Origin of the sequence: Rhizobium sp. LjRoot98, from assembly GCF_964252935.1 — a bacterium.
GTDB lineage: Bacteria > Pseudomonadota > Alphaproteobacteria > Rhizobiales > Rhizobiaceae > Pararhizobium.
Genome location: NZ_CAXUPW020000010.1, coordinates 57,672 through 115,053, shown reverse-complemented (window position 1 = coordinate 115,053; position 57,382 = coordinate 57,672). Strand labels below are relative to the sequence as shown.

Here is a 57,382-nt window from a genome sequence, read left to right as displayed (position 1 = left end):
GGTCATGCGTCACATAAACGGAGGTTGCGCCCAGCCGGTCATGCAGGGTGCGGATTTCCTTGCGCATGTGGACACGCAGCGCGGCGTCGAGGTTGGACAGCGGCTCGTCGAAGAGAAACGCCTTGGGGTGGCGGATGATCGCCCGGCTCATGGCGACACGCTGGCGCTGGCCGCCGGAAAGCTCGCGCGGATAACGGCCGAGAAGCTGGGAGAGCCCGGTCGTTGCCGCAACTTCTTCCGCCGCCTTTTTGGCCTCCGCTTTGGGGACACCGCGAATGCGCAAACTGTAGGTCAGGTTCTGCTCCACCGTCATATGCGGATAAAGCGCATAGGACTGGAACACCATGGCGATATCCCGCTTGCGCGGCGGCACGTTGTTCATCAGCTCACCGGCAATTTTCAGATCGCCCGTCGAGATGCTTTCCAGTCCGGCGAGCGACCGCAACAGCGTGGACTTGCCACAGCCGGACGGACCGACAAGCGCGACGAAGCTGCCCTTCTCGATGCTGAGTTCGATGTTCTTTAGTGCATGGAAGGCACCGTAATATTTATTGACGCCCGAGAGCTCGATCTGCTTGGTCATTTGATGGCTCCCGAAGTAAGGCCGGAGACGATGCGCCGCTGCAGCAGCACGAAGATGGCGAGGATGGGGGTCACATAGATCGTGGCATAGGCCATGATGTTGTTCCATTCATTGGTGTTCGGTCCCATGAACGAGTTGAGGCCAACGCTGGCGGGCTGCAGTTCCACCGCCTGGATGATCGATTTCGAATAGACGAACTCGCCGAAGGCCTGCATGAAGATCAAAATGGCGCTGACAAGGATACCGTTGCGTGCAAGCGGCAGAACGATGTTGAAGAAAGCGCCGACCCGCGAATTGCCGTCAACAAGGGCTGCTTCTTCCAGCTCCTGTGGCACCGCCATGAAGGTGGCGCGCACCAGTACGACAAAGAATGGCATGCTTTTGGCAGCAATGGCGATGATCACCGCCAGGCGCGGATAATTCAGCATTCCCAGCTGCGAGAAACCGACGAAGATCGGCGTGATCATCAGCGACGCCGGTAGCACCTGCAGCATCAGGATCAGGAACAGGCCGATATCGACCCAGACATTCCTGTACCGCGCCAGCACATAGGCACAGCCGACACCGAGCACGGTGATCAGGGTGACCGAGCCGAAGGCGATGACCAGCGAGTTCCACAGATAGCGTCCCATGCCCCGGCTTTCCCAGACGAAGGCGTAGGTGGCCCATTGCGGCTCTGACAGCCAAAAGCTCGGCGGCGTCGCAAACATCTCCGAACCGCTTTTCAAAGCGGTGATGAACATCCAGTAAAGCGGGAACAGATAGATTGCTGCCATGACGATGGCGATCACCAGCATCAGGCGGTTGCGATTGGTATCACTCATCCGCGCACCTCATGACGTGTGGAGCGGACATAGACGACCGAGGCGAACATCACGAAGACGATCATGATGACGGAGATCGTCGCTCCTTTGGCGAAGTCATATTGCCGGAAGGACAGGTCCCACGCCCAGTATTGCGTGACGTTGGACGAATTGTTCGGCCCGCCGGAGGTGATGGCGGCAAAAAGGTCGAATTGCTGCAGCGTGAAGATCAGGCCAAGCGAAACGATGGCGCCGATGGTCGAGCGCATCATCGGCAGGGTGATCGTCCAGAAGCGTTGCCAGGCATTGGCGCCGTCGAGTTCGGCAGCCTCATAGAGATCGCCGGGAATGCTGGCCAGCCCGACGGATAATAGGATCATGTTGAAGGCAGTGCCCAGCCAGATATTGGCGATGATGACCGCATAGAGCGAATAGTTCGGATCGGAGCGCCAGAAAATGTTGCCCGAGATGATGCCGGTTTCCCGCAGCATGAAATTCAACACGCCGAAATCTCCCGACAGGATCCAGTTCCAGATGGCGCCGACGACGAGGCCCGGCATGACCCAGGACACGAGAAACAAGCCGCGCAGCCAGGAAGCCCCGGGGAAATTGACCCAGAAGAACAGCGCCAGCCCAAAGCCGATCAGGAATTGCCCGGCAATCGAACCGGTGACGAAGATCGCGGTATTGCCAAGGATCGGCCATGTCTCCGGTTGAGAAAACAGATCCTGATAGTTCTTGAAGCCGACGAAGGGGCGCAGGAACGTGCCGAGGCTGAACATATCGACTTCCTGAAAGCTCATCAGGATATTGTAGAGCAGCGGCAGACCCGCCATCAGGAACAGAAAACCGAGCGGAAAGGCGACGAGCACGATATCGAAACCGTTGCCATCCCGGATGCTGGAAAGCAGCCTCTTCATGGGGCCTCCGATGCTCCGAACGGGGCTGTCTGGCGCATTGGCGCGAAAGACAACCCCTTCCGGGAGGAAATGATGATGGTACGAACCATCGGCGTTTTTACCTTCTCCCCAACGGGGAGAAGGTGGCCCGAAGGGCCGGATGAGCGGGCGGCACACACTGCCGTTCGGTTATGGCTTTCGTGAAAGCATTCGTCGCTGCCGCTCCTCATCCCCCTCATCTGCCCGTTGGGCATCTTCTCCCCGCTGGGGAGAAGAGGAGCAAATCAGCCCAGCACAGCCTTGATCTTATCGGCCGCCTGATCAAGCGCGTCCTTCGGGCTCGACTGGCCGGTGAGCGCTGCCTGAATGGCATCCTGGATCGCCTTGGAGATCTTCGGCCATTCCGGATGCGGGCCGCGCGGCTTGGCGTATTTCAGCTGTTCGAGGAACACTTGCAGTCCAGCATCCTTCAGCGCCTGGCCGGTTGCCGGGATCGCGATATCGGAGCGGGCCGGAAGCTGGCCGTAATTCTTGAACATCTTGTCATCCTGCGAGGCGAAAAACTCGAGCGCCTTGAAGGCTTCCTCCGGATGCTTGGTCGAGGCGAAGATCGCCCAGTTGAAATCGCCCATGGCAGACGAACGTTCTGCACCTTCCTGCGGAACCGGCAGCAGCGTCACGCCCCAGTCGAATTTCGCTTCCTGCGACATGCGGTCGAGTTCCCACGGACCGGAGATCGCCATGGCGGCATTGCCCGAGTTGAACGTGCCGGTCGAATCCCACTGGCCGCGGGTCAGCGTATCCGGGGAAGCCAGCTTCTCGTCCATGATCGTCTTCCAGACGGTCAATGCCTTTACGGCACCTTCGGAATTGATGTTTTCATAACTACCGCCGCCCATCTGCGCCCAGGGCAGGAACTGGAACGTGCCTTCTTCGTTGGCCTTAGCCGAGAAGGCCAGACCATAAACATTGGCCGCCGGGTCGGTCAGCTTGCGTGCGTCCTCGACAAGCTCGTCCCAGGTCTGCGGCGGCTTGTTCGGATCAAGCCCTTTCGCCTTGAACATGTCCTTGTTGTAGTAGAGCGCGATCGTGTTCGTCGCTTTCGGCACGCCGTAATACTTGCCGTCCCATTCAACCGATTTCAGCGGGCCGGGGAAATAGTTCTCCGGCTTGATCACTGTCGATTTCGAGATCATGTCGGTGAGATCAAGGAAGGCGCCGCGCGACGAAAACAGCGCATGCTCGGGATTGTCGATGGCGATAATATCCGGCGCCTGGCCGGTCGAATAGGCGCGCATCGCCTCGCTCACCACATCATCGAACTGGATCTGGCGGTATTCGATCTGGATACCGTTGTTGAGCTTGTTGAAATCGGCCACCAGATGCGGTGCCGGTTGGATGTCCCGGTCAAGCGACCAGACGGTGAGCTTCACATCTTCCGCCTTGGCGGAAAGGCCGAACATAGAGACGCCTGCCAGCGCCATTGCACCAATGACTGCATATTTGCGGATACCCATGATTTCCTCCTTGTGGTTATCCTGTCGGCCGACATCCTCCATGCCGGCCTTCTTCAGTCCATGTCAGTTCTCTCAAGCCTGCCTGATCAATCAGGCGGGATCGGTGACGAAATCACCGCCCCGGCATGTCTTCAGATAATTGAGGCCGTGCACCTGGCCGGTCATTTCCAGCGCATCGCGATAAACCGGATCGTGCCAGCCTTCGATGTCGATCGAGCCCGACCAGCCGGCAAGGCGTAGTTCCGAGATCACATCCGTCCAGTTGGTGTCGCCAAAGCCCGGCGTGCGCATGAAGACGAATTTTTCCTTGCCGAAAATGCCGTGCTCGCGAATGACATCCCAGCGGATCGTCGCGTCCTTGCCATGCACGTGGAAGATCTTTTTCGCCCATTTGCGGATCTGCGGCAGCGGATCAATGAGATAGACCATCTGGTGGCAAGGCTCCCATTCGAGCCCGATATTATCATCCGGTGTCTCGTTGAACATCAGTTCCCAGGCATCCGGATTGTGGGCGATATTCCAGTCGCCGGTCGCCCAATTGCCATCCATGGCGCAATTCTCAAACGCGATCTTGACGCCCTTGTCGGCGGCACGCTTGGCAAGCTCGCTCCAGACTTCCTTGTAGCGCGGCAGGCTGTCGGTCAGCGGTTTGTTGCGGATACGGCCGGTGAAACCCGCCACGCAAGTGGCGCCGAAATGGTGGGCGTTGTCGATGCAGTCCTTCCAGCCCTGCAGCGTATCGCGGTCGATGTCGGTGGTTTCCAGCGGATTGCCGAACATGCCGAGTGTCGAAATGGTGATATCGCGATCGCCGATCGCCTCGACGCAGCGCTTGCCAAGTTCGGCGAGGTTCTGGCCATTGGTCGTCTGCCAAAAGAACGGCTCGAAGCTTTCGAAGCCCAAGTCTGCCACCTTGCCGATGCGCTCCGCCGCCTTGCCTGCGGATGCGCTGATCATGGTGCCGATACGGATGGATTTTGCCGGATTGCTCATCAAACTGTCCTGTTCTTCATAGGGTCACGCGCTGCCGGGTGCGGGCGCTCTCGATCGCCGCAAACACCATGGCAAGGCTGTTGATATTGTCGCTGCTGACGGTCTCCGGCTTGGCGCCGGTTCGGATGGCGGTGAGGAAGTCGGCGATCACGCTGGCATGGCCATGGGTCTGCGCCTCGTTTGCCGGTTGCGGCACGTCGATAGCCTCGATTGGACGGAAGAAACCTTCCGAACCCGCGATCACGCCCGCCTTGAATTCGTCCGCACCATCCCAGAGCAGCGTGCCCTTGGTGCCAATAATCCGCCACTGGCTTTCCCAGCTGGTATTGGCCCCTTCCGCACACCAGGAGCCGCGATAGGTAAACGTCACGTCATCGGAAAATTCGAAGATCGCGTTGGCCGCCGCGCCATGCGCATACCAGGAACCGCGCGGATTGCTTTCATGGCAATAGACCGCCACCGGCACCTTGTCCGCCACGAAACGGGCGGCGTCGAATGTGTGGATCGCCATGTCGAGAAGCAGCACATTGTCCATCTCTTCGCGGAACCCGCCGAAATGCGCGCCGATGAAGAAGTCGCAATGGATCGCCGTTAGTTCGCCAAGCGCACCGCTTTCCACCAGACGGCGGATGCGGCGAATACCAGAGATGAACCGGCGGTTCTGGACAATGGCGTGAATCTTTCCTGCGGCCTCGGCTTGCGCAATCAACGAACGGCCCGCTTCAATCGACGCTGCCATCGGCTTTTCGCTGAGCACGTGACAGCCATGGGCGAGCGCCGTTCCCACCACATCGTGGCGGGCGGATGGAATGACGACATCGAAGACGATTTCGGCGGAGGTCTTTTGCAAGACATCGCCGAGATCAGAACCGATAACCGCATCCGCCAATCCGAATTCGGCGGCCAGGGCTTTCGCTGCCACCGGATTGACGTCGACCAGCCCGACGACTTCAACCGCCGAGCGAATTTCAGGGGTTTCAGCGATCGCCTTGAGCCAGCCTTTGGCCATAGCTCCGCACCCGCACAGAACTGCACGCAAAATGGGTTTCTCCTCCTTAAAGTCTACGGTTTTCGCTCCTTTTCGGCCACCGTAAACGTTTACGGAACTATGAACGATTTTTGAAACGTGTCAATAGAGAAGCATTGGGCAACCGAAATCACGCGTTGAAAGCAGCTGAAATGACGGGCATACGCAGGCTTGCACAGCATCTGGATATTTCTATCGGCACCGTCTCGCGGGCGCTGAACGGGCGCCCTGACGTCAACGAGGAAACACGCCGCAAGGTTCTCGAAGCAGCGGCAGAACTCGGCTATGTGCCCAATCAATCCGGCCGCAGCCTGCGCCAGGGCACCACCAACATCATCGGCTTCATGATGCAGACCGGCACGGAGATCACCGGCCAGGGTGATACGTTCTTCATGAGTGTATTCGACGGCGTGCAAACGGTGTTTGCCCGCCACCATCTCGATCTGGTTGCCCTGCTCTGCTCATCGGAAGAAGACCCCGACGACTATCTCCGCCGCGTCGTCGCGCGTGGTTTTGCCGATGGCCTCATCCTGTCGGCGACGCAGCGGCACGATCCACGCTTCGAATTTCTCGCCAAACGCAAGATTCCGTTCGTTACGCTCGGACGCAGCCTGACGGATGTCGGCCAGCCCTGGCTCGATCTCGATTTCGAAGGCATGGCGCAAACCTCGATCGACCGCCTGGTGGCCAAGGGTCATCGCCGGATCGCCGTGACAAGGCCGCATGATGATATCAACCTCGGTCATCTCTTCGTCGATCAGAGCGCCCGGGCACTTGCTGCACACGGACTGACGCTCGATCCTGATCTCGTCTTCAACTCGAAGCCGAACGAGGCAGGTGGCTATCATGTCGCCCAGCAATTGCTGGCCATGAAGGACCGGCCGACCGCAATCCTTTTGGTCAATGAAACCATCGCCATAGGCTTCTATCGTGGCATGAGCGAAGCCGGCCTCAAGCCTGGACGCGATATCGCAATCATCGGCCGCCAGAGCCCGCAATCGCATTTCCTCTCGCCAAGCCTGACCGGCTTCACGCTATCGCGCCGCGATCTCGGGATCGCACTGGCGGAAGCGCTCCTTGCGACCATGCCGGCCTTTAGCCATTTCTATCCGGATGCGGAACTCAGGAAGGTCTGGCCGGAAGACCTGGTCGAGGGTGAGAGCGACGCTTTTTCACTGCCCGCCTGAGGCCACGTCGCAGGACCGGCAAGCGGCCAGTCTTTGCGACTTGAACAACGGCAAGATACCGTGCACATCGGAGATAACTTCCTTCGACGCACGGAACCTTCGCCCATGCCCGGCCCCATTCTCGATCGCAGTGAAACCGACCACGCCCTGCCAAAGAAAGCAGACGTCATCATCATCGGCGGCGGCATTATCGGGGTCAGCACGGCGCTATTCCTGGCCGAACGCGGCGTCGATGTCGTGCTGTGCGAAAAGGGCGTACTCGGGGGCGAACAGTCGAGCCGCAACTGGGGCTGGGTCCGTGTCATGGGCCGCGACCGGCGTGAAATTCCGCTGGCGATTGAGGCCCTGAAAATCTGGGATGGGCTGGATGCGCGCGTTGGCGGCAACACCGGATTTCACCGTTCGGGGATTGTCTATATCTCCGAGACCGAGACGGATGTCGCCAATCGCGACGCCTGGTTGAAACTGGCGCAAGCGCACGGCCTCGACACGCGCCAGATCGGCCCCGACGAAACGGCTGCCGTGATGCTGGGCGCCGGGCAACGGTACAAAGGCGCGCTCTACACGCCAAGCGATGGCCGCGCCGAACCGCAAAAGGCGGTACCTGCGATTGCGGCGGGCGCGCGCCGGGCCGGTGCCCGTATCCTGACCAGCTGCGCCGTGCGCGGCATCGAGAAAAGTGCTGGCCGCATCAGCGCCGTCATCACAGAGAAGGGCCGCATCGAAACCTCCGCCGCCGTGCTTGCCGGCGGTGCATGGTCACGGCTGTTCTGCAAGGGACTTGGCATCCGGCTGCCGCAACTGAAAGTGCGCAACTCGGTATTGCGCACCAGCGCAGTCAACCGTGGACCGGACGGCGCGGGCGCAACCGCGTCGTATGCCTATCGCAAACGCCTCGACGGTGGCTACACCATCGCCAACGGCGGTATCAACATGCATGCGCTGGTGCCGGACAGTTTTGCCTTATTCCGGGATTTCCAGCCTGCCAGAAAAGCCGAAGGGGACGCAGTACAACTCGGCCTGAGCGCACAGAGCTGGAATGAACTGTTCGAAATTTCCGCCGTCCCGCTCGACCGGCCCGGCGCATTCGAACATCACCGGATTCTCGATCCGAAACCGGATGGCAAGGCCGCCTTGCGCGCGCTGCAAGCCGCCACGGAAGCGCTGCCGGTGCTGCGCGATGCGAGGGTGGAGCAGATCTGGGCTGGCCTGATCGATGTGACGCCGGACGCCGTGCCGATCATCTCGACATTGGAAGCCATCCCGGGACTGACAATCGCGACAGGATTTTCAGGCCACGGCTTCGGCATCGGCCCAGGCGCCGGCCATCTCTCCGCCGACCTCGTCATGGGCACCACGCCGATCGTTGATCCCGCGCCGTTCCGATTCAGCCGCTTTTCAGATGGCTCCCCGCTTGAGATTGCGCCGCCCGTTTGAGTTGCACGGCACATCCCCAGATGTGAAACATCCCCGGACGCATAGGGCGTCCGGGGATGCGAAGAACGACGGCAAGCTGGCTAAGATCACCCCATGCGCTCGGAGGCATAGGATCCCGGGCTTGCCGGGAAGACGACAGTGCGGTTGCCGTTGATGAAGGTACGGTGGTGGATATGGGCGTGCACGGCGCGCGCCAGAACCTGGCTCTCGACATCGCGGCCGATCGAGACATAGTCCTCGGCCGACTGCGCATGGGTGATGCGGGCGATGTCCTGCTCGATGATCGGGCCTTCGTCGAGATCGGCGGTGACGTAATGCGCCGTCGCACCAATCAGCTTCACGCCGCGCTCATAGGCTTGCTTGTAGGGGTTGGCGCCCTTGAAGGACGGCAGGAACGAATGGTGGATGTTGATGATCTGCCCCGACATCTTCTGGCAGATGGCATCCGACAGGATCTGCATGTAGCGGGCAAGCACGATCAACTCGGTGCCGGTCTGCTCGACCACGTCCATCATCCGGGCTTCCGCCTGCGCCTTGTTGGCCTTGGTCACCGGGATATGATGGAACGGGATGTCGTGATTGACGACTACCTTCTGGTAATCGAAATGGTTGGAGACCACACCGACGATGTCGATCGGCAAAGCGCCGATCTTCCAGCGGTAGAGCAGATCGTTGAGGCAATGGCCGAAACGCGACACCATCAAAAGCACCTTCATCCGGTGCTCGGAATCACGGATATCGGCGTCCATGCCAAACCGGGTCTTCACCGCCTCGAACCCGGCCTTCAGCTTCTCAAGTGCAGCACCTTCCTGGCTGATGAAAGTCAGCCGCATGAAGAACAGGCCGGTTTCCATGTCGTCGAACTGCGAACTGTCGGTGATGTAACAGCCTTCGTCGGCCAGATAGCCGGTAATCGCCGCGACAATGCCACGGGTGGATTTGCACGATACGGTCAGAACGTAGCTCTTCATCGGTCTCAGTCTCTCGGTTTGGGTCTTGGCTGGCCCTCCCGGCCCAGCATCGTGGAACGGAAGCTAGCGCGGCGCTGGCCTGCCCGTCCATCCGTTTCGCGACATCGGATAGCAGGAACAGGCCATGCCGTCTCTTCTGATCTTGGAACTTGGCCTGAGGCTCAGATATCGAGCGTCGTCTGCCGCTCCCAATCGGTGAAATGCGAGGCGTAGGCATTCCACTCCTGATGCTTGAGCTTCAGGTAGGCGCTGGAGAAACTCTTGCCAAGCGCCGCCTTCAGCTCCTCGTCCTTGTCGTATTCCCTGAGTGCATCGAGCAGGTTCAGTGGCAGGAGCGGTGCGCCGGTAACGGTGTGGCCTTCCTTGTACATGTCGATGTCCCAATGACGGCCCGGATCGGCATTCTTCCGGATACCGTTCAAGCCCGCTGCGATGATGATCGCCTGCAGAAGATACGGGTTGACCGCGCCATCCGGCAGACGCAATTCGAACCGGCCGGGACCGGGAACGCGGACCATGTGCGTGCGGTTGTTGCCGGTCCATGTCACCGTATTCGGCGCCCAGGTGGCACCGGAAATCGTGCGCGGCGCGTTGATACGCTTGTAGGAGTTGACGGTCGGATTGGTCACTGCAGCAAGTGCCGACGCGTGCTTCATGATACCACCGAGGAAAGTCCTTCCCTGGGCGGACAGACCGAACGGCATTTCCTTGTCGGCAAAGGCATTGGTCTTGCCGTCCAGATCCCAGACGGAGATATGGGCGTGGCAGCCGTTGCCGGTCAGCCCCTTGAAGGGCTTTGGCATGAAGGTGGCGCGAAGGCCGTGTTTTTCGGCGATCGTCTTGACCATGAACTTGAAGAACGAATGCTTGTCGGCAGTCTGCAGAGCATCGTCATATTCCCAGTTCATTTCAAACTGGCCGTTCGCATCCTCATGGTCGTTCTGGTAGGGCTTCCAGCCAAGTTCGAGCATGTAGTCGCAGATTTCGGCGATCACGTCATAGCGGCGCATGATAGCCTGCTGGTCGTAGCAGGGCTTTTCGGCATTATCGAACTCGTCGGAAATCTTGTCGCCATCCGGTGAGATCAGGAAGAATTCCGGCTCGACGCCGGTCTTGACGCGAAGGCCCTCCTTGGCCGCTTCAGCGATCAGGCGTTTCAGCATGACGCGCGGTGCCTGGTCCACCGGCTGGTCTTCCATGACGCAATCGGCGGCGACCCAGGCCACATCCTTCTTCCAGGGGAGCTGGATGACCGAGGACGGATCGGGAAGCGCAAACAGGTCTGGGTGGGCGGGCGTAAGGTCGAGCCAGGTGGCAAACCCGGCAAAACCCGCACCATTCTTCTGCATGTCGGCAATCGCCTCGGCCGGGACGAGCTTCGCCCGCTGGCCACCGAACAGGTCGGTATAACTGATCATGAAATATTTGATGCCACGGTCTTTGGCAAAGCTGGCAAGATCGAGTGTCACTGCGTTCCCCTTTGGATTATTCAGACACTTTTTCGTAAAAAGGCCGCTGCCTGACTTTTAAGATCGGGCAACGGCCGAAGGTATGTTTGGGTCAGAAGCCTCCCTTGCCTGGGATCCAGCTGGTACCGGCCAACGGCACCTGCGCCATGGCCGATGCCTCGAGCGTCAGTGCGACAAGATCCTCCGGCTCCAGATTGTGCAGATGGTTCTTGCCGCAGGCCCGCGCGATCGTCTGGGCCTCCAGCGTCATCACCTTGAGGTAATTGGCGAGACGGCGCCCGGCCGCGACCGGATCGAGGCGCTTGGAAAGCTCCGGGTCCTGCGTCGTGATGCCGGCGGGATCCTTGCCTTCGTGCCAGTCGTCATAGGCACCGGCCGTCGTTCCGAGCTTCTGATATTCCGCTTCCCAGTGTGGATCATTATCGCCGATGGCAACGAGTGCAGCCGTACCGATCGCGACCGCGTCAGCGCCGAGCGCCAGGGCTTTGGCGACGTCTGCGCCGGAACGGATACCGCCCGAGACGATCAGTTGAACCTTGCGGTGCATGCCGAGATCCTGAAGCGCCTGAACGGCCGGGCGGATGCAGGCAAGGATTGGCATGCCGACATTCTCGATGAACACGTCCTGCGTAGCCGCCGTGCCGCCCTGCATGCCATCGAGCACGACGACGTCGGCACCGGCCTTCACCGCAAGAGCAGTATCGTAATAAGGACGCGCACCACCGACCTTCACATAGATCGGCTTTTCCCAATCGGTGATTTCGCGCAGTTCCATGATCTTGATTTCGAGATCGTCCGGGCCGGTCCAGTCCGGATGACGGCAGGCCGAACGCTGGTCAATGCCCTTGGGCAGGTTGCGCATATTGGCGACACGATCGGAAATCTTCTGGCCGAGCAGCATGCCGCCACCGCCGGGCTTGGCGCCCTGGCCGACAACGATCTCGATCGCATCGGCACGGCGCAGGTCCTTCGGGTTCATACCATAGCGCGATGGCAGATACTGGTAGACCAGCGTCTGTGAATGGCCACGCTCCTCGTCGGTCATGCCACCGTCACCAGTGGTCGTCGATGTTCCGGCGATCGTCGCCCCACGGCCAAGCGCTTCCTTGGCATTGCCCGAAAGCGCCCCGAAGCTCATGCCGGCAATGGTGATCGGGGTTTTCAGGACGATCGGCTTCTTGGCATGACGCGCACCGAGCACGACGGACGTGTCGCATTTCTCGCGGTAACCTTCGAGCGGATAGCGAGAGATCGAAGCACCAAGGAACAGGAGGTCGTCGAAATGCGGAACCTTGCGCTTGGTCCCGGCGCCACGAATATCATAAATGCCCGTGGCTGCCGCGCGGCGGATTTCCGCGAGTGTGTAATCGTCGAAAGTCGCTGACTTGCGCGGCGGGGTATAGGGGTTGTGATAGCTCATGTAGGGTTCCCTGCCTTAGTACGCGTCAGCGTTATCGATGTTGAAATTGTAGAGCGTACGGGCGGAGCCATAGCGCTTGAACTCCTGCGGCTTGACGTCGGTAATGCCTGCCTTGTCCAGCAGCTCAGCAAGCTTCTCGATATGCTCGGGGCGCAGCTCCTTCTGAATGCAGTCGGCGCCAAGGCTCTTGACCTCACCGCGCACGAACAGCTTGGCCTCATAGAGCGAATCTCCCAGCGCATCACCCGCATTGCCGAGCACCACCAGATGACCGGACTGGCCCATGAACGCCGACATATGGCCGATATTGCCCTGGACGACGATATCGATGCCCTTCATCGAGATACCGCAGCGCGATGCTGCATTGCCCTTGATGACCAGCAGACCGCCGCGGCCTGTCGCCCCGGCATACTGGCTGGCATCGCCTTCGATGACAACCGTGCCCGACATCATGTTCTCAGCAACACCCGGGCCTGCTGAACCGTGAACAGTGACAGAACCGCCGTCGTTCATGCCGGCACAATAGTAACCAACGCTACCTCGAACCTCGACCGTCACCGGCTGATCGATGCCGACTGCGACGGCATGGCTGCCGCGCGGGTTGACGACTTCGAAGTTCGTATCATTAGTGCCGGGGGCAATCGCATGCAGGGCGCTGTTCAGGTCGCGCAACGGCATTTTGGCAAGGTCGAATACGCGCATCGTTTCCAGACTTTCTCGTTTAACGCTGAGGTCCATGTTTACGCCGCCTTCTCATGATCCCAGAAGTAAACGGTGGCGGGTTCCGGCTCCCAGACACGGGCGTCTTCAATACCCGGCAGGTTGACGAGCGCCCGATATTCGGAACCGAAAGCAATGTACTGGTCGGTTTCCGCCATCACGGCCGGTTTGCAGGCGATCGGGTCGCGCACCACGCCGAAGCCGGACTTGGTGCCGACAACGAAGGTGAAGAACCCGTCGAGGTCATCAAGCGCACTGGTCAGCGCCTGCCCCAGATCCTTGCCCTTGGCCATTTCCGCCGTCAGGTAGGCCGCAGCGACTTCCGTGTCGTTCTGGGTCTCGAAGGTCATGCCTTCGCGCACCAGCTCGCGGCGCAGGTTGTTGTGATTGGAAAGCGAACCGTTATGCACCAGGCACTGATCGGCGCCGGTCGAAAACGGATGCGCGCCGAGCGTGGTCACAGCCGATTCCGTTGCCATGCGGGTGTGGCCGATCCCGTGCGTGCCGCCCATCTGGCGAATGCCGAAGCGGGAAACGACGTCCTTCGGCAGGCCAACTTCCTTGTAGATCTCGACGCTGTCGCCCGAGCCCATGACACGGATACCGGTCCGTTCCTGGGAAAGCAGATCGCGCACGGCCGAAGCCTTGTCTGCGTCGGTTTCGATGACCGCATGGGTGCTTTTCAGCTCTACCGATACACTTGAATCGACAGGCTTCAGCAGCGCCTCGAGACCGGCGAAATCCTGCTTCGGGTCCGATGATTGAACAGTGATTTTGGCCCGGCCCTTGGAGGGCGATCCGTAAATGGCGATGCCCGCGCTATCCGGTCCGCGGTCGGTCATGGTGACCAGCATATCGGACAGCATGGCACCCAATTGCGGCTCCAGACTCTTGTCCTTCAAAAACAATCCGACAATTCCGCACATGGGGACAATCCTTCGTTTCGTTGATGAAAAGATGGATATCAGCTGCCGTTTTAAATTTCAACTGAGAAGAAAGTTATTTTCTTATCAGGCAATATTTTTGAGTATGAAAGGCTTAGATATTGCTGCGCGTCTGCGGATAGGAAATGATCGACAGATAGCGGATCGGCAACTTCACCAGCTCCTCCGGCCCGTGGCGGGCGTCGGCGTCGAAAAACAAGCTATCGCCGGGCTGCATGGTAAAAAGCCGGTCGCCATGGCGATAGACCACTTCACCGACCAGCATGTAGAGAAACTCCATGCCTTCATGCTGGAAAGCCGGGAACGTATCGGAATCTGCCGTCAGCGTGATCAGATAGGGCTCGACCACTACGCCGGCTGTGTTGTTGTCGATATGACCGAGCAGATTGTACTGATGCCCCGCCCGCGTACCCCGGCGCTCCAGTTCGACACCTTCGCCGGCCTTGACGAACACCGCGTTGCGCGGTTCCTCATAACGGCGGAAGAAAGCGGTGACCGGGACGCCAAGCGCCCGCGAAAGAGATTGCAGCGTAGTCAGCGACGGCGAGATATTGCCATTCTCGATCTTCGACAGCATGCCAAGCGAAATGCCGGTGGCGGTCGCAAGGTCGGTCACGGTGATGCCGAGTTTCTTGCGGAAAGCGCGAACCTCGTGGCCGATCGCGATTTCGAGGTTGTTTTCCTTCGGCTCACGCAGCGCGTGCGGATCCTGCAGAAAAGCAGCCTTCAGAGCCGGATGCTCGTCGTCTGTGATCCGGCCAATATCGGTGACTGGCTGCTTTTTCGCCATGCGGTTTCGCCCCCTGCTTGCAAGTCAATCAATCTATCCTGAGAGTGAAATTTTCTCAACCCGGAAGAATATCGCTCAACGGACTGCGGTACCACTAATTTGCCTCTGGGATCGCGGTGGCTCGCCGAACGCGGCGCGGTAGCTGCGGGAAAAATGACCGGCGCTGGAAAATCCGGTCGCAAAAGCGATTTCCGAGATCGAAAGCGGGCTCTGTTGCAGCAGGCGGCGGGCATGATCGAGCCGTAGCTTGCGGTATTCCAGAAGAAAGGACGATCCCATCTGGCTCGAGAACAACCGGTCAAGATGACGCGGCGACAGGCCCGCCAAAGCCGCCATGGTCTGGCGATCGAGCGGGGCCTCGATTGTCGCTTCCATCTTTTCAAGCACTGCGAGCAAACCCGGGTGATTGACACGGTAGCGCTCTGCCAGCGATGCCCGCTGCGGCGCGCCGGAGCTTTCCACGTGGGTGTGCAGATACCAGTCGCTGACCCGGCGGGCGAAATCCGATCCCATGCGCTCCGCGATGAGTGCATGCATCATGTCGAGCGGCGCTACGCCGCCGCCGCAGGTGATACGGTTGCCGTCAAGCACATACCGCGCCTGACGTGGCGCAAGCGCCGGAAAGGCCTCCATCAATGCGGGGGCATGCTCCCAGTGGATCGTAAAATCCCGATCCTCCAGCAAGCCGGCTTCTGCCATCAGGTATGGACCGCCGGAAATCCCGCCGATGCGCACGCCGTCGCGGGCAAGCTGGCGCAGGCAGGCCAGCACCGGTGGCACATCCCAGTCAACCGGTGTACCGCCCGCGCAGACAAAGACAGTATGGAAACCCGAACCCCGTGACGGCAGGAGCGTTGCAGGAACCGGAATGCCCGATGAGGTCATGCCGGCGCTGCCTTCAGCAACATGCGCCGAAAGCGCATAAATATCCCGGCCGGCCAAAAGGTTTGCGGCACGCAGCGGCTCGACCGCCGAGGCATAGGACATCAGGGCAAATCCCGGAACGAGGATAAAGCCGACCTTTTGAACGTTTTTCAGGTCATCTGGTGCCATGTCCGAATTATGACTGAAAACGTCTCTTTACTGCAAGTACCCAAATGCAATCCTGTCATGATCGGCGCGGTTCACCGGGATTCATTTGCCATGCGCTACTCTGCCTTTTCCGTTTTTCTGAATGCCCTGCGCGGCAACAAAGGCTGGAGGCCAGCATGGCGCAGTCCGGTTCCGAAGAACCATTATGACGTTGTTATCATCGGCGGTGGCGGACATGGCCTTGCGACGGCCTATTACCTCGCCAAGGAGTTCGGCGTCACCAATGTGGCCGTGCTGGAAAAAGGCTATATCGGCTCCGGCAATGTCGGCCGCAACACCACGATCATCCGCTCCAACTATCTGCTGCAGGGCAACAACCCGTTTTACGAACTGTCGATGAAGCTCTGGGAGGGGCTGGAGCAGGATTTCAATTTCAACGCCATGGTCTCGCAGCGCGGCGTGCTGAACCTTTATCATTCCGACGCCCAGCGCGATGCCTATACGCGGCGCGGTAATGCGATGCGGCTGCACGGCGTCGATGCCGACCTGCTCGATCGAAACGCCGTGCGCCAGATGCTGCCCTTCCTCGATTTCGACAATGCCCGCTTCCCGATCCAGGGTGCCTTGATGCAGAAGCGCGGCGGCACCGTGCGCCATGACGCCGTTGCCTGGGGCTATGCCCGTGGCGCTGATATGCGCGGCGTCGATATTATCCAGAATTGCGAAGTCACCGGCATCCGCCGCGAAAACGGCCGCGTCGTGGGCGTCGAGACCAGTCAGGGCTTTATCGGTTGCGGCAAGCTGGCGTTGGCTGCCGCCGGCAACTCCACCACCGTCGCTGATATGGTCGACATGAAGCTACCGATCGAAAGCCACGTGCTGCAGGCCTTCGTCTCGGAAGGGCTGAAGCCCTTTATCGACAATGTCGTCACCTTCGGTGCGGGGCATTTCTACGTCTCCCAGTCTGACAAAGGCGGCCTGGTCTTCGGTGGCGATATCGATGGCTACAATTCCTATGCCCAGCGCGGCAATCTCGCGACAGTGGAACATGTCGCCGAAGCCGGTGTTGCGATGATCCCGGCCCTGTCGCGTGTCCGGGTTCTGCGCTCCTGGGGTGGCGTGATGGACATGAGCATGGACGGCTCGCCGATCATCGACCGCACGCATATCGACAATCTCTATCTGAACGCCGGCTGGTGTTACGGCGGCTTTAAGGCCACGCCCGCCTCCGGCTTCTGCTACGCCCATCTGATCGCCAGGAACGAGCCGCATGAAACAGGACGCGCCTTCCGGCTCGACCGGTTCGCACGCGGCCGGATGATCGATGAAAAGGGCGTCGGCTCGCAACCCAATCTGCATTGAGGACTTCACATGGCCAGCCTGATCGCCTGCCCCCATTGCGGGCCGCGCCCCAAGGAAGAATTCACCGTCAAGGGTGACGCCGCAATCGTCCGCCCGGCACCCGATGCCGGCGAGGATGCCTGGTATGCCTATGTCTACCTGCGCGACAATCCGCGCGGCCGTCACAAGGAATATTGGCATCACACCTCCGGCTGCCGCCGCTGGCTTGTGGTCGAGCGCGATACGATGACCCACATTGTCTATGCCATTACCGATGCCAGTGCTCCGGGAGAGACCGCATGAGTTCCTATCGTCTCCCCAAAGGCGGCCGCATCGACCGCGCCAAGCCACTCGATTTCACCTTCGACGGCAAACCGATGCAGGGTTTTGCTGGTGACACGCTGGCCTCGGCGTTGCTGGCCAATGGCCGCCAGCTCGTTGGCCGCAGCTTCAAGTATCACCGTCCACGCGGTATCCTGACCGCGGGTGCCGCCGAGCCGAATGCCCTGGTGACGATCGGCGAAGGCGGACGCACCGAAGCCAATACCCGCGCCACGCTCGTCGAGCTCTATCGCGGCCTGACGGCGAAAAGCCAGAACCGCTGGCCTTCGGTCGATTTCGATCTTGGCGCCGTCAACAGCCTGCTCTCGCCCTTCCTCGGTGCCGGGTTCTATTACAAGACCTTCATGTGGCCGGCAGCGTTCTGGGAAAAGGTCTATGAGCCGATCATCCGCAAGGCCGCGGGCCTTGGCCGCGCCACCTATCAGCCCGATCCCGACACCTACGAAAAATGCTGGGCGCATTGCGACCTGCTGGTCATTGGCGCCGGCCCTGCGGGGTTGGCCGCTGCGCTGACGGCTGGCCGCGCCGGTGCCCGCGTCATCCTTGCCGACGAAGGTTTTGAGCCGGGCGGTTCGCTGCTTTCCGAAACGGCGCCGGTCGGCGGAAAATCTGCGACCGATCTGCTGACAAAGACGCTTGCCGAACTGGCGGACCTGCCCAATGTCCGTATTTTCTCCCGCACGACCGTGTTTGGCTGGTACGATGGCAATGTCTTCGGCGCCGTCGAAAGCGTGCAGAAAAACACGGCCACGGTGGACCCGAACCGGCCAGTCGAGCGCATCTGGCGTATCGCCGCCAGAGAGGCAATCCTCGCCTCCGGCGCTGAAGAACGGCCGCTAGTATTCGGCGGCAACGATATTCCCGGCGTCATGATGGCGGGCGCTATGCGCTCCTATCTCAATCGCCAAGCCATCGCACCCGGAAAAAGCACGGTCCTCTTTACCAACGATGCCTCCGGTTACGCGACCGCTGCCGATCTGGAAGCGGCCGGCCTCGATGTCGCGGCCATTGTCGATAGCCGCCCGGATGCGGCACGCACCTGGTCCGGCAAGGCACGTATTCTCGCAGGCACTGTGGTCGATGCCAATGGCGGCAAGAACCTCAAGGACGTGACCGTCCTCAACAACGGCCGGACCGAAACCATCGAGGCAGACGCGCTCGGCATGTCCGGCGGCTGGAGCCCCATCATCCATCTTGCCTGCCATCGCGGTGCAAAGCCGGTCTGGTCGGATGCCAAAGCCGCATTTCTTGCACCGGAGAAGCAGGAGGGCCTGACCATCGCCGGGGCCGCCGCAGGCATCGGCAGTGTCGAAGCCTGCCTTGCAGACGGCGCCGGTAAAGCGGTGTCTGTCCTGCAGACACTCGGCTTCTCGAATGCAACGGCCGCTTTCGCCGCGGCAGCCGACACGGCAACCATTTCGAAACCGCTCTGGCGCATCCACGGATCGAAGGGCAAGGCATTCGTCGATTACCAGAACGACGTCCACCTCAAGGATCTCGGCCTGGCCGTCAACGAAGGCTATGGCCATGTCGAGCTTGCCAAGCGCTACACCACCAACGGCATGGCGACCGATCAGGGCAAGCTGTCGAACATCAACGCCATCGGCATTCTCGCCGAAGCGCGCAAGGTATCGCCCGCCGATGTCGGCACGACGACCTTCCGCCCTTTCTATACGCCGCTCTCCTTCGGTGCGCTGACCGGCGCTTCCAAGGGCAAGCACTTCCAGCCGGTGCGCAAATCGCCACTGCACGATTGGGCCAAAAAGAACGGCGCGGTCTTCGTCGAAACCGGCCTCTGGTATCGCTCCTCCTGGTTCCCGAAATCAGGCGAAACGACTTGGCGCGAGAGCGTCGATCGCGAAGTGCTGAATGTTCGTAAGAATGCGGGCATCTGCGATGTCTCGACCCTCGGCAAAATCGAAATCTTCGGCAAGGACGCAGCAGAATTCCTCAATCGGGTCTATTGCAACGCTTTCCTTAAGCTGCCGGTCAGCAAGGCGCGTTACGGCCTGATGTTGCGCGAGGATGGCATGATCTACGACGACGGCACGACCAGCCGGCTGAGCGAAACCCATTTCTTCATGACGACGACCACGGCCTATGCGGCCGGAGTCATGAACCATCTGGAATTCTGCGCCCAGGCGCTATGGCCCGATCTCGACGTCCAGTTCTCGTCTTCGACCGATCAATGGGCGCAGATTGCCGTTGCCGGGCCAAAGTCTCGCCTGATCCTGCAGACACTGGTGGATGAGGATATTTCCGATGCAGCCTTCCCATTCCTAGGCGCCAAGGAGGTGTCACTCTGCGGCGGCAAGCTGACCGGCCGCCTGTTCCGCATTTCCTTCTCCGGCGAACTGGCCTACGAACTGGCGGTTCCTGCCGGCTATGGCGAAGCGGTCGCCGATGCCATCATGGAAGCAGGCGCGCCGCACGGCATCTGCCCCTATGGGGTCGAGGCACTCGGCGTCATGCGCATAGAGAAGGGCCATGTCACCCATTCCGAAATCAACGGCACCGTCATTCCCTCCGATCTCGGCTTTGCCAAGATGGTCTCCACAACCAAGCCGGACTTCATCGGCAAGGCGATGCTGTCACGCGAAGGCATGACCGCGGATGACCGGCTCTCGCTCGTCGGCGTCAAGCCGCTCGATCCGGCGACAACCTTCAAGACGGGCTCCCATATCCTGTCGGACGGCGCCGTTCCGTCGCTCGACAACGATCAGGGTTATGTTTCCTCCAGCTGCTACTCGCCGAATCTTGGCTCGACCATCGGCCTGGCTCTGGTCAAACATGGCCCCACGCGTCACGGCGAACATGTCACCGTCTGGAACGACCTCAAAAACGAATACACCAAGGCCGTGCTGTGCAGCCCGGTTTTCTTTGATCCGGAAAACGGAAAGCTCCATGGCTGATTTTGCGCTCCTCCATCGCCCTGCCCTCGCCAACGCCAAGTCCGGCTCGTTTGGCGCACCATCCTCCAACGGGCGGATTACGATGACAGCCTTGCCGGAAGGACATGTTCTGCATGTTCTGGCCACGCGCGGCAGCGGTGATCTGACAGGGCTCATTCCCCGGATTGGCGACGGCAGCACGTATGCCGTGCGCCCGTATGGTCCTGGACAATGGTTCGTCATCGGTGACGCGCCTCTTTCGGCGGCGGAGATTTTCGGCAAGACACCGGTCCTGGATGGCAAGGCGTCCATTTCCGATCAAGGCCACGGTCGCGTCCGGATCGGCATCAGTGGCACGCCGGTGGAGGCGGTGCTTGCCAAGGGAACAGCGGTCGATCTCGCCGTGTCGAATTTCCCGGTTGGCCATTCGGCAATGACCCTGATCGGTCATATTTCGGCACTCATTTCCCGGACGGGACCGGAAAGCTTCGAGCTTCTTGTGCTGCGCGGCTTCGCCGAAAGCCTCTGGGATGAACTCATCGAGATGGGCCTTGAATTCGGCGTGGATGCAAAAACGGCACGTTAGAGCAACTGTCTCGTAAAGCAGCACTTTCCGTCCAATTTTCCGATTGTCTCAGCGCAAAGCATCGTCCATGCTTGTCGTGTTCGTGAAGTGAGACGCAGGCGGCCTGCCGTGCATTCCATTCGCGGATTTTGATTTTTGCAGGAGGATAGCGCCATGGCCAAAGGACAAGTAAAAAGCAACAAGGAAGTCAGGAAGCCGAAGAAGGACAAGGTTGCAGCCAAGGCAGCCACCCCTTTCGCCGCAACGACATCCAAGGAAGTACCCAAGCTCTCTGGCGCAAAGCCGAAGAAGTAAGGATGATTGATAAGGGCGGCGCTGGCGATCTGGCGCCGCCCTTTTCTATTTCGGCTGCGATGGCGTAAAGTTGGCAATCAGCGCGTGGCGTTCGCCCGGATAGATGAGGCGTACGTGGGTGACATAGGAGCCGTTGCTCCATGTCCGCCGCTCGACCGTCAAACACGGTGTTCCACTGGGGATTGCCAAGGCCGCCGCAATCGTCTCATCGGCCGCGATGGCCCGGATCGTATGTTCGGCCGCACTCCAGGGGACACGGTTCAGGAGCCACGGCCCCGGAGCTTCAACCTCAAAGCTCTCCGCCGCCGCATCCGGTACCGCCGTCAGATTGATCAGGCGCTGCTCGAAGCAAAATGGCCTCGCGCCTCCGAAATGCGTACAGTTTATCTCCAGAATCGAAGCCGTGGCATCGAGGTCGAGCCTGTTTTTATCGTCAGCCGTGCTGCGGCGCCGGGTCTTGCTCAGCAACCGGTAGTCATAGGCTAGCCCAAGCGACTGGACCTCCAGCTTGATGTCGCGAATTTCCAATACGGCCGATTGCGCCCGTGGCTGGGTGACATAACTCCCCGACTTACGCCGCCGCTCGATCAAGCCGGTCTTTGCCAGCTGCGTCAGCGCCTTGTTCACGGTCATCCGCGAACATTTGTATTGCTCGGCCAGATCCACTTCGAACGGAATGCGGAAGCCCGGCTGCCATTCACCCGAGAGAATGCGATCCTCGATATCGCCGAGGATACGCTGATGCAGAGACAGGTCGCCTGCACTTTCGGCAAGCGGCCCATCAACAGCCTGATCGATATCCTGCAATTTCACCAAGGTCTCACCTTCCGCACATCCGGTTCGGTACTAGCAGAAACTGTGTATCGCCGCTTGCCTGGAAAGACGTGGTAGCGAACCCCGCCGCTCAGGCCAACAGTTCACGCATGGCGGCACGGAATTTCGCCGATATTTCATCCCGCTTGTGGTGACGCCCGCCTTCGACCTGCTTCCGGCCTGCCACCCAGACAGTTTCAGGTTTCGTGCCGTTGGCAAACAGCCAGGAATCCAGAGCCGCATCCTCCGTGAGATCGCCATCCGGCGCCCGCAGGCTGACGAAATCCGCGGCATTGCCGGTAGCGATCCCGGCCTTCCCGGCCAGCGCAATCCCACCACCGTCGACACCACCATCAAACAAGGCACGGCCGGTCGACTGGCCGGGGGCCGCCAGAACATTGCGGGAGCGATGCGCCAGACGCTGCGAATATTCCAGCTGGCGCAGTTCGTCCGGCAGGCCGATCAGCACGTTTGAATCCGAACCGATGCCGAATTTGCCGCCCGCCTCACCGAACACGACCGCATTGAAGGTGCCGTCGCCGAGATTGGCCTCCGTGATCGGGCAAAGGCCGGCAATCGCCTTGCTCTTAGCCATCCGGCGGGTCTCGTCGTCGGTCATGTGAGTGGCATGGATCAGGCACCAGCGGCCATCGAGCCCGGCATTGTCGAGCAACCATTCGACCGGCCGCGCACCGGACCATGCGATGCAGTCCTCGACTTCCTTGACCTGTTCAGCCACGTGAATATGGATCGGACCATCTTTCGCCATCGCCACAACGGCCGAAAGCTCATCTGGCGTCACGGCCCGCAGCGAATGCGGCGCGACACCGACCCGGCCATCCGGCAATCCCTTGACGGCGGAACGGCAGCCATCGAGCAACCGCTCGAAGCTCTCGACCGTATTGATGAACCGGCGCTGACCTTCATTCGGTGCTGCGCCGCCAAAGGTCGAATGGGCATAGAAAACCGGAAGCAGCGTGAGGCCAATTCCTGTCCATGAGGCCGCCGCAGCGATCCGTTGCGCCATTTCGGAAATGTCGGCATAGGCATGCCCATCGATATCATGATGCAGATAATGGAACTCGCCGACGCGCGAGAAGCCCGCTTCCAGCATTTCCATATAGAGCTGACTGGCAACCGCTTCAGCATGATCCGGCGTCATCGTCAGCGCAAACCGGTACATGACATTGCGCCAGCTCCAGAAGCTGTCGGCGCCGGGGCCACGAGTTTCAGCGAGGCCCGCCATGCCGCGCTGGAAAGCGTGGCTGTGCAGGTTCGGCATGCCGGGTACCAGGATATCGTGCCGCTCATCACCCGTTCGCACCGCGGTGTCCGCCTCGATCGTAGCAATCTGGCCGCCCTCGATCGTCAGCCGTACATCCTTCTGCCATCCCGACGGCGTCAAAGCCGATTTCGCATGAATGCTGGCCAAGGCCTCATCCCTTCCTGACTGCGTTGTTCAAAAAAAACCACTTGCGCTCATTTTCTTTATGTCTATACATAATGACACGAAAAGGAAAGGCTAGAAAACGATGTCTTCCATAAAATCGCCGCCAGACAGCCCCCGGCCAACCACCTGTGATCGCCTCTGGCGAAACGCACGGCTTGCGACGCTCAACCCTTCCTTGCCGGGCCTTGGCCTTGTCGAAGACGGCGTCATTGCGGTTCAGGACGGCCGCATCCTTTTTGCCGGCAACGCGGCAGAACTGCCTTTCCCGATCGAAAACGCCGCCGAGATCATCGATTGTGGCGGCCGCTGGATTACACCGGGCCTGATCGACTGCCACACACATCTGGTTCACGCCGGTGACCGCGCCAACGAATTCGAGATGCGGCTTGCAGGCGCAACCTATGAAGAAGTCGCCCGTGCCGGTGGCGGCATCGTGTCCTCGGTCCGGTCGCTACGTAAAGCGAGCGAAGATGAGCTTGTCGCCCAGTCGCTTCCCCGTCTCGACGCCTTGATGGCTGAAGGTGTGACCACCGTCGAAATCAAATCCGGCTACGGTCTCGATCTCGAAAACGAAGCCAAGGCGCTACGCGCCGCGCGCCGTCTTGGTGAAGAACGCGACGTGGCTGTTCGCACCACCTTTCTTGGTGCACATGCGTTGCCGCCGGAATTCAAGGGCGACAAGGCCGGTTACGTGGCCAAGGTCGTTGGCGAAATGCTGCCGGCCATTGCAGCCGAGGGTCTGGCCGATGCGGTCGATGGCTTCTGCGAAGGCATCGCCTTCTCGACCGATGAGATGCGGCTGGTCTTCGATGCAGCCAAGGCCCACGGCCTGCCGGTCAAGCTGCACGCCGATCAGCTCTCCAACCTGCATGGCGCAGCACTTGCGGCCGAGTATGGTGCGCTGTCGGCCGATCATCTTGAATACACCGATGAAGCTGGCGCAGAGGCGATGGCAAAAAGCGGCACCGTCGCTGTCATTCTGCCCGGCGCGTACTACTTTATCCGCGAAACCAAGAAGCCGCCAATTGATCTTTTCCGCAAAGCGGGCGTCGCCATGGCAATCGCCACCGATAACAATCCCGGCACCTCGCCGCTGACCTCGCTGCTTTTGACGATGAACATGGCGGCAACATTGTTTGGCATGACAGTCACCGAGTGCATCGCCGGCGTGACCCGCGAAGCAGCAAGAGCGCTCGGCCTCGTCGACGAAGTGGGGACGCTGGAACCCGGAAAATGGGCCGATTTTGCCATCTGGAATATCGAGCGACCGGCCGAACTCGTCTATCGCATGGGCTTCAACCCGCTGCATGCGCGCGTCCGCAACGGACATTGATTTTAAAGCACGCGGTTGGGAGACCCGTGCATTGGTGAGGACTGCACATGACCCTTATTCTGCAACCGGGCTCCGTCCCGCTTTCGACCCTCGAAACCATCTACTGGACCGGCGAACCCGCCCGTCTCGATCCATCCTTCGACAAGGGCATCGAGAAGGCCGCCGCCCGCATCGCCGAGATCGCCGCTGGCAACGCGCCGGTCTACGGTATCAATACCGGCTTCGGTAAACTCGCATCGATCAAGATCGATGCCGCCGATGTCGCCACCCTGCAGCGCAATCTGATCCTGTCGCATTGCTGCGGTGTCGGTCAGCCGCTGGCTGAAAACGTCGTCCGCCTGATTATGGCGCTGAAGCTCGTTTCGCTCGGCCGCGGCGCGTCTGGCGTCCGGCTCGAACTCGTCCGGCTGATCGAAGGCATGCTCGAAAAGGGCGTCATCCCGGTCATCCCGGAAAAGGGCTCCGTCGGCGCTTCCGGCGATCTGGCGCCACTCGCCCATATGGCAGCGGTGATGATGGGCGAAGGCGAAGCCTTCTTCAACGGCGAACAACTGGACGGCCGCACCGCGCTTGAGCGTGCCGGCCTGACGCCGGTCGTCCTTGCCGCCAAGGAAGGTCTGGCGCTGATCAACGGCACCCAGACGTCGACAGCACTGGCGCTCGCCGGCCTGTTCCGCGCCCATCGCGCCGCCCAGTCCGCTTTGATCACCGGTGCACTTTCCACCGACGCCGCCATGGGCTCGTCGGCACCGTTCCATCCGGATATCCATACGCTGCGCGGCCACAAAGGCCAGATCGACGCCGCTGCGGCCCTGCGCGGCCTGCTCAAGGGCTCGGTCATCCGCGAAAGCCATATCGAAGGCGATGAGCGCGTACAGGATCCCTATTGCATCCGCTGCCAGCCGCAGGTCGACGGCGCTTGCCTTGATCTCCTGCGCTCGGTTGCCCGCACGCTCGAAATCGAAGCCAACGCCGTCACCGACAATCCGCTGGTACTCTCGGACAATTCCGTCGTTTCCGGCGGCAACTTCCATGCCGAGCCGGTCGCCTTCGCCGCCGACCAGATCGCCCTTGCCATCTGCGAAATCGGCGCCATTTCGCAGCGCCGCATCGCCCTTCTGGTCGATCCCGCCCTCTCCTACGGCCTGCCGGCGTTCCTCGCCAAGAAGCCAGGCCTCAATTCCGGCCTGATGATTGCCGAAGTCACCTCGGCAGCCCTGATGTCTGAAAACAAGCAGATGTCGCATCCGGCCTCGGTCGATTCGACGCCGACCTCGGCCAACCAGGAAGACCATGTCTCCATGGCCTGCCACGGTGCCCGCCGCCTGCTACAAATGACCGACAACCTTTTCGCCATCATCGGCATCGAGGCACTGACCGCCGCACAGGGCATCGACTTCCGTGCCCCCCTCGTCACCAGCCCGGAACTGACCGACGCCATCGGGGCAATCCGCAAGGTTGTCCCGACGCTGGACGTCGATCGCTACATGGCAACCGACCTCAAGGCAGCCAGCGACCTCATTGCCACGGGCGCACTGAACGCCGCGGTATCTACCGGCATTCTTCCGGTTCTGGGGGCCTGACGTGAGCGTCTTCGAAGTCAAACAGGGCACATCACCGATCATTCTCGGTTTCCCTCACACCGGCACTGATGTTCCGCCGGCCATCTGGGAGCGGCTGAACGATACCGGAAGGTTGCTGACCGATACCGATTGGCATATTCACCATCTCTATGATGGTCTGCTGCCGGATGTGACGACGGTGCGGGCCACCTTTCATCGCTACGTTATTGACGCCAATCGCGATCCGGAAGGCGTCAGCCTCTATCCCGGCCAGAACACCACCGGTCTCGTTCCCGAAACGGATTTCGATGGCGTTCCGATTTGGAAGGACGGCGAAGAGCCGGCCGAAGCCGATATCGCCGCCCGCCTCACCGATTTCCACGCGCCCTATCATGCGGCACTCTTGGCCGAGATCGAGCGGGTGAAGGCGATCCACGGCATCGCCGTGCTCTATGACTGCCATTCGATCCGGTCGGATATCCCGTTCCTGTTTGAAGGCACATTGCCCGATTTCAACGTCGGCACCGATATGAGCAAGACCTGCGATCCGGCCATTCAGGATGCTACTGTCGATGTCGTTCTGAACGCCGACGGCTATACCAGCATCCTCAACGGCCGCTTCAAGGGCGGATGGACGACCCGTCATTATAGTGATCAGGAAAACGGCGTTCACACGATCCAGATGGAGTTGGCACAGTCGACGCATCTGAGCACCGAAGCCCCGCCCTTTGCCTATGACAAGACCAAGGCAGCCAAGCTTCGCATTCACCTCAAAGAGATTCTCACGCGCATCGAAACAACGGCGCTGACATTGGCACACACCAAAAGGGGAACAAAATGACCAATCCTCGTCACAATATCCGCGACGTCCGCGCCGCCCGTGGCACCGAACTGACGGCAAAATCCTGGATGACCGAAGCACCGCTTCGCATGCTGATGAACAATCTCGACCCGGAAGTCGCCGAGAACCCGCATGAACTGGTTGTCTATGGCGGCATCGGCCGCGCCGCACGCACCTGGGCGGATTTCGACAAGATCGTCGAAACGCTGAGCGATCTCAACGAAGACGAAACCCTGATGGTACAATCGGGCAAGCCGGTCGGCGTGTTCCGTACCCACAAGGATGCGCCGCGCGTCCTGATCGCCAACTCCAACCTGGTGCCGCATTGGGCAACCTGGGATCACTTCAACGAGCTGGATAAGAAGGGTCTCGCCATGTACGGCCAGATGACAGCCGGCTCGTGGATCTATATCGGCACGCAGGGCATCGTTCAGGGTACCTACGAAACCTTCGTCGAGGCCGGCCGCCAGCATTACGGCGACAATCTCAAGGGAAAATGGGTGCTGACGGGTGGTCTCGGCGGCATGGGTGGCGCCCAGCCGCTCGCCGCCGTCATGGCTGGTGCCTGCTGCCTTGCTATCGAATGCAACCCGGATTCGATCGATTTCCGCCTGCGCACCCGCTATGTCGACGAAAAAGCCGAAACGCTCGATGAAGCGATGGAGATGATCAATCGCTGGACCAAGAACGGCGAAGTGAAGTCCGTCGGCTTGCTTGGCAACACCGCCGAAATCCTACCGGAAATGGTCCGCCGCGGCATCCGTCCCGACATGGTCACCGACCAGACCTCGGCTCACGATCCGGTCAACGGCTATCTGCCAAAGGGCTGGACGATGGGAGAGTGGAAGGAAAAGCGCGAAAGCGATCCGAAGGCCGTCGAAAAGGCTGCCCGCGCCTCGATGCGCGAACATGTCGAAGCAATGATCGCCTTCCAGGACATGGGTATCCCGACCTTCGACTATGGCAACAATATCCGCCAGGTCGCCAAGGACGAGGGTCTGGAAAACGCCTTCGCCTTCCCGGGTTTTGTGCCGGCCTATATCCGTCCGCTGTTTTGCCGCGGCATCGGCCCGTTCCGCTGGGCAGCCCTGTCGGGTGATCCGGAGGATATCCGCAAGACCGATGCCAAGGTGAAGGAACTGACGCCGGGCAACAAGCACCTGCACAACTGGCTCGACATGGCCGCCGAGCGCATCGCTTTCCAGGGCCTGCCGGCGCGCATTTGCTGGGTCGGCCTCGGTGACCGCCACCGCCTCGGCCTCGCGTTCAATGAAATGGTCAAGAATGGCGAGCTTTCGGCTCCGGTCGTAATCGGCCGCGACCATCTCGATTCAGGCTCCGTTGCCTCGCCGAACCGCGAAACGGAAGCGATGAAGGACGGTTCGGACGCCGTTTCCGACTGGCCGCTCCTGAACGCGCTGCTCAACACCGCATCCGGCGCCACCTGGGTGTCGCTGCATCATGGCGGCGGCGTCGGCATGGGCTTTTCGCAGCACTCGGGCGTGGTCATCTGCGCCGACGGCTCTGACGACGCCGCCCGCCGCCTCGAGCGCGTACTCTGGAACGACCCGGCAACCGGCGTCATGCGCCACGCCGACGCGGGCTACGACATCGCCATCGACTGCGCCAAGGAAAAGGGCCTGCGACTGCCGGGTATTCTCGGCAACTGAGGTTTTAGGTCAGCTGATATTTCGGAAGCCCGGGATAGCGCAGGACCATATCGTCAACCGATATGAGAGGAACCCCTTCGATAATCGCCTGAGCAATCAGGATGCGATCGAAGGGGTCCTTGTGAAGCAACGGCAACCCGGCAATTGCGATTGCGTGTTCGCTGTTGATCGGCAATTCGATGTATCCATTTTCGAGAAGACGATAACGCAGAACGAAAGGATCGGTGCGGAAGTCATCACGTGCCAGGCCGTGCTTGATCGCTGTTTCCCAGATGCTGGCCGGGCTGAACAGAAGCTCATTGCTCGTATCTTCGATGAGTAGCCTGACGTCAGTTGGCAGCAGATCGATATCGCCCGCCGCCCAGATCAGGATATGTGTATCGAGGAGAAATCTCATCGATCTTTGAACTTGTCGGGATTGCCGTAAAACATCTCTTCGATTTCATCGGCCATCATCCTATCGAAATTATCAGGCACGATGATTTCACCCTTCATGAAACCGATCCGGCGTTTTTTCGGCATTTCGGTTTCATCCAGTGGCACGAGCTTTCCAATCGGCTTGCCGGCCTTGGCAATGATGAAGGACTCGCCCTTCGACACTTTCTCCATCAAGCGTGACAAATGCGTCTTTGCCTCGTGAATATTGACCGTTTCCATCATCGCCTTCCTTCGGACTTAGTCCACTAAACTTAGTTCACGCCGTAGGGGTTTACAATGCGCGACGAACAGACATCCTTTCCCAGCCAACTTCACGTGCTGAAGGCCACCAATCATCGCCGCATGCCGTGGAAAAACGGTGGCGGTGAGACCGTCGAGATCGCTATTTTCCCGCTGGGAGCCGATCTGTCTGCGTTCGGCTGGCGGGTCAGCATGGCAACAGTTGCCAGCGATGGCCCGTTTTCAGTGTTTGCCGGTATAGACCGCACCCTGTCGATCCTTGAGGGCGAAGGTATGGAACTGGATATTGCCGGTCGAAAGCCAGTCGTATTGACCCGAGCGTCCGAACCACTCGCATTTCCGGCCGATACAGCAACCTCGGCACGGCTGGTATCTGGCACGATCGTCGATCTCAACGTGATGACCCGGCGGGACCGCTGGGCGCACCAGGTTGAGCGGCGCGTGTTTGAAGGCGACCATCCTCTCGATGCCGAAGGCGGCGTAACGATGCTTCTGTCGCTTGGCAATCTGCGGATCGACAGCGGTGAGCACGCCGAGGAACTGACCCGGCTCGACTGTGCCATCATCGAAGGCCCTTGCCGCATCAGTTCGGATATGCCCGTTGAAGCTTATCTGGTCCGCATCAGCTCCGTTTAACGGCCATTCTTGCGGGCCAGATTGCCTAGCACATGGCAAATCAACCGGCCGACCACAGTCGCGGTCATTCCGTTGACATCGGCCTTCGGTTGAAACTCGACGATCGAAAAGCCAGCGAGTGTGCGGCCCGTCATTGCCGAGGCGATGAGATCGGTAACTTCCTCAAGCCATAGACCTCCGGGTGACATTGCGTTGACGCCTGGGCAGATCGACGGGTCCAGCGCATCGACATCGATATGGATGAGCAATGCACCATCACGCGGAATGGCGTCGGCGATCTCCACAACGCCGTTTGCCCGAACCTGACGCACCGTAACCAACCGCGAACCCCAGCGTTTCGCCGTCTCGACTTCTTCGCGGCGCGCACTGCCGACAGCGCGAAGACCGACCTGGGTCATGGAACGCACGAACGGAAGCTCGGAGGCGCGCCGCATCGTGCTGGAATAACCAAGCGGCTCGTCGCCGATCCGGTCGCGCCAGTCGATATGCGCGTCGATCTGCAGGATATGCAGCGTTTCGGCATCCGAGAAACCGCGCATGAAGGGGATGGCGGCGGAATCATCGCCACCGATGAGAAGCGGAATAGCACCGGCTGCCCGGATGTACCGGGTTGCCGCTTCAATCGCGGCGCGATTACCCGCATTATCATCATAGTGCGTAACGACATCACCCAGGTCCACGACATCCAGCGCGCCATCGTTCAGCAAAGGCCCATCGAAATCGAAATCCCAATGATCGACATGCACGGACGCTTCAGTGATCGCCCTGCGGACAGCATCCGGCGCTGATATACCAGGCTTATCGGGAATACTGCGGGGATAAGCCGTTCCATGAACAGCACCAAAAATCGCGACCGATCCCGCTTGGGCGTCGCTCGCGGCTGGCAGATTAAAGAAAGTCTCTCGTACCGGCTGAAGTGTGTAGGTCATGCTCATGCAGCCCGCGCTGCCAGAAATCGGTCCATTGCCGCGAACGAAAACGCTCCAATCGGCAGATCGGTGCCGCCATCCAGAGCCAGATCAGCCAGGATTTCGCCGACGACGCTGGTGAACTTGAACCCGTGCCCGGAGCAGGGTGACGCCACGACGATGCGTTTGTCACCCGGCATCAGGTCGAGCAGGAAATCCTCACTCGGCAGCATCGTATAGCGGCAGGTGGTGGAGCGCACGCGCAAGCCGGCCGCAGTTGGTAGACGGCGCTTGATAAAGCTGTCGAGCAGATCCGTATCCCTGTCATTGACGGGCGGATTGGGCTGGTTCGGATCGATCGGCTCGCGGAAATGCGCATGACGGCCCACTTTGACACCGTCGACGCCGATCGCCGGAAAGCCGAAGAACGAGCCATTCTCTCCCTCGTCGCGAATGAACACCGGCATGCGCTGCGGCATCGTGACGAAACCGTCCGTTGGCTGGTACCAGGAGACCACCTGCTTGATCGGCACCGCATGATCGCGCAACGCCGGCACCAGCTCGCCAATCCACGAGCCGGTCGCGATGATCACCTTGCTGGCATGATAACGTCCGGTCTCAGATACGATGATTACGCCACTCTCGCCCGGCTCGATCGCGGTCACCTTCTCGCCGAAATGCAAAGCCGCCCCATCGGCGGCGGCCAGCTTGAGATGACCCATGACCGCCGCTTCAGGCCGCAGATAGCCGCCCTGCGGGTCGAGCAATGCGATCTCGTCAGCATCCAGCGAAAACACCGGAAAACGGCTGCGCATCTCGTTTGGATCCAGCGTTTCCAGCGGCAGGTTGTGTAGCGCGCAGCTCTTCCTGGTGCCGCTGACGATCTTGCTGTCAGGCTTGCCAATCTGCAGCACGCCGGTGATTGTCAGGATATCTTCGCGCAACCGTGCTTCCAGAGCCCGCCAATTGGCATAGGCGCGCTGCAGCAATGGCACATAGGATGGATCCTCGAAATAGCCGAGCCGGATCAAACGGCTATCGCCATGCGACGAACTCAGCGCATGGGCCGGATAGTAGGCATCGATGCCGATTGCCTTGACGCCGCGCGCGGCCAGATGCGCAATGGCGGCACTCCCCATGGCGCCAAGGCCGACAACAGCAACGTCGAAATGGGCGGTCATGGCAGTATCCTTCCGGGAATTTCAGGTGTGTGGAGGCAGCGGTCTGCGCAGGAGATCGCGGGCCTTTTCCAAATCCCAGCCGAGCGGCCGGTCGTCGGCATAGGTTGGCACATCCGCACGGATATGGCGATAGAGTAGATCGGTCCCCGCTGCTCTCGACGCAACGCCCGTTTTGAAGTCCTGCGCCTGTGCGGCGGCGGCAAACTCGATTCCGAAGATCTGTTCAGCGTTGTCGATGACAGCAAGAAGCTTGTTGGCGGCGGCCGTCGGATGTCCGAGAAAATCCTCCTGCAGTGCCGACGTAATGCCGCCATCAAGGCTGGCGGGCGCGCCAAGACGCCGGTTTTCCGCCGCAAGCGCAGCTGCCGTATATTGCGCGATCATGAAGCCGGAACCAGCACCCGGGTCCGCAGCCAGAAACGCAGGCAGGCCGCTGACCAGCGGATTGACGAGACGGTCGATCCGGCGCTCGCTCATCATCGAAATCTGGGCAATAGCGATGGCGAGGCTATCCAGAGCCTGGCCAAGCGCCGGGGCGACGGCATGGGCCTCGGAGGAGACCACCGGTGCTTCCGGCGTGCCGGAGACAGCGGGATTGTCGGTGACGGAGGCCAGTTCCTGATTGACGACGGCACTCGCAAAATCGAACACGTCCCACCCGGCACCATGGGCATGCGGAACGGAACGCAGGCTGAGGGCGTCCTGTGTGCGCACGCCTTGCGCGGCCTCGATCAATCCGCTCCCGGCCAGCCGCTCGCGCAAGGTCCTGCCGACCTTCTCGATCCCCGCAGACTTGCGAAGCGCGAGCACATCCGCGTCAAAGGCTGCCATCTGGCAGCCAAGCGCTTCGATCGTCAGTGCGGCAATGGAGTCGGCCCAATCCAGCAGCTGCTCCGCCCGCTGTAAGGCGACCGCTCCAAGCCCCACGGAGCAGGCCGTGCCATTGACGAGGCTCAGGCCTTCCTTCGCCTGCAAAACAAGTGGCGCAACGCCAAGCGTCTTCAACGCCTCGGCACCGGTCACCATGTTACCCTTCAACCGGGCCTTGCCCTCGCCGATCAGCACCAGTGCGATATGCGCATTGTGGCTGAGATATCCGGCCGACCCTTTGGATGGCACTTCGGGAATGCAGTCTTCGCGCAGAAAGGTTTGCAGCAGTTCAACGATCGCCGGGCGCACACCGGAATGGCCGTGTGAAAAATTGGCGATCTGGGCTGCGATGATCGCGCGGACTTCCCGCGCTTCCAGTCGTGGGCCGACGCCACAGGCGTGACTGAGGATAATATTGCGCGACAAGCGGCTTTGAGAAGGACGGTCAACGACCGTATCAGCAAGAGCACCAACGCCGGTATTGACACCATAGGCCCGTACGCCGCTTTCAACGATCGCCGAGACAATGTGGCTTGCCGTCTCAACCCGCTGTCTGGCCGCATCGGAAAGAGTAAGCGTTGCGCCACTGGCAACCGCCGCTACGGCGCGCCAGTCGAGCGCGCTCTCAAGCACGATATCCTGCACGATCAGCCCCCAAAATTGCCGATGAACTGGCGGAAGCTTGGCGAACCACCCGAACCGAACAATTCGTCCGGCGCACCATCGCTGTCGATCTCGCCGGATTTCATGAAGATAACCCGGTTGGAAACGTTGCGGGCAAAGCTCATTTCGTGGGTGACGACCAGCATGGTCATGCCCTCTTCCGCCAGCGAGCGCATGACACGCAGCACTTCGCCGACCAGTTCCGGATCCAGTGCCGAGGTCGGTTCATCGAACAGCATGACTTTCGGCTTCATCGCCAGCGAGCGGGCGATCGCCGCACGCTGCTGCTGACCACCGGACAGGTGCGCCGGATAGGCGTGGCGCTTTTCGGCAATCCCCACTTTCTCCAGGAGGGCCTCGGCCTCGGCGATGCACTCGGCACGCGGACGTTTCAGAACGTGAACCGGCCCTTCGATCACATTCTCAAGGATGGTCATATGGGACCAGAGATTGAACGACTGGAACACCATGCCGAGTTCGGAGCGGATGCGATCCACCTGCCGGCGGTCGGAAGGGTAATTCTTGCCACCGCGCTGAGCCATCTGGATCAATTCGCCATCGACCGAAATCTCGCCATGATCGGCGATCTCCAGAAGGTTGATGCAGCGCAGGAAGGTTGATTTACCCGAGCCGCTGGCACCGAGAAGAGAAATGACATCGCCATCGCGGGCATCGAGCGAAATCCCGCGCAAAACCTCATGCGTACCGAAGCTCTTGCGGATGTCGCGGACGGAAAGCCTTGTCGTGCCTGCCATGGTCGTTCCAGTCTGTTTGGGGGTCTCGGGGCTCACCGTTGCGGCACCGGAAATAGCGGTGCAGCGCGCCGATGCGGCGTCAGCTTATACTCAAGCAAAGCCATCGCCTGCAGGATGATGAAGTTGAGAATGAGGTAGATGGCGGCGGCACAAAGGAAGACTTCCATCGTGCGGTAGGTTTGCGAGATCAGCCGCTGTGCAACGCCGGTCACCTCCCAGACGGTGACGAGACTGGCGAGCGCCGTTGATTTCACCATCATCACCACTTCCGTCGAATAGGCGGGAAGCGCATGGCGGAAAGCGATTGGGGCGAGGATACGGCGGGTCAAAAGAAAGCCGGACATGCCGATCGAGCGCGCCGCCTCGATCTCCTTGGATGGAATGGCGCGCAGCCCGAAGCGGAAGATTTCCGCCGAGTAGCCCGCCGTGCAGAGCGCCAGGGACAGCACCGCACAAACGAAAGGTTCACGCAAAGCCGGCCACAGAAAACTGTAGCGGATGAAGCCGAACTGGCCGAGGCCGTAGAAGATCAGGAACATCTGGATCAGCAGCGGCGAGCCGCGAAAGATGAAAATGTAGCCCTTGGCGAAATTGCGGGCGACCGCATTGCCGCTGACGCGCATCCAGACGATGAGAAGCGCCAGAAGGCCGCCAAAGAAGACCGAGAGCGCAAACAATGCCAAGGTTGTCGGCAATGCTGCCAGCAACGTTTTCATTGTGTCGAACATGAAGGGGAAATCCATCGCGCGTCTCCTCGGTCAGGCCTGGCCGATGCCAGAGGGCATGCTGCGGCTGGCGCGCTTTTCGGCGCCGGTGAAAAGGCGGTCGGAGAGGCTCGTCAGGATCAGGTAGAGGCAGCCACCGACGATGAAGAATAGGAAGTGCTGGCGGGTGGAGCCGGCCGCAACCTGGCTGGTCCGCATCAGATCAGCAAGACCGGTGACCGAGACCAATGCGGAATCCTTGAGGCTGAGCTGCCAGACATTACCGATGCCCGGAATGGCGAAGCGAAATACCTGCGGGCCAATGATACGGCGGAAACGCAAACCGCGATTCATCCCGATGGCCTGCGCTGCCTCAAGTTCCCCCTTGGGGATAGCCAGATAGGCGCCGCGATACACCTCGGCCTGATAGGCCCCGGAAATGATACCGACGGCAAGAGCGCCAGCCGCAAACGATGGCAGCCCCAGAAAGCCCTCATACCCCATGGCCGTGCCGATGGCGGTGATCGCGCTCGATCCGCCGAAATAGACGAGATAGATGATCAACAGCTCGGGAACCCCGCGAAAAACGGTGGTATAAATACCGCCAAGGGTCCGGAAGAACCGGCTGCCGGATAGTTTTGCCCAGGCAATCAGGGTACCCAAAACTGCCCCGATCAACAGCGCGACGGCGGTGACGGCAAGCGTCATCAGGGCTGCCACAAGCAGCAGTCCGCCCCAGCCGGTGGGGCCAAATCCGATCATTTGAAGTAAAGACATGCCGCAGGCGTCCCGTCGTTCCCGGCCAGGCCGGCTTCCCGATCTTCAAGTGGATGTGGAAGGCCGCACCTCATCCGAGAAAACGGCCTGCCGCAGCAAGTGTGCCCGCCGCCGCTAAAATAGCAAGCGGCGGGAAAACCTGAAATCAGGGCGTAACGTCGGTCTTGAACCACTTCATCGACAAGGTCTTGATCGTGCCGTCGGCAAGTGCCGCCTCGATCGCCTTGTTGAACATGTCGCGCAGGTCGGTATCGGCCTGACGGATACCGAGCCCCTCGCCGCTGCCGAAGATCGTTCCGCCGATTTCCGGACCAGTGAAGCCGAGCGAACCATTGGCCTTCTCGAATGCCGAGATCAGATAGACGGCGTCGTCGAACACCAGATCGATACGGCCGCTCTCGAGATCGAGGTCGCGCTCAGCGCCGGTCTTGTATTCGCGAACCGTGGCGATATCGCCGAAATTGTCATAGACGAACTTGGAATAGACGGTCGCGGCCTGGATGCCGATGGTCTTGCCGGCAAACGCCGCCTTCATCGCCTCGACTTCCTTGACGCCGGTTGCACCCGGATCGAGCTTGATAACCGTTCCGGTACCGGCAGCATTGGCCAGCGGGCTGTCCTTCAGGGTCGCAAAAGCAGCGTGCGTGTGGGCGTAAGGGATGGTGAAGTCGATGATCTTCTTGCGCTCTTCGGTGATCGACAGAGCATCCATGATGACGTCGAACTTACCGGCATTGAGCGCCGGGATCATGCCGTCCCAATCGGAAGCGACCAGCGTGCACTCGACCTTCATGTGGTCGCACAGATATTTTGCTAGCTCCGGTTCAAAGCCGCCGAGCGTGCCGTCCGGATTGGTGAGGTTCCACGGCGCATAGGCGCCTTCAAGCGTGATGGTAACAGTCTTCCAGTCCTTGGCTTGAGCCAACGGAGCGGAAAGGGTTGCAAAAGCGACGGCACCAGCCATCAGAAATTTTGACAGGTTCATGTTCACGTTCCTCTGAGGTTTATCTTCAACAACGTCCGCCGATCTGCGCCGGCTTCACAAATATCTTGATGGATAACGCGGCAAAAATGCCTCTGAACATCCATGTTGTATATGGTACCATATGCTAATTTTTATGGTATGCAAGTACGCGGCCGCATTTGAATGCAAAATTAATTCCGCCCAGGGAATGAACATATGAAACGAAGCAATGCCCCGAAAGCTCCGTTAAAATGGGACGCCAGCGACAACGACGGCTCGCCGCTTTATGCCGGCGTCAAGCAGATGATCCTTGACCGCATCCAGAGCGGCGAATGGCCGCCAAAACACCGGGTGCCATCGGAGAACGAACTGGTTGCGGAACTCGGCGTCAGCAAGATGACGGCCAACCGTGCCTTGAGGGAACTGGCGAGCGAGGGCGAACTCGTGCGCATCCAGGGGGTCGGCTCTTTCGTTGCTGAGCGCAAAGGTTACTCCGAACTGTTCGAAGTCCGCAATATCGCCGAGGAGATCGACGAGAGAGGCCATACGCATCAGGCATCCGTGGTGGTTTTGGCGCAGGAAACTGCCGCGCCGGATGTTGCCGATGCCCTCGGGCTACCGATCGGCGCACCGGTGTTTCATTCACTGATCGTCCACAGCGAAAACGGCGTTCCGGTCCAGATCGAAGACCGTTTCGTCAACCCCGAAGCGGCGCCAGGCTACCTGGAACAGGACTTTACGGCGCAAACGCCCAATGCCTATTTGACAGCAGAAGCCCCCTTGAGCGGGTCCGAGCATATTGTCGAAGCCGCCATGCCACAGCCATGGGAATGCAAGCTGCTGGTCATCCTGCGCACCGAACCCTGCCTGCTCATTCGCCGCCGCACATGGTCATCGAAGCGGGCCGTGTCCTTTGCGCGGCTGGTTTATCCCGGCAACCGGTATCGCTTGGAATCACGCAACGGAAAGATGAGCGACGAGTAGTTGAACCCGCGAAACACTCCCTATGTTGTATAGGGAACTTGGGTGGTCGATTGATTCAGCCCTGCGCGACGACGGTTTCGGGCCAGAACTGAAGCGCCATATCGATGACGCGGTACAACGCCGATCGATCCGCACCGGATGCCGCTTGAATGGCGGTCCCCTGTGAAATGGTCATGATATAGCGAGCAAGATCATAAGGCTCATGCCCGGCAGGCAGGTCGCCCTCCTTCGCCGCGCGCTCAAACCGGCTACCCAGATCACGCTCGCCGCGCTGGCGGTTTTCGATGAGGCATTTCTGGATTTCGGCAGCCGCCTCACTGCAGGCAAGCGCACCATTGATGCCAAGACACCCACTTGGACCCGTTTCCGCGGTCTGTGAATCGGCAAAGCCTCTCAGGATTTTCTCGGCGACAACACGCGCCTTCGGCTCCCTCAGAGCCTCATGGAAGAAATTCATCTTGGTGCGCTCGTAACGCTCCAGGGCCTTGAGGAAGAGGCCTTCCTTATTACCGAAGACCCCATAGAGGCTCGGCTTGGTAATGCCCATGCCCTCGGTCAAGTCGGTCAGAGACGTGCCTTCGTAGCCCTTTCGCCAGAACAGCTCCATCGCCGTTTCCAAGGCTTCATCGACATCAAACTCTCTTGGCCGTCCCATGGGGTGGGCCCTCCCGAATTTTTTTATACCGATCGGTATATAATTCGATTGACAGTGATCGGTTTCAGAACTTATTTCTATACCGAACGGTATTGAACGTCAATGCAACCCTAGCCTAAATCCTCCGCCTCCCACGAAGGACGACCGGCCGCCCACCACCCGGGGCAGAAATTCAGGATAACCGCCATGTCATTCGGAACTTTCAGAACCAAGCTTTTCACCACCGGCCTCGTGCTTGCAGTCGCCACCATCACGCCGACGATCTATTTCGACCTGCTGGGAAGCACCGCAGGCAGCGGCAACGCGGCCGATGCTTCGACCACAGCTCCCGTCGCCATTCCTGTCTCCGTCGCGGTCGTGGAAGCCAAGTCGGTGACACAGTGGAGCGAGTTCTCAGGCCGCCTCGAAGCCGTCGATCACGTCGAGCTGCGCTCCCGCGTCGCTGGCGCCATCCAGTCTGTCCACTTCCAGGAAGGTGCGATCGTAGAAAAGGGCGACCTGCTCGTCACCATCGATCCCGCCCCCTTCCAGGCGGAGGTCGCCAGAGCTCAGGCAAGCGTGACGGCAGCCGAAGCACGCGCTTCGCTGGCCCGCGTCGAACTGAAGCGCGGCACCCAGCTGCTGGCATCCAACGCAGTCTCGCAAAGCGAGGTCGATCAGCGCCAGAACGGCCTCGCCAGCGCCGAAGCCGACCTTGAGGCGGCGCGCGCAGTGCTGCAATCTGCGGCACTCAACCTCAGCTACACCGAAATCCGCGCCCCGATCACCGGCCGCGTCGGCAAGATCGAGATCACCGCCGGTAACCTGATCGCTGCTGGCCCTTCCTCGCCGATCCTCACCCGTCTGGTCTCCTTGAGCCCGATCTATGCCAGCTTCGAAGCCGACGAGCGGATCGTCTCAGGCATCCTTGCCGAGCTTCCGGAAGGCGTGAACGCCCGCAACTTCATCGACCGTGTGCCGGTCCGCATGGATGTCGCCGGCCTGCCGGGCGTGAGCGGCAAGCTCCAGTTGGTCGATAACAGCGTTGATCCCCAGAGCGGCACGATCCGTGTTCGCGCCGTGTTCGACAATGCCAATGGCGCCCTGATGCCGGGACAGTTCGCACGGTTGAGCATGGGCCAGGCGAAGTCCGAAGACGCCGTGCTCATCCATGAACGCGCCATCGGCACCGACCAGAACAAGAAATACGTCATGGTCGTCAAACCGGACAACACCACGGAATACCGCGAGATCACCGTCGGCATGAAATCCGATGGCCTGCGGGTGGTGACGGCCGGATTGAAGGCTGACGAGCGCATCGTCGTCAACGGCTTGCAACGCATCCGTCCCGGCGCGCTCGTCGCGCCTGAAATGGTCTCCATGAAACCGGCTGCCGATCCCCAGCAGCAAGCCTCGATAACCAACTAAGCCTTTTCCGGCATTTCAGCACAAGGGCGGATCACGCCATGAATATCTCCAGGTTCTTTATCGATCGCCCGGTTTTCGCGGGCGTTCTGTCTTTCATCATCTTCCTGGGCGGCCTGATCGCCATGACGATCCTGCCGATCTCGGAATATCCCGATGTCGTGCCGCCACAGATCGTCGTTCGCGCCAACTATCCGGGCGCAAACCCGAAAGTCATTGCCGAAACGGTGGCGACGCCGCTGGAGGAATCGATCAATGGCGTCGAGGACATGCTTTACATGAGCAGCCAGGCGACCACTGACGGCTTGATGACACTGACTGTCACCTTCAAGCTCGGCACAGACCCCGATCAGGCGCAACAGCTTGTCCAGAACCGCGTCGGCCAGGCCGAGCCACGGCTACCGGAAGAAGTCCGCCGTCTTGGCATCACCACCATCAAAAGCTCTCCGGACCTGATGATGGTGGTGCATCTGACGTCGCCCGAGGGCCGCTACGACATGACCTATCTGCGCAATTATGCGCTGATCAACGTCAAGGACAGGCTGGCCCGTATCGACGGTGTCGGCCAGGTCCAGCTGTTCGGCTCCGGTGACTATTCGATGCGCATCTGGCTGGATCCGCAGAAGATGGCCCAACTGGGCCTCTCCGCCTCCGATATCGTCAATGAAATCCGTGCCCAGAACGTCCAGGCCGCAGCCGGCGTGATCGGCTCGTCGCCAAATTCCCAAGGCGTAGATCTGCAACTGTCCGTGAATGCACAGGGACGCCTGCAGAGCGAAGAAGAGTTCGGCGAGATTATCATCAAGACGAGCCCGACCGGCGCGATCACCCGCCTGCGCGATGTCTCGCGCATCGAATTGGGCTCAGCCGAGTATTCGCTGCGCTCGTTGCTGAACAACAAGCAGGCAGTCGCCATCCCCGTCTTCCAGGCACCTGGTTCGAATGCAATCGAGATTGCCGACCAGGTCCGCACGACCATGGAGGAAATCAAGGCATCGATGCCGCAGGATGTCGATTACGAGATCGTCTATGACACGACGCAGTTCGTGCGCGCCTCGATCGAGGCCGTCATCCACACGCTGCTTGAAGCCATTGCGCTGGTCGTCATCGTCGTCATCATCTTCCTGCAGACGTGGCGCGCCTCGATCATTCCGCTGATCGCGGTTCCCGTCTCGATCATCGGCACCTTCGCCGTGATGCAGATGCTCGGCTTCTCGATCAACGCGCTCAGCCTGTTCGGCCTCGTTTTGGCCATCGGCATCGTCGTCGATGACGCGATCGTCGTCGTCGAGAACGTCGAGCGCAACATCGAGGACGGCCTTTCGCCGCGCGAAGCGACCTACAAGGCAATGACCGAAGTCTCCGGCCCGATCATCGCGATCGCTCTGGTGCTGGTCGCCGTCTTCGTGCCGCTCGCCTTCATCTCCGGCCTGACCGGCCAGTTCTACAAGCAGTTCGCCCTGACGATCGCCATTTCGACCGTCATCTCGGCCTTCAACTCGCTGACGCTGTCCCCGGCGCTTGCTGCCCTGCTTCTGCGTGGCCATGATGCGCCGAAGGACCGGTTGACCCGGGTAATGGACTTCCTGTTCGGCTGGTTCTTCCGGGGCTTCAATGCCGTGTTTTCGCGCGGCTCGCGGGCCTATAGCTCCGGCGTCCGGGGCGTGATCTCACGCAAGACCCTGATGATGGGCGTTTATCTCCTGCTCGTCGGCGCCACCGTGTTCTTCTTCAAGGCCGTGCCTCCCGGTTTCGTCCCGCCGCAGGACAAGCAGTATCTGGTCGGCTTCACCCAGCTGCCGGACGGTGCTTCACTCGACCGCACGGAAGAGGTCATCCGCCGCATCAGCGACATCTCCTTGAAGGTTCCCGGCGTCGAAAGCGCCATCGCCTTCCCAGGCCTGTCGATCAACGGCTTCACCAACTCCTCCAATGCCGGCATCGTCTTCCTCTCGCTGAAGCCTTTCGAGGAACGCACCACGCCTGACCTCTCGGCCGGCGCGATTGCCGGGCGGCTGAACCAGGAACTCAGCGTCATCCAGGAATCCTTCAGCGCCATCTTCCCGCCGCCACCTGTCCAGGGTCTTGGTGCCATCGGTGGTTTCAAGCTTCAGCTGGAAGACAAGGCCGGGCTTGGCTACGAGGCACTCGATGCTGCCGTGAAGGGTTTCATGGCCAAGGCTTACGTGACGCCCGAACTGGTCGGCATGTTCTCCAGCTACCAGGTCAATGTTCCGCAGCTTTATGCTGACGTCGATCGGGCCAAGGCCCGCCAGCTGAACGTTCCGCTGACGGAAATCTTCAACACGCTGCAGATCTATCTCGGCTCGGTCTATGTCAACGACTTCAACAAGTTCGGACGAACCTATTCCGTGCGTGTTCAGGCCGATGCCGACTACCGCGCTCAGGCTGAAGACATCGGCAAGCTGGAAGTCCGCTCCAGCTCCGGTGAAATGATCCCGCTGTCGGCAGTCCTGAACGTCACCTCAAGCGCCGGCCCGGAACGCGCCATGCGCTACAATGGCTTCCTCTCGGCCGACATCAACGGCAATACGGCACCCGGCTATTCATCCGGCCAGGCCCGCGCCGCTGTTGAGCGCATTGCGGCAGAAACACTGCCTGCAGGCGTGACCTTCGAATGGACGGAATTGACCTATCAGGAGATCATTGCCGGCAATACCGGTATCCTGATCTTCCCGCTGTCGATCCTGCTGGTCTTCCTGGTGCTGGCAGCCCAGTACGAAAGCCTGACGCTGCCGTTGTCGATCATCATGATCATTCCGATGGCGCTTCTGGCGGCACTGGGCGGGGTCTGGCTGACGGCAGGCGACAACAACGTCTTCACCCAGATCGGTCTGATCGTGCTGGTCGGGTTGTCAGCCAAGAATGCCATTCTGATCGTCGAGTTCGCCCGGGAACTGGAGTTCGAGGGGGCGACGCCGTTCGACGCCGTCATCAAGGCCAGCCGCCTGCGCCTGCGCCCGATCCTGATGACCTCGATGGCCTTCATCATGGGTGTCGTACCGCTCGTCATCTCGACTGGTGCCGGTGCTGAAATGCGCCATGCCATGGGGGTCGCTGTGTTCTCCGGCATGATTGGCGTGACGCTGTTCGGTCTGTTCCTGACGCCGGTCTTTTACACGCTAGTGCGTGCGATGACCGGAAACAGGCCGCTGAAGAAGAGCGGACAAACCGTCCCTCACGAAACGGCCTCGGTAACGCAACTGCATACCCAGCCGCTCTTGCCCGGACTTGAAGCCGCCGAATAGACGGTCGAGCAACTCAACGAAAAACGGCGCCGCAACCAGCGGCGCCGTTCCTATTTCAACCGATGCCAGACGGGTTAAAACTCTTCCCAGTTCTCCTGAGTAGGCACCGCATTCCCGGAAAAAGCGCGCATCACCTGCCCTGCCATCTTGCGGGCCGGCGAAGCCACCGGCCGGGAATAATGTCCAGCCTCCACCGCGCGCGGGGCGTTCGTCTGCTGGCCGACCCGAAACTGGCCAAGCAGCGAGAACAGAGCCTCCGCTTCGCGGGCCAGACTGTGGCTTGCCGCCGTCGATTGTTCCACCATCGCCGCATTCTGCTGTGTGCCCTGGTCCATGGCATTCACGGACTGGTTGATCTCCTTCAACCCGGTCGCCTGCTCCCGCGCGCCTTCGACAATGGCGACGACGTTGGTGTTGATCTCCTGGACCTGCTTGACGATTTCCTCAAGAGCCTTGCCGGTTTCGCCGACCAGCGAAACACCGCTTTTCACCTGTTCGCCCGAGGTGTTGATCAATGCCTTGATTTCCTTAGCGGCTTTGGCCGATCGCTGGGCCAGTTCGCGCACTTCCTGGGCAACGACAGCAAAGCCCTTGCCGGCATCACCGGCGCGCGCTGCCTCCACTCCCGCATTCAGCGCCAAGAGGTTGGTCTGGAAGGCGATATCATCGATGACGCCGATAATGTTGGAGATTTCCCGTGACGAGGTCTCGATTTCCCCCATCGCCGTAATGGCATTGCGCACCACGGCTCCGGACCGCTCCGCATTGGCGCGTGTCGCGGCAACCAGATGACCGGCCTCCTCCGCCCTGCGGCTGGAATCCGCGACGGTGGTAGTGATTTCCTCAAGTGCTGCGGCTGTCTCCTCGACAGAGGCGGCCTGCTGTTCTGTTCGTTTCGACAGATCGTCGGCCGCGGAGCGGATTTCCGTCGAGCCTGCGGCAATCGCCTGCGCATTGGAACCAACGGAATGCATCGCTGACCGCAACTTGCCCACGGCGTCGTTGAAGTCGTGGCGCACCTTTTCCATGGTTGGAACGAAGGGATTGTCGAGTTTCTGAGTCAGGTCGCCATCGGCCAGGTTTTTCAATGCTTTGGCGAGCATCCCGACTGCGCCCATGCGCTCGGTCACATCCGTCGCAAGCTTCACGACCTTATAGACCTTGCCCTTGCCGTCAACGATCGGGTTGTAGGCTGCCTGGATCCAGATTTCCTTGCCGCCCTTGCCGAAACGCCGGAATTCATTGGCAGTAAATTCGCCGCGCCCAAGCCCCTCCCAGAACTGCCGGTATTCCTCCGTCTGCACATAGGCGGGATCACAGAACATCCGATGATGCCGGCCTTGAATTTCCTGCAACTGATATCCCAACGCACCGCAGAAGTTTTCATTGGCGGTAATGATTTCGCCGGTCGGGGTAAACTCGATCACCGCCTGCGAGCGGGAAACGGCATTCAGCTTGCTGGCATCCTCCATCGCTTTCTGGCGGACGGCGGTGATGTCGGTTGCGAACTTTACTACCTTGTAGGGCTTGCTGCCGCGGAAGACCGGGTTATAGGAAGCCTCGATCCAGATCTCGCGGCCGCTCTTGGTGACACGTTTGTACTGCTGCCGGTCAAATTCGCCACGGCCGAGCCGGGCCCAGAATTCGCGGTATTCCACACTGCTTGCTTCCGCCGGATCGACAAAAATCCGGTGATGCTTGCCTCTGATCTCCCCAAGCTCATAGCCCAACGCCGAACAGAAATTCGGATTGGCATTGAGGATATTACCGTTGAGATCGAATTCGATAATCGCCTGCGACGTATGCATCGCGGCTAGAACAGCCGCGGCATCACCGCCAAAACGTGGGAAAAGCTTGCCCATTCAACGCCTCCTTCGGCATCCGCTCAATTTTCATGCGCCATTTGGGCGCAACAATGGGCACGCATCGGCTGATCAGCGCCGCGAATGTCCGTTTATCCGATATCTCGTATGACCCTGACTCTGGTGATCGCCGTATGTCCGAAAGACAGCAGCGTGCCGGTCAGGTTTCTGTGAAAGACATGCCGATCTTCCCGGCTTGTGCATCAGCGTCATGCTCGAACATTCTAATATTCGAATGCACGATACAACTATTGGTATAATTATTAAAATAAGAATTAATAAGTCGGGCAATTTCTAAGCATATAACATCTTCTCTGCCTTCGAATGCAGAGCTGCCCTTCACTTTTCAAATTACGCAAAATATTGTTTTTATATATATTTTCACAGAATTTGGCAGAACCAATCCCGCAATGGGAGAAAGTTCCAAGTATTTAATTCCGCGACATCACAAGGCCGCGTCAATATCGCCGGAAAATACAATCTTTAATTGATTTTGTGACTCATCATATCTGGCTAAACCCAAGTCCACTTTTTTGCAATCGGCGGGACGGGAGCGCGTGCAGCATCTGCTCGCGCTCCCGCTCGATCAACGCTCCGCGTAAATCCCGTAAAGGATCGGCATCAAACCGACCAGCGCCTCAAAGCGGGCGAAGGATTTTCGCTCGGGGACTGTCCAGCCAGTTTCCGCCAGCGCCGACAGACGCGGGAAGACAAGCCGGTCGAATACGCCACGATCGGTCATCGGCTCCGACCAGATGCAGCATTGCACGCCGGACAGCCGCTTCTTCTGCTCTTCGCTCCAGCCTTCGATCGGATCAAACGTGTAGAGTTTCTCCGGATCTGACCAGCCCGCCCAGCTAGCGCCTGGTTCCGACCATGCCTGACTGTTGGCCATGTCTAGGTAATAGACCTGGCCGGGGCAGACGACCATATCATAGCCTTCCCCCGCCAAGGCAGCAGATGCTTCGACCGTCCGCCAGCCGAACAGCAGCGACTGCCCCTTGTCGATGACATTACCATGCGCTGCCTCCTGCCAGCCCCCGGTGATGCAGCCGCGCGAGGCCAGGAAGCCCTGCACGCGTGCAAGGAACTCCGCCTGCAGCACAGCGGCGCCTGATCCGTCGATCTCGTCGGCGCCGTGTGTATTGGTAATGACGTTCAGCCGCGCGGCATGCGCCGTTGCCATACCCTCTCCGCTGACATCACGCAGACGGGCGAGCGCTTCAGGCGACCCCGACCACGCACCGACCGGTACTTCGTCGGCGCCGATATGGATAATCTTGGACGGAAACAGCTCGATCAGTTCGTCAAAGATCGTTTCGAGAACCCGGTAGGTTTCTTCCCGGGCCGGATTGATACAATTATCCGGGAAGCCCTGAACGGAATAGTAGCTGCCCTTCTCCTGCGGGTCACGCAGTTCCGGGATGGCCTGCTGCATGGCGTAGCAATGTCCGGGCACATCGATTTCCGGAATCACCTCGATGCCCAACGCACCCGCCAAGGCGACGATCTGCCGGATGGCAGCCTTGGTGTAATAACCACCGGTCACCTGCGGACCGGAGCCGAGCAGCGGCGGAATTTTCAGACCATGGCCGCGCCATGCGCCGACCTCCGTCAGGGCCGGATAGGCATCGATCTCGACGCGCCACGCCTCGTCGTCGGACAGATGCCAATGAAAGCGGTTCAGCTTGTTCCAGGCCATGATGCGCAGGAACTGCTCGATCTCCGCTGTGCTGTAAAATTGCCGGGCGACATCGAGATGTACACCGCGCCACGACAGCGCCGGTTCATCGGCGATCTCGCCGGATGCAGGAAACAGGAAGGTCTCGGGATGAAGCCGCGCGCCGCGCAGAATCTGCCCAAGCGTGATCAACCCGTAAAGGAAACCGGCGCGAGCGCGCGCTGATATCGTTACCCCGGATGTGGAGAACGTGATGCGATATGCGTCCGGCGCAAGGCCGTCGGCTGAAGCAAAGGAGACAGGAAAACCACCTTCGGCAGCAGGACGGACAATCCCTTCGACCGGAAAGAGACCGTCCGAAAGCACCGCGAATGCCTCTGCAGCAGCCCCAGCCTCGCCACCTTCAGCCTGCAGAGCAAGCCCGGTGGGAGGCGCCAGCCTACCGGAAACCGAAACGGCATTCGGCCAGGGCACAACGGATACCGTCACCGGCGCAACCTTCGGAACCGGATAGACCACGGCACCACGTGTCAGCGCGGCGTTGTCCCCCTTCGCCCGGGTCGGGGCAACACTGACCGGCACCGTATTGTTGTCAGCAAGCACAACATAACCGGCATTGGCACCATCGGTCCAATGCTTGGGGTGATAGCTCATGCCATGCGCCTTGATGGTCCAGGTCTCTCCGGGCTTGAGCACAAAGCCATCCAGCGGCGCAAATTCCGAGTGGTTCGACAGCCGCTTCAACAAACGTCCGCCTTCAATGGTGGCTTCCGGATCGATGCGGGCCGGACCTGAAACACAAAGCTTGAAACCTTCAAGCGACTGGTCGGTATTGTTGGTCAAGGTCAGCGTATAGACAGGATTTTCATCCTGCCCCGCGGGCACCCAGAATGTCTCCAGCTGGTACTTTGTCTTGCTTGCTATCGTCATCATATCCTCCAGAAAACGGTCATTCGGCGCTGTTGAGCAGCCCGGCATAGACACCGGGGGCGGAATTCGGGATCGGCGCAGCACCCACCGTCCGCTCGTAAAAAGCCGATGGCCCGACATCGCCGATGATGGCGTAACCGTAGCCCATGACTTTCAAATCCAACAGACTGGCGAGAAGTAGGGCATGGCCGATACTCTCGCCGCGCGCCGCCTCATCGACCCCGGTCGGTCCAAAAAAACCGCGGGCAATCGATTCATGACAGGCAAAACCAATCAGCTTTTGCGCCCGGGTCGCCAAGAAACAGGTCGGTGGCTGGCGGGCGAAAGCCACTGCCGTCTCGCTCGCCCAACCGGAGCCGAACTTCTCCCGCACCCAGCCGGTAGCCAGTTCGAATTCCGGGGCAAGCGCACGCCGGATGGTGACCCCTGCGTTTTTCATGCGCGCGTTCAGTTCCGGAATCGGCTTAACCAGTGAAAGATTGACCAGATAATCCATGTGTTGAACCCTGTGCTATGACGTTTGCGATAGAAGGGGATATGAAAGATAGGATTCTCGCCTGCCTACCTTGCAAGCTTGAGACTACGAACATCAGAATATCCTGCGTGATTTGGAGCGAAGCAAGACGCCCACCCCTTTGATTTCGCAGCCATGGGAAAACGCCACGCCTCATGGAGGCCCGGACGCCGATTCCCTGGATCACAGCATGACGAGCCCTCCCAGGTTTCGCTCCCCGATCATTAAGTCAACTTATTGGACTTAACCTAGTTTGCGAATTCGAGACCTGTCAACAGACCGGTTTGGCAAGATCGATTGGGGAACTAAGACATGCCTTGTCATGAATCGCGCAAATTTGCCAAGACCGGCTGAGCGAGCCGGAAATTTACCTTAAGTTAAGAAAGCGTTAATTTCGCCCTTTATAGCAGTGACTTGTCTCCAGCTTTCGCGCAAATTGCAGGACGGAGAAAAGTGCGAACGTAAACAGAAGAGGAGCGCACCACCATGTCGACCCTCCAGATTGCGGCGCTGGCTTACGCCTTGACCACCTTTATTTATCTCGTGCCAACTTATATCGAAGGCGAGCGAGCCGGCGGCCAATGGTCGATCTACCGCGTAGCGGGCCTGGTTCTCTGCTTTTTCTGGCCTTTGCTGACGGTCCTTTTCATCTGCAAGGCCGTAGCCGGCACTTCCAGACCAAAATTCGTCTTTAGCGATCCTGCCATTCCGGGGCAAAACAGCACAGCCAACCGCTCGCCTGATTAAGAAGAGACGCATCAGCCACCGTCGTTGCGGATTAATTGACCATAGTGCCGGACAACGTCACCAGGTTAAAAATCTTCTGGCGCTCACAAAATCCACCCAAGATTGCATAGACTTAGCAGAAATCGACCCGATCAAGCGTCGAAATCGCCCTGAAAAGACGCGACGGCGCGTGATAAATTGCATTTCCCAAGTCAACAGGGGCCAACCTTTCATTGCTTAGAACTTTAATAAAAAGCCGGAACTACTCTTAAATCAATTTTTACCGTGAGACCAAATACCGGAAATCGCTTCTGAATTCTGGTCCAGATTAACACATCACGGACGCTTTTCAGGCAATATGCGGCTTCCAGGGCAAGTCGGGGATTTTGCTGCATGTGCGGATTTGGCGGATACTTCGGAGATGGCGTCGCGCCTCATGATGCGCAGCCGTTGCTGCAGCGCATGGTTGCCGCGATTGCACATCGCGGGCCGGATGAGCAGGGCATCTTTACCGCACCCTCCGTCGGGCTCGGCCATGTACGCCTGTCGATTGTCGGCCTGGGCGACGGCCAGCAGCCGATGACGCATTCCAGCGGCGATTTCACCATCGTATTCAACGGCGAGATTTTCAACTATGTCGAACTGCGCGAGACGCTGAACGCGCAGGGCCATGTGTTCCGCACCGGCAGCGATACCGAAGTCATCCTGCACCTTTATGAGCGCATGGGGCTGGATTGCATGTCCTTGCTCAACGGCGATTTTGCCTTTGCGATCTGGGACGCATCCACACAACGCATGATCATTGCCCGCGACCGCATGGGCGTCCGCCCGCTCTTCTATACAATGGTCGGGAAAAACCTCTATTTCGCCTCGGAAGTGAAGGCCCTGCTGCAGGTGCCGGGCGTTCGCGCTGAGATGGACCCCTTCGCGCTGGATCAGATCTTCACGCTCTGGGCGCCGATTGCACCCCGCACCGCCTTTCGCGACATCTTTGAACTAGAACCCGCGCATCTGCTGATTGCGGAGAAGGGCGAGATGTCGATTAAGCCTTACTGGCAGCTGCAATATCCGGATATGGGCGAGCCAGCCGCCTACACGGACGAGCGCGCCGCCGCCGAAGAACTCCGCGACCTGCTGACCGATGCGACACGTATCCGGATGCGGGCTGATGTTCCGGTCGGCTCTTACCTCTCCGGCGGCCTTGATTCATCGATCGTCTCGGCGCTGGCAGCCCCCATGGCGTCAGGCGGACTCTCGACGTTTTCGGTCACCTTCGGAAGTGCCGAACATGACGAGAGTGCTTTCCAGCACCAGATGGCGCAGGCTCTTGGCACGCATCATCACGCAGTTGCCAGCGGCGAAGGCGATATCGCCCGAGTGTTTCCCGAAGTAATCCGCTTTACCGAGCGCCCGATCCTGCGCACCGCCCCTGCACCGCTCTATCAGCTGTCCGGTCTTGTCCGCGAAAAGGGCCTGAAGGTCGTCCTGACCGGCGAAGGTGCCGACGAGGTATTTGCCGGCTATGATATTTTCAAGGAGGCTCGCGTCCGCCGCTTCTGCGCCCGCCAGCCGGGTTCGCGGATCAGGCCGCATCTGTTCCGCAAGCTCTACGCCTATCTGCCGGGGTTGAAGCAGCAATCGGCCGAATATCTGGCCGCCTTCTTCGGGGCCGGCGCCGACAGTATGGACGATCCGCTGTTTTCGCACCGGCCGCGTTTGCGCGGGACCGCCGCCGCCAAGCTGTTCTTCTCAGGCGATCTACGCCAGACGCTTGACGGCTATGACGCCGCCGCAGAAATGGTTTCGCGGCTGCCGCAAGACTTTGGCCGCTGGCACCCATTGCATCAGGCGCAATATCTCGAAAGCCGTTTCCTTCTGCCGGGCTATATTCTGTCAAGCCAGGGTGATCGCATGGCGATGGCGCATGGCATCGAAGGCCGTTTCCCGTTCCTCGACCATCGCCTGGTCGAATTCGCCACCCGGCTGCCGCCCGAAATGAAGCTCAAGGGACTGGTCGAAAAACACATCCTGCGGGAAGCGACAAAAGACCTTCTCCCGGAGACCATCGGGCGCCGGACCAAGCAGCCCTATCGGGCACCGGACAGCCAGTCCTTCGTCGGCGGCAACGAACGGGACTATGTCCGCGACGCCTTCAGCGAGCGCAGCATCACGGCATCCGGCCTTTTCAACCCGAAGGCCGTTTCGAAGCTTTACGAGAAATGCAGCGAGAAGCCGGCTTCCGGCTATCGTGACAATGTCGCCTTCGTCGGCATCCTATCAACCCAACTCTGGCAAAACACATTTTCAGCCACCAAGGCGCTTAGCACCAAGGCGGCCTGATCTTTATCTGAGGAAAAACATATGACCCAACCTATCAAGGACAGCATCAAGGCCTTCATCATCGAGAACTTCCTGTTTGGCGACGCGTCCTACGACCTTCAGGACGAGGCATCGTTGATCGAAAACGAAGTCATCGATTCCACCGGTGTTCTCGAACTCGTCGCCTTCATCGAGGATCAGTTCGGTTTCGTCATGGCCGACGCGGATATCGTCCCCGCCAATCTCGATTCCGTGGCACGCATCACAGCCTTTGTTGCCAAGCACGCCCAGCAGCCCGCACTCAACAAGATGTCGGCCTGACACGATCAGGCGACGGGAGACAGACGATGCGCGTCGAAGAATTTCTGCAGAACAGCGCCCGCATGAACGGCGCGAAGACAGCGTTGGTGGCCGGCGACAAGCGCTTTACCTATGCGGAATTCGACGCGGCAGCCGGACGGCTGGCTTCGTCGCTTGCCGCGGACGGAATCGTGCGCGGCGACCGCATCCTCGTCTTCATGAACAATTGCTGGGAAGCAGCGGTCTCGCTTTTTGCCATCCTGAAAGCTGGCGCCACTGCCGTGCCGGTCAATCCATCGACCAAGGCCGACAAGCTCGCCTACATGATTGGAAACTGCGAAGCGGCAGGTATTCTGACCCAAGGTAAACTGCTGCCCATCGTCTCTGAAGCGCGGGCGATCGAACCACGGCCGCTGTTTGTCGCATCGACGAAATTCAGAGGCGCTGGCCCCGGCGACGGCATTGCTGATTTCGAGGCCTGTCTTGCAGTCACTGAAACCGATGTCAAACATCACGGTATCGACGTCGATCTGGCGCTTTTGATCTACACCTCGGGTTCGACCGGACGCCCGAAGGGCGTGATGATGACGCATCGGAATGTCGAAGCAGCGGCAACCTCGATCACCACCTATCTGGAAAATAGGGCCGACGACATCATCCTGAATGTCCTTCCGCTCGCCTTCGATTACGGCCTCTACCAGCTGCTGATGGCCGTCAAACTCGGCGCAACCATCGTGCTCGAGGCCTCGTTCGCCTTCCCGCAGGCCATCTTCGACCGTATCCGCGAAGAAAACGTCACCGGCTTCCCGCTGGTGCCGACCATGGCCGCGATGATCCTGCAGATGCGCGATCTAGAACCGGATTTCCTGCCGAGCCTGCGTTACATCACCAATACCGCAGCCGCGCTGCCTCCGGCCCATATCGCCCGCCTGCGCGAACTGTTTCCGCGCGCAACGGTCTATTCGATGTACGGCCTAACCGAATGCAAGCGCTGCACCTACCTGCCGCCGGCAGAACTCGATCGCCGCCCCGGCTCGGTCGGCATTGCCATCCCCAATACCGAAGCTTTCGTGGTCGATGACAATGGCCAGCGCGTGGCGCCTGGCGTCCCCGGTGAGCTGGTGATCCGTGGCCCGCACGTGATGCAGGGCTACTGGCGCAATGACGAGGCGACCAGCAAGATGCTGCGCGCCGGACCCAACCCTTGGGAAAAGGTGCTCTACACCGGCGATCTCTTCCGCACCGACGAGGAAGGCTTCCTCTATTTCGTCGGCCGCAAGGACGATATCATCAAGACCCGTGGGGAGAAGGTTGCGCCGAAGGAAGTCGAGACGGTGCTGCACGCCCATCCGGGTATCGCCGAGGCGGTCGTCATCGGTCTGCCTGATCCGGTCCTTGGCCAGGCGATCGCAGCCATCGTCGTTCTCTCCGATCCGGCGTTGACGGACCGCGAGATCATCAAGCATTGCGCGGCCCATCTGGAAGATTTCATGGTTCCGCGTCTCATCGAATTTCGCGACGAACTCCCTAAAACAGATACCGGCAAGGTCAGCCGCAGGCTCGCCGCAGAAACACTGGAGGCTGCCGAATGAACATGCATAGCGCCGAAACCACCGCCGTATTCTCAGCAGCGACGCTGGCAATCGACCCGGCCAAGGAAACCGACAAGATCGTCGCAGCGCTACGTGAGCAATTGCGTGGCCCCTTGCGCAAGCGTGGCCTCGTTCTTGGTCTTTCCGGCGGCATCGACAGCAGCGTCTGCGCAGCTCTGGCCGCCCGCGCAGTCGGCGCCAAGAACGTCTATGCGCTGTTCATGCCGGAAAACGATTCCGATCCGGATAGCCTGCGCCTCGGCCGGAAGATCGCCGAAACCTTCGGCATTGACAGTGTCGTCGAAGATATCGGCCCGTCACTACAGGCCATGGGCTGCTACGATCGTCGCGACGCCTTCATCCGTGAGCTGGTTCCGGAGTATACCAGCGCCTGGGCCTCGAAGATCGTCATTTCCAGCGCACTCGAAGGCGATGGCTACAACATTTCCTACCTCGTCGTGCAGGACCCGGACGGCAAACAGACGAAGCTGCGGATGACGCCATCCGTCTACCTCGGGATCGTCGCTGCCACCAACATGAAGCAGCGCACCCGCAAGCAGCTCGAATATTTCCATGCCGACCGGCTGAACTATGCCGTCATCGGCACGCCGAACCGGCTGGAATATGACCAGGGCTTTTTCGTCAAGAACGGAGACGGCGCCGCCGACGTCAAGCCGATCGCCCATCTCTACAAGACCCAGGTCTATCAGCTGGCCGCCTATCTCGGTGTGCCGGAGGAAATCTGCAGACGTCCGCCGACGACAGATACCTATTCGCTGCAACAGACACAGGAGGAGTTCTACTTCTCCCTGCCCTATGATCGGATGGATCTCTGCCTTTACGGCCTCAACAATAATCTGCCAGCAGAAACCGTTGCAGCCGCCGCCGGCCTGACCGCCGATCAGATGTCGCGCGTCTGGGCCGATATCACTGCCAAGCGCAAGGCGACGCGCTACCTGCACCTTGCGCCGCAACTGGTCGAACCGGTGAGCGAAATCGCGCCAAAATAATCCGCGACAGGATAAGCGGCGGCGAGCGTGTCAGTCGATATCGCCCGCTGCCAGCCGGCTCCAGTGTTCACCGGCAAGCCCGTTGAAAAACCCTTCGCCATTCTGGAAGGCCTGAAGGATTTCGGGATCCTTGGCATGGATGACACTTGAGGCGATATGGGTGAACGAGATACGGCGCCCGAGCATGGCTTCAAGAAGCGCCGGCTGGGTACGGCCGCGCAGCGCAACCAGACCCCGCCCTGCGGCATGTGCAATCAGGCAATCGATAACCTGGCGCTCCTGACCGGGGATCGACAGGATCTGCAGAACCCTGCCGATGCGCCCTGCATCTCCGTGATAGACGAAAGCTCCGATGACAGCGCCGGTCCGAGCTTCGACCTTGCAGAAATTGACCGCACCTTCGGCTCTCGCGTGCTTTGTATCCTGCAAAATATAGGCGAGTTGCTCGCTGGAAAAATCAGGCCGCAACAGGTACCGCGCGGTCAAGCGGACAAACAGTTCGGCAAAGTCGTCAGCAGACACATCGCTTGTCTTGAAACTGCCGTGCCCGTTCCAGGTTGCCGGAATCCCGGACCACCGCAGATCGTCGGAACGCATGCGCCGGAGCAGAATATCATCAGTCTTGCGCGCCAGCGGCCGCAGAAAACGAGCGGCGCTGATGCGGCTCATGCCAAGCTCCGTAAAGAACCCGGCCGGCCGGATGATGCGCAGCCAGTCGAGACTGTATTGCGGCAGGGCCAACCCACGCAGCTTCATCCACATTGCGGCCGACACCTCGCTCGCCGTTTCGCTGAACGACAGGTCCTGCGGGCCGGCGAGAAATGCCTTGAGCAGCCGCGCACCCGCCAGCGGATCGGCGTCCCGCCCCTCGACCATCAGCGAGCCGCAAATCGCCGCCCGCAATTGCCGGCCCTGAAACGTCATCGGCAAACCCGTGGCGCCGACGAAGCCGGTCATCTCGCCGCCGTCACTCAAATGAACGAGTGAGGCGATACCGATATCCTGGCCTGGCGCATCGAGATAAAAATGCCGGAGATAATCTGCCAGACCCTTGCCGGGCGGAACCTTTGGATCGCGGAAGACACGTTGAAACATCCCTGCCAGAGCCGGGATATCGGAGCTTTGCAACGCGCGGATTTCACTCATCGGCTTTTCGGGTTCCGGCAGAAGGTTTTGCAGGCAGGCTCGGTGCAGACGCGTTACGCATCGGACCGTTTCTGGACGAAAGCGACACGCGGAAGACCACCTGCATCCTCGGCGAAGGCCGCCGGTTCATATCCCCGCGCGCGGGCAAGCAATGCGGCCGCCTGCCGGTGCTGCCCTTCGCCGAATTCGAAAGCCAGCCAGCCGCCGGGCTTCAGAAAAGCAAGCGCATCACGGACAAGACGCTGATGAATGGAGATACCATAGGGTCCACCGTCGAAGGCCTCGCGCGGCTCGTTGTTGAGAAGATGCGCGCTATCGCCTTCGAGGCGTTGGGTAGAGATATAAGGAGGGTTGCAGACGATGAGATCGATCTTGCCTTCGAGGTCCTTGCCGGCAAGGCCGCCGAAGAGATCACCCTGGACAACCCTGAGGCGATCGGTAACTCCGCAGCGTTCGGTATTTCGCTTCGCAAGACTTACAGTCTCGTCGGTCAGATCGCATGCCCAGAGCTGGGCTGAAGGGCTGTGCGTGGCAATTGCCAGGGCGAGGTTGCCGGAACCGCAGCACATGTCGATCACCAACGGACTTTCAGCCCGTCCCTCGATCAATCCAAGCGACGTGCGTCCCAGAAGCTCCGTTTCTTCCCTCGGAACGAGCACACCGGGAGCCAGTTCGAGATCAACTCCCATGAAACGATGCAGCGGCGCTCCGTTCCGGTCCTCAACGCGTGCTTTGTCCATCACCAGCGCAACTCCAACCTGCAATCCCCAAAACCTTCTGCAATCAATACCGTAGCGAAGTAAACATAAACTGAAATCAATTCAGCAATGGCAAGCGTTAACCTCAATATGAATTCTTGGACGGCTCAGGCGCAAATTCACGGTGAAATTAACGACCTTTGCAGTGAATGAACGTATTGTCGGACAACCGGAAATCTAATGAAACTGACGCACCTGCAACTTTGACGTTTTCGCTCAATTTGCCGTGGTTGTTACCGCTGCACCCAAACGGAACCTCATTGACTGCAAGAGGAGAACACCAACGGTGACAGCGGACGCTTTTCACGCGCCCAAGCAGCGGATGCTGATGTCGATGGTCATGTCTTACATGGCCTCCGGCGGCAGCCTCATCTTGAGTTCGGCTGCCCAGCTGCTCACCTTCGCCATTCTCGCTCGCTCACTCGGCGTCAACGAGTTCAGTGTCTTCGTCGCCGTTACCGCGGTTTGCAACATTGCCGTCCATCTCTGCGGGCTCGGCGGCATGGAATGCCTGGTCCGGCGTGTCGCGCGTGATCCCGCAATGTATCCGGTCATGCTTGGCCACAATATCATCCTGACGGCGATCAGCGGCGTAGCACTCGTCCTGCTCGGCGTCGCTATCTTGCCGTTCTTCTTCGCGCTTTCGCCCGATCCGTCGCTCAACCTCCTCGACATGACGCTGATGTTGATCACCAACATCATTTTCGTACGCATCATTGTCCTGACCGAGCAAATCTTCATCGGTCACTCCAATTTCGTCTCAGCCAACATGACCGTCGTCAGCTTTGCAATTGCACGCACCATCACTGCAGCGCTTGCCTGCCTTGCATTTGGTGTCTCGACAGTCGCCGAATGGGCAGTCTGGCAATTTGCCTGCCACGTTCTGGTTGCAGCCTTCTGTATCCGGGCACTGGCAAAACTAGGCCGGCCAAAGTACGAGATCGTTCGGGAAGAATTGCCGCTCGGCATGTATTTCAGCATTCCCTTCATTTTGCGTGCGATCCGCCAGAATGCCGACCTTTTGACGCTGAGCCTTGTCACGACGGCCGAAATCGTTGCCAGTTACAGCGTCGCCCGCCGGATTCTCGAAAGCAGCTATCTCTCCGTCGAGGCCTTGAACCGGTTGATGTATCCCGGCTCTGCACGGGCAGCCGCCAATGGTCTTCATAAGGCGATGGATC

Annotated in this window: 51 protein-coding genes (2 of these 51 only partly in view); 21 read left to right on the top strand and 30 right to left on the bottom strand. The window is 59.9% G+C overall.

Annotated features, from left to right (window positions below; translation table 11 throughout):
• The 6 genes from ACSQ3J_RS24900 to ACSQ3J_RS24875 all read right to left on the bottom strand — a co-directional run.
• Positions 1-583 carry the 5' portion of an ABC transporter ATP-binding protein gene (locus ACSQ3J_RS24900; protein ID WP_060503075.1) on the bottom strand. The gene continues 485 nt to the left of window position 1, outside the view, so the window shows 583 of its 1,068 coding nt (coding positions 1-583); its start codon is at positions 581-583; the stop codon falls past the left edge of the window.
• A complete protein-coding gene (locus tag ACSQ3J_RS24895) occupies positions 580-1,407 on the bottom strand; it encodes a carbohydrate ABC transporter permease (RefSeq protein ID WP_436040551.1) in 828 nt (275 codons plus the stop codon). Before ACSQ3J_RS24895 ends, ACSQ3J_RS24900 begins: the two co-directional genes overlap by 4 nt.
• The gene (locus ACSQ3J_RS24890; RefSeq protein WP_060503077.1) at positions 1,404-2,306 is read right to left on the bottom strand and encodes a carbohydrate ABC transporter permease; all 903 of its coding nucleotides are present in this window, start codon (positions 2,304-2,306) and stop codon (positions 1,404-1,406) included. Before ACSQ3J_RS24890 ends, ACSQ3J_RS24895 begins: the two co-directional genes overlap by 4 nt.
• A gap of 263 nt (positions 2,307-2,569) precedes the next feature.
• Positions 2,570-3,802, bottom strand: coding sequence for an ABC transporter substrate-binding protein (locus ACSQ3J_RS24885; RefSeq protein ID WP_060503162.1), 1,233 nt, complete (start codon positions 3,800-3,802; stop codon positions 2,570-2,572).
• A 90-nt stretch (positions 3,803-3,892) separates the two neighbouring features.
• Positions 3,893-4,795, bottom strand: a complete 903-nt coding sequence (locus tag ACSQ3J_RS24880) for a sugar phosphate isomerase/epimerase family protein (protein WP_060503079.1) — start codon at positions 4,793-4,795, stop codon at positions 3,893-3,895.
• A 16-nt stretch (positions 4,796-4,811) separates the two neighbouring features.
• Positions 4,812-5,837, bottom strand: coding sequence for a Gfo/Idh/MocA family protein (locus ACSQ3J_RS24875; protein ID WP_277995994.1), 1,026 nt, complete (start codon positions 5,835-5,837; stop codon positions 4,812-4,814).
• Between the two features lie 137 nt (positions 5,838-5,974).
• Between ACSQ3J_RS24875 and ACSQ3J_RS24870 the strand changes: the two genes are divergently transcribed.
• A complete protein-coding gene (locus ACSQ3J_RS24870; protein WP_060503081.1) occupies positions 5,975-7,009 on the top strand; it encodes a LacI family DNA-binding transcriptional regulator in 1,035 nt (344 codons plus the stop codon).
• Between the two features lie 105 nt (positions 7,010-7,114).
• Positions 7,115-8,446, top strand: coding sequence for an NAD(P)/FAD-dependent oxidoreductase (locus ACSQ3J_RS24865; protein WP_060503082.1), 1,332 nt, complete (start codon positions 7,115-7,117; stop codon positions 8,444-8,446).
• An 86-nt stretch (positions 8,447-8,532) separates the two neighbouring features.
• On the opposite strand, the gene purU is transcribed toward ACSQ3J_RS24865, so the two are convergent.
• The 7 genes from purU to ACSQ3J_RS24830 all read right to left on the bottom strand — a co-directional run bounded on the left by purU (position 8,533) and on the right by ACSQ3J_RS24830 (position 15,813).
• Positions 8,533-9,417, bottom strand: coding sequence for a formyltetrahydrofolate deformylase (purU, locus tag ACSQ3J_RS24860; protein WP_436040550.1), 885 nt, complete (start codon positions 9,415-9,417; stop codon positions 8,533-8,535).
• Positions 9,418-9,578: 161 nt separating this feature from the next.
• Positions 9,579-10,886: a type III glutamate--ammonia ligase gene (gene glnT, locus ACSQ3J_RS24855; RefSeq protein WP_436040549.1), complete on the bottom strand. Its 1,308-nt coding sequence runs from the start codon at positions 10,884-10,886 to the stop codon at positions 9,579-9,581.
• 91 nt (positions 10,887-10,977) lie between these two features.
• Positions 10,978-12,306 carry an FMN-binding glutamate synthase family protein gene (locus ACSQ3J_RS24850; RefSeq protein ID WP_060503084.1) on the bottom strand — a complete coding sequence of 443 codons (1,329 nt, stop codon included), beginning with the start codon at positions 12,304-12,306 and terminating at the stop codon, positions 10,978-10,980.
• 15 nt (positions 12,307-12,321) lie between these two features.
• Positions 12,322-13,008 carry a GXGXG domain-containing protein gene (locus tag ACSQ3J_RS24845; RefSeq protein ID WP_060503163.1) on the bottom strand — a complete coding sequence of 229 codons (687 nt, stop codon included), beginning with the start codon at positions 13,006-13,008 and terminating at the stop codon, positions 12,322-12,324.
• 38 nt (positions 13,009-13,046) lie between these two features.
• A complete protein-coding gene (locus tag ACSQ3J_RS24840) occupies positions 13,047-13,952 on the bottom strand; it encodes a class II glutamine amidotransferase (protein ID WP_060503085.1) in 906 nt (301 codons plus the stop codon).
• 112 nt (positions 13,953-14,064) lie between these two features.
• Positions 14,065-14,760: a helix-turn-helix domain-containing protein gene (locus ACSQ3J_RS24835; protein WP_060503086.1), complete on the bottom strand. Its 696-nt coding sequence runs from the start codon at positions 14,758-14,760 to the stop codon at positions 14,065-14,067.
• Between the two features lie 75 nt (positions 14,761-14,835).
• Positions 14,836-15,813, bottom strand: a complete 978-nt coding sequence (locus ACSQ3J_RS24830; protein WP_060503087.1) for a GlxA family transcriptional regulator — start codon at positions 15,811-15,813, stop codon at positions 14,836-14,838.
• Positions 15,814-15,903: 90 nt separating this feature from the next.
• Here ACSQ3J_RS24830 and ACSQ3J_RS24825 point away from each other — a divergent pair, with 90 nt between their 5' ends.
• The 5 genes from ACSQ3J_RS24825 (at position 15,904) to ACSQ3J_RS24805 (ending at position 21,246) form a co-directional block, all read left to right on the top strand.
• On the top strand, positions 15,904-17,154 hold the full coding sequence (locus tag ACSQ3J_RS24825; protein WP_060503164.1) for a sarcosine oxidase subunit beta family protein: 1,251 nt from the start codon (positions 15,904-15,906) through the stop codon (positions 17,152-17,154).
• A gap of 9 nt (positions 17,155-17,163) precedes the next feature.
• Positions 17,164-17,436, top strand: coding sequence for a sarcosine oxidase subunit delta (locus ACSQ3J_RS24820; RefSeq protein ID WP_060503088.1), 273 nt, complete (start codon positions 17,164-17,166; stop codon positions 17,434-17,436).
• On the top strand, positions 17,433-20,387 hold the full coding sequence (locus ACSQ3J_RS24815) for a sarcosine oxidase subunit alpha family protein (RefSeq protein ID WP_060503089.1): 2,955 nt from the start codon (positions 17,433-17,435) through the stop codon (positions 20,385-20,387). The genes ACSQ3J_RS24820 and ACSQ3J_RS24815 overlap by 4 nt, the downstream gene beginning before the upstream one ends.
• Positions 20,380-20,952, top strand: coding sequence for a sarcosine oxidase subunit gamma family protein (locus tag ACSQ3J_RS24810; RefSeq protein ID WP_060503090.1), 573 nt, complete (start codon positions 20,380-20,382; stop codon positions 20,950-20,952). Before ACSQ3J_RS24815 ends, ACSQ3J_RS24810 begins: the two co-directional genes overlap by 8 nt.
• Positions 20,953-21,105: 153 nt before the next feature.
• Positions 21,106-21,246, top strand: coding sequence for a hypothetical protein (locus ACSQ3J_RS24805; RefSeq protein ID WP_164491962.1), 141 nt, complete (start codon positions 21,106-21,108; stop codon positions 21,244-21,246).
• 45 nt (positions 21,247-21,291) lie between these two features.
• Here the strand turns inward: ACSQ3J_RS24805 and hutC (ACSQ3J_RS24800) are convergent, their stop codons facing one another.
• A complete protein-coding gene (gene hutC, locus ACSQ3J_RS24800) occupies positions 21,292-22,053 on the bottom strand; it encodes a histidine utilization repressor (protein ID WP_244481989.1) in 762 nt (253 codons plus the stop codon).
• Between the two features lie 97 nt (positions 22,054-22,150).
• Positions 22,151-23,491 carry a formimidoylglutamate deiminase gene (locus tag ACSQ3J_RS24795; RefSeq protein ID WP_060503091.1) on the bottom strand — a complete coding sequence of 447 codons (1,341 nt, stop codon included), beginning with the start codon at positions 23,489-23,491 and terminating at the stop codon, positions 22,151-22,153.
• Between the two features lie 100 nt (positions 23,492-23,591).
• Here ACSQ3J_RS24795 and hutI point away from each other — a divergent pair, with 100 nt between their 5' ends.
• Genes hutI through hutU form a run of 4 tightly spaced genes read left to right on the top strand, consistent with a single transcriptional unit; the run spans position 23,592 to position 28,915 of the window.
• On the top strand, positions 23,592-24,842 hold the full coding sequence (gene hutI, locus ACSQ3J_RS24790; RefSeq protein ID WP_060503092.1) for an imidazolonepropionase: 1,251 nt from the start codon (positions 23,592-23,594) through the stop codon (positions 24,840-24,842).
• A 47-nt stretch (positions 24,843-24,889) separates the two neighbouring features.
• Positions 24,890-26,425, top strand: coding sequence for a histidine ammonia-lyase (hutH, locus tag ACSQ3J_RS24785; protein ID WP_060503093.1), 1,536 nt, complete (start codon positions 24,890-24,892; stop codon positions 26,423-26,425).
• 1 nt (position 26,426) lies between these two features.
• The gene (gene hutG / locus ACSQ3J_RS24780; RefSeq protein WP_060503094.1) at positions 26,427-27,245 is read left to right on the top strand and encodes an N-formylglutamate deformylase; all 819 of its coding nucleotides are present in this window, start codon (positions 26,427-26,429) and stop codon (positions 27,243-27,245) included.
• Positions 27,242-28,915, top strand: a complete 1,674-nt coding sequence (gene hutU, locus ACSQ3J_RS24775; RefSeq protein WP_060503095.1) for a urocanate hydratase — start codon at positions 27,242-27,244, stop codon at positions 28,913-28,915. The genes hutG and hutU overlap by 4 nt, the downstream gene beginning before the upstream one ends.
• A 4-nt stretch (positions 28,916-28,919) precedes the next feature.
• Here the strand turns inward: hutU and ACSQ3J_RS24770 are convergent, their stop codons facing one another.
• A complete protein-coding gene (locus tag ACSQ3J_RS24770; RefSeq protein ID WP_060503096.1) occupies positions 28,920-29,312 on the bottom strand; it encodes a type II toxin-antitoxin system VapC family toxin in 393 nt (130 codons plus the stop codon).
• Positions 29,309-29,572, bottom strand: coding sequence for a type II toxin-antitoxin system Phd/YefM family antitoxin (locus ACSQ3J_RS24765; protein WP_060503097.1), 264 nt, complete (start codon positions 29,570-29,572; stop codon positions 29,309-29,311). The genes ACSQ3J_RS24770 and ACSQ3J_RS24765 overlap by 4 nt, the downstream gene beginning before the upstream one ends.
• A gap of 57 nt (positions 29,573-29,629) precedes the next feature.
• Here ACSQ3J_RS24765 and ACSQ3J_RS24760 point away from each other — a divergent pair, with 57 nt between their 5' ends.
• On the top strand, positions 29,630-30,229 hold the full coding sequence (locus ACSQ3J_RS24760; RefSeq protein ID WP_244481985.1) for a HutD/Ves family protein: 600 nt from the start codon (positions 29,630-29,632) through the stop codon (positions 30,227-30,229).
• Here the strand turns inward: ACSQ3J_RS24760 and ACSQ3J_RS24755 are convergent.
• From ACSQ3J_RS24755 to ACSQ3J_RS24725, 7 genes are all read right to left on the bottom strand, one after another.
• Positions 30,226-31,158, bottom strand: a complete 933-nt coding sequence (locus tag ACSQ3J_RS24755) for an arginase family protein (RefSeq protein ID WP_162246342.1) — start codon at positions 31,156-31,158, stop codon at positions 30,226-30,228. The genes ACSQ3J_RS24760 and ACSQ3J_RS24755 overlap by 4 nt on opposite strands.
• Positions 31,159-31,160: 2 nt before the next feature.
• Positions 31,161-32,318 carry an N-methyl-L-tryptophan oxidase gene (gene solA / locus ACSQ3J_RS24750; protein ID WP_060503099.1) on the bottom strand — a complete coding sequence of 386 codons (1,158 nt, stop codon included), beginning with the start codon at positions 32,316-32,318 and terminating at the stop codon, positions 31,161-31,163.
• Positions 32,319-32,339: 21 nt separating this feature from the next.
• Positions 32,340-33,833, bottom strand: a complete 1,494-nt coding sequence (locus ACSQ3J_RS24745; RefSeq protein ID WP_060503100.1) for an HAL/PAL/TAL family ammonia-lyase — start codon at positions 33,831-33,833, stop codon at positions 32,340-32,342.
• 2 nt (positions 33,834-33,835) lie between these two features.
• The gene (locus ACSQ3J_RS24740; RefSeq protein ID WP_060509994.1) at positions 33,836-34,606 is read right to left on the bottom strand and encodes an ABC transporter ATP-binding protein; all 771 of its coding nucleotides are present in this window, start codon (positions 34,604-34,606) and stop codon (positions 33,836-33,838) included.
• Between the two features lie 32 nt (positions 34,607-34,638).
• Entirely contained in the window at positions 34,639-35,349 is a 711-nt protein-coding gene (locus tag ACSQ3J_RS24735) for an ABC transporter permease (RefSeq protein WP_060503102.1), read from the bottom strand.
• Between the two features lie 15 nt (positions 35,350-35,364).
• Entirely contained in the window at positions 35,365-36,087 is a 723-nt protein-coding gene (locus tag ACSQ3J_RS24730) for an ABC transporter permease (protein ID WP_060503103.1), read from the bottom strand.
• A 145-nt stretch (positions 36,088-36,232) separates the two neighbouring features.
• Positions 36,233-37,051: a transporter substrate-binding domain-containing protein gene (locus ACSQ3J_RS24725; RefSeq protein WP_436040573.1), complete on the bottom strand. Its 819-nt coding sequence runs from the start codon at positions 37,049-37,051 to the stop codon at positions 36,233-36,235.
• Between the two features lie 216 nt (positions 37,052-37,267).
• On the opposite strand from ACSQ3J_RS24725, the gene hutC (ACSQ3J_RS24720) reads away from it, so the two are divergent.
• A complete protein-coding gene (gene hutC, locus ACSQ3J_RS24720; protein ID WP_060503105.1) occupies positions 37,268-38,035 on the top strand; it encodes a histidine utilization repressor in 768 nt (255 codons plus the stop codon).
• A gap of 55 nt (positions 38,036-38,090) precedes the next feature.
• Here the strand turns inward: hutC (ACSQ3J_RS24720) and ACSQ3J_RS24715 are convergent, their stop codons facing one another.
• Positions 38,091-38,690: a TetR/AcrR family transcriptional regulator gene (locus tag ACSQ3J_RS24715; protein WP_060503106.1), complete on the bottom strand. Its 600-nt coding sequence runs from the start codon at positions 38,688-38,690 to the stop codon at positions 38,091-38,093.
• Between the two features lie 186 nt (positions 38,691-38,876).
• On the opposite strand from ACSQ3J_RS24715, the gene ACSQ3J_RS24710 reads away from it, so the two are divergent.
• Together ACSQ3J_RS24710 and ACSQ3J_RS24705 are read left to right on the top strand one after the other, a co-directional pair.
• Positions 38,877-40,097 carry an efflux RND transporter periplasmic adaptor subunit gene (locus tag ACSQ3J_RS24710; protein ID WP_436040548.1) on the top strand — a complete coding sequence of 407 codons (1,221 nt, stop codon included), beginning with the start codon at positions 38,877-38,879 and terminating at the stop codon, positions 40,095-40,097.
• Positions 40,098-40,135: 38 nt separating this feature from the next.
• The gene (locus tag ACSQ3J_RS24705) at positions 40,136-43,363 is read left to right on the top strand and encodes an efflux RND transporter permease subunit (protein WP_060503108.1); all 3,228 of its coding nucleotides are present in this window, start codon (positions 40,136-40,138) and stop codon (positions 43,361-43,363) included.
• Between the two features lie 74 nt (positions 43,364-43,437).
• On the opposite strand, the gene ACSQ3J_RS24700 is transcribed toward ACSQ3J_RS24705, so the two are convergent.
• The 3 genes from ACSQ3J_RS24700 to ACSQ3J_RS24690 all read right to left on the bottom strand — a co-directional run bounded on the left by ACSQ3J_RS24700 (position 43,438) and on the right by ACSQ3J_RS24690 (position 48,332).
• Positions 43,438-45,225 (bottom strand): methyl-accepting chemotaxis protein, encoded by a 1,788-nt coding sequence (locus ACSQ3J_RS24700; protein WP_060503109.1) that lies wholly within the window; start codon positions 45,223-45,225, stop codon positions 43,438-43,440.
• Positions 45,226-45,811: 586 nt separating this feature from the next.
• Entirely contained in the window at positions 45,812-47,836 is a 2,025-nt protein-coding gene (locus ACSQ3J_RS24695) for a beta-N-acetylhexosaminidase (RefSeq protein WP_436040547.1), read from the bottom strand.
• Positions 47,837-47,855: 19 nt separating this feature from the next.
• Positions 47,856-48,332 carry a hypothetical protein gene (locus ACSQ3J_RS24690; protein WP_060503111.1) on the bottom strand — a complete coding sequence of 159 codons (477 nt, stop codon included), beginning with the start codon at positions 48,330-48,332 and terminating at the stop codon, positions 47,856-47,858.
• 504 nt (positions 48,333-48,836) lie between these two features.
• On the opposite strand from ACSQ3J_RS24690, the gene ACSQ3J_RS24685 reads away from it, so the two are divergent.
• The 5 genes from ACSQ3J_RS24685 to nadE all read left to right on the top strand — a co-directional run bounded on the left by ACSQ3J_RS24685 (position 48,837) and on the right by nadE (position 54,297).
• Complete coding sequence (locus ACSQ3J_RS24685; protein ID WP_060503112.1) at positions 48,837-49,097, top strand: hypothetical protein; 261 nt, start codon at positions 48,837-48,839, stop codon at positions 49,095-49,097.
• 372 nt (positions 49,098-49,469) lie between these two features.
• Positions 49,470-51,416: an asparagine synthase (glutamine-hydrolyzing) gene (gene asnB / locus ACSQ3J_RS24680; protein WP_060503113.1), complete on the top strand. Its 1,947-nt coding sequence runs from the start codon at positions 49,470-49,472 to the stop codon at positions 51,414-51,416.
• A gap of 21 nt (positions 51,417-51,437) precedes the next feature.
• Positions 51,438-51,716, top strand: coding sequence for an acyl carrier protein (locus ACSQ3J_RS24675; RefSeq protein ID WP_060503114.1), 279 nt, complete (start codon positions 51,438-51,440; stop codon positions 51,714-51,716).
• Between the two features lie 26 nt (positions 51,717-51,742).
• Positions 51,743-53,287, top strand: coding sequence for a class I adenylate-forming enzyme family protein (locus ACSQ3J_RS24670; protein WP_060503115.1), 1,545 nt, complete (start codon positions 51,743-51,745; stop codon positions 53,285-53,287).
• Positions 53,284-54,297, top strand: coding sequence for an NAD(+) synthase (gene nadE, locus ACSQ3J_RS24665; RefSeq protein WP_060503116.1), 1,014 nt, complete (start codon positions 53,284-53,286; stop codon positions 54,295-54,297). The genes ACSQ3J_RS24670 and nadE overlap by 4 nt, the downstream gene beginning before the upstream one ends.
• Before the next feature lie 30 nt (positions 54,298-54,327).
• Here nadE and ACSQ3J_RS24660 read toward each other — a convergent pair whose 3' ends face one another.
• Together ACSQ3J_RS24660 and ACSQ3J_RS24655 are read right to left on the bottom strand one after the other, a co-directional pair.
• Positions 54,328-55,443: a hypothetical protein gene (locus ACSQ3J_RS24660; protein WP_060503117.1), complete on the bottom strand. Its 1,116-nt coding sequence runs from the start codon at positions 55,441-55,443 to the stop codon at positions 54,328-54,330.
• A gap of 53 nt (positions 55,444-55,496) precedes the next feature.
• Positions 55,497-56,183 (bottom strand): N5-glutamine methyltransferase family protein, encoded by a 687-nt coding sequence (locus ACSQ3J_RS24655; RefSeq protein ID WP_060503167.1) that lies wholly within the window; start codon positions 56,181-56,183, stop codon positions 55,497-55,499.
• A 352-nt stretch (positions 56,184-56,535) separates the two neighbouring features.
• Between ACSQ3J_RS24655 and ACSQ3J_RS24650 the strand changes: the two genes are divergently transcribed.
• Positions 56,536-57,382, top strand: the 5' portion of a protein-coding gene (locus tag ACSQ3J_RS24650) for a lipopolysaccharide biosynthesis protein (protein WP_082512018.1). It continues 407 nt past the right edge of the window; only the first 847 of its 1,254 coding nucleotides appear in the window; its start codon is at positions 56,536-56,538; its stop codon lies beyond the right edge, outside the window.

Excerpts from the sequence above, each read along its gene's own strand:
- ACSQ3J_RS24710 (WP_436040548.1), top strand. The coding sequence starts at position 38,877 with ATGTCATTCGGAACTTTCAGAACCAAGCTTTTCACCACCGGCCTCGTG.
- ACSQ3J_RS24760 (WP_244481985.1), top strand. The coding sequence starts at position 29,630 with ATGCGCGACGAACAGACATCCTTTCCCAGCCAACTTCACGTGCTGAAG.
- ACSQ3J_RS24685 (WP_060503112.1), top strand. The coding sequence starts at position 48,837 with ATGTCGACCCTCCAGATTGCGGCGCTGGCTTACGCCTTGACCACCTTT.
- ACSQ3J_RS24695 (WP_436040547.1), bottom strand. The coding sequence starts at position 47,836 with ATGACGATAGCAAGCAAGACAAAGTACCAGCTGGAGACATTCTGGGTG.
- ACSQ3J_RS24690 (WP_060503111.1), bottom strand. The coding sequence starts at position 48,332 with ATGGATTATCTGGTCAATCTTTCACTGGTTAAGCCGATTCCGGAACTG.
- hutC (WP_060503105.1), top strand. The coding sequence starts at position 37,268 with ATGAAACGAAGCAATGCCCCGAAAGCTCCGTTAAAATGGGACGCCAGC.
- ACSQ3J_RS24850 (WP_060503084.1), bottom strand. The coding sequence starts at position 12,306 with ATGAGCTATCACAACCCCTATACCCCGCCGCGCAAGTCAGCGACTTTC.
- ACSQ3J_RS24830 (WP_060503087.1), bottom strand. The coding sequence starts at position 15,813 with ATGGCACCAGATGACCTGAAAAACGTTCAAAAGGTCGGCTTTATCCTC.
- ACSQ3J_RS24820 (WP_060503088.1), top strand. The coding sequence starts at position 17,164 with ATGGCCAGCCTGATCGCCTGCCCCCATTGCGGGCCGCGCCCCAAGGAA.
- ACSQ3J_RS24890 (WP_060503077.1), bottom strand. The coding sequence starts at position 2,306 with ATGAAGAGGCTGCTTTCCAGCATCCGGGATGGCAACGGTTTCGATATC.
- purU (WP_436040550.1), bottom strand. The coding sequence starts at position 9,417 with ATGAAGAGCTACGTTCTGACCGTATCGTGCAAATCCACCCGTGGCATT.
- ACSQ3J_RS24840 (WP_060503085.1), bottom strand. The coding sequence starts at position 13,952 with ATGTGCGGAATTGTCGGATTGTTTTTGAAGGACAAGAGTCTGGAGCCG.
- hutI (WP_060503092.1), top strand. The coding sequence starts at position 23,592 with ATGTCTTCCATAAAATCGCCGCCAGACAGCCCCCGGCCAACCACCTGT.
- ACSQ3J_RS24765 (WP_060503097.1), bottom strand. The coding sequence starts at position 29,572 with ATGGAAACGGTCAATATTCACGAGGCAAAGACGCATTTGTCACGCTTG.
- ACSQ3J_RS24655 (WP_060503167.1), bottom strand. The coding sequence starts at position 56,183 with ATGGACAAAGCACGCGTTGAGGACCGGAACGGAGCGCCGCTGCATCGT.
- ACSQ3J_RS24715 (WP_060503106.1), bottom strand. The coding sequence starts at position 38,690 with ATGGGACGGCCAAGAGAGTTTGATGTCGATGAAGCCTTGGAAACGGCG.
- ACSQ3J_RS24740 (WP_060509994.1), bottom strand. The coding sequence starts at position 34,606 with ATGGCAGGCACGACAAGGCTTTCCGTCCGCGACATCCGCAAGAGCTTC.
- ACSQ3J_RS24730 (WP_060503103.1), bottom strand. The coding sequence starts at position 36,087 with ATGTCTTTACTTCAAATGATCGGATTTGGCCCCACCGGCTGGGGCGGA.
- ACSQ3J_RS24810 (WP_060503090.1), top strand. The coding sequence starts at position 20,380 with ATGGCTGATTTTGCGCTCCTCCATCGCCCTGCCCTCGCCAACGCCAAG.
- ACSQ3J_RS24705 (WP_060503108.1), top strand. The coding sequence starts at position 40,136 with ATGAATATCTCCAGGTTCTTTATCGATCGCCCGGTTTTCGCGGGCGTT.
- ACSQ3J_RS24670 (WP_060503115.1), top strand. The coding sequence starts at position 51,743 with ATGCGCGTCGAAGAATTTCTGCAGAACAGCGCCCGCATGAACGGCGCG.
- ACSQ3J_RS24770 (WP_060503096.1), bottom strand. The coding sequence starts at position 29,312 with ATGAGATTTCTCCTCGATACACATATCCTGATCTGGGCGGCGGGCGAT.
- ACSQ3J_RS24845 (WP_060503163.1), bottom strand. The coding sequence starts at position 13,008 with ATGCGCGTATTCGACCTTGCCAAAATGCCGTTGCGCGACCTGAACAGC.
- ACSQ3J_RS24895 (WP_436040551.1), bottom strand. The coding sequence starts at position 1,407 with ATGAGTGATACCAATCGCAACCGCCTGATGCTGGTGATCGCCATCGTC.
- asnB (WP_060503113.1), top strand. The coding sequence starts at position 49,470 with ATGTGCGGATTTGGCGGATACTTCGGAGATGGCGTCGCGCCTCATGAT.
- solA (WP_060503099.1), bottom strand. The coding sequence starts at position 32,318 with ATGACCGCCCATTTCGACGTTGCTGTTGTCGGCCTTGGCGCCATGGGG.
- ACSQ3J_RS24835 (WP_060503086.1), bottom strand. The coding sequence starts at position 14,760 with ATGGCGAAAAAGCAGCCAGTCACCGATATTGGCCGGATCACAGACGAC.
- hutU (WP_060503095.1), top strand. The coding sequence starts at position 27,242 with ATGACCAATCCTCGTCACAATATCCGCGACGTCCGCGCCGCCCGTGGC.
- ACSQ3J_RS24870 (WP_060503081.1), top strand. The coding sequence starts at position 5,975 with ATGACGGGCATACGCAGGCTTGCACAGCATCTGGATATTTCTATCGGC.
- nadE (WP_060503116.1), top strand. The coding sequence starts at position 53,284 with ATGAACATGCATAGCGCCGAAACCACCGCCGTATTCTCAGCAGCGACG.
- ACSQ3J_RS24865 (WP_060503082.1), top strand. The coding sequence starts at position 7,115 with ATGCCCGGCCCCATTCTCGATCGCAGTGAAACCGACCACGCCCTGCCA.
- ACSQ3J_RS24675 (WP_060503114.1), top strand. The coding sequence starts at position 51,438 with ATGACCCAACCTATCAAGGACAGCATCAAGGCCTTCATCATCGAGAAC.
- ACSQ3J_RS24660 (WP_060503117.1), bottom strand. The coding sequence starts at position 55,443 with ATGAGTGAAATCCGCGCGTTGCAAAGCTCCGATATCCCGGCTCTGGCA.
- ACSQ3J_RS24735 (WP_060503102.1), bottom strand. The coding sequence starts at position 35,349 with ATGGATTTCCCCTTCATGTTCGACACAATGAAAACGTTGCTGGCAGCA.
- ACSQ3J_RS24825 (WP_060503164.1), top strand. The coding sequence starts at position 15,904 with ATGCGCTACTCTGCCTTTTCCGTTTTTCTGAATGCCCTGCGCGGCAAC.
- hutH (WP_060503093.1), top strand. The coding sequence starts at position 24,890 with ATGACCCTTATTCTGCAACCGGGCTCCGTCCCGCTTTCGACCCTCGAA.
- ACSQ3J_RS24725 (WP_436040573.1), bottom strand. The coding sequence starts at position 37,051 with ATGGCTGGTGCCGTCGCTTTTGCAACCCTTTCCGCTCCGTTGGCTCAA.
- ACSQ3J_RS24880 (WP_060503079.1), bottom strand. The coding sequence starts at position 4,795 with ATGAGCAATCCGGCAAAATCCATCCGTATCGGCACCATGATCAGCGCA.
- ACSQ3J_RS24700 (WP_060503109.1), bottom strand. The coding sequence starts at position 45,225 with ATGGGCAAGCTTTTCCCACGTTTTGGCGGTGATGCCGCGGCTGTTCTA.
- ACSQ3J_RS24755 (WP_162246342.1), bottom strand. The coding sequence starts at position 31,158 with ATGACCTACACACTTCAGCCGGTACGAGAGACTTTCTTTAATCTGCCA.
- ACSQ3J_RS24805 (WP_164491962.1), top strand. The coding sequence starts at position 21,106 with ATGGCCAAAGGACAAGTAAAAAGCAACAAGGAAGTCAGGAAGCCGAAG.
- ACSQ3J_RS24885 (WP_060503162.1), bottom strand. The coding sequence starts at position 3,802 with ATGGGTATCCGCAAATATGCAGTCATTGGTGCAATGGCGCTGGCAGGC.
- ACSQ3J_RS24815 (WP_060503089.1), top strand. The coding sequence starts at position 17,433 with ATGAGTTCCTATCGTCTCCCCAAAGGCGGCCGCATCGACCGCGCCAAG.